This window comes from beta proteobacterium MWH-UniP1, from assembly GCA_036362785.1.
GTDB lineage: Bacteria > Pseudomonadota > Gammaproteobacteria > Burkholderiales > Burkholderiaceae_A > Lacustribacter.
The window spans coordinates 688494-746164 of the sequence record CP143625.1; the positions used below are offsets into that span (position 1 = coordinate 688494).

56 protein-coding genes and 1 pseudogene (2 of these 57 cut by a window edge) are annotated in these 57671 nt (G+C 55.6%); 25 read left to right on the forward strand and 32 right to left on the reverse strand.

Annotated elements, in window-relative coordinates:
• Together dnaK and dnaJ are read left to right on the forward strand one after the other, a co-directional pair.
• Nucleotides 1-771: the final stretch of a molecular chaperone DnaK gene (gene dnaK, locus AOB54_03340; protein WVN42425.1), read on the forward strand. The gene continues 1161 nt to the left of window position 1, outside the view; only the last 771 of its 1932 coding nucleotides appear in the window; the start codon falls outside the window, past its left edge; the stop codon is at nucleotides 769-771.
• Complete coding sequence (gene dnaJ / locus AOB54_03345; GenBank protein ID WVN42426.1) at nucleotides 771-1904, forward strand: molecular chaperone DnaJ; 1134 nt, start codon at nucleotides 771-773, stop codon at nucleotides 1902-1904. Before dnaK ends, dnaJ begins: the two co-directional genes overlap by 1 nt.
• 51 nt (nucleotides 1905-1955) lie before the next feature.
• Here the strand turns inward: dnaJ and mtnA are convergent, their stop codons facing one another.
• The 12 genes from mtnA to prpB form a co-directional block, all read right to left on the reverse strand.
• Nucleotides 1956-3053 carry an S-methyl-5-thioribose-1-phosphate isomerase gene (gene mtnA, locus AOB54_03350; protein ID WVN42427.1) on the reverse strand — a complete coding sequence of 366 codons (1098 nt, stop codon included), beginning with the start codon at nucleotides 3051-3053 and terminating at the stop codon, nucleotides 1956-1958.
• 3 nt (nucleotides 3054-3056) lie between these two features.
• Nucleotides 3057-3584: an adenine phosphoribosyltransferase gene (locus AOB54_03355; protein WVN42428.1), complete on the reverse strand. Its 528-nt coding sequence runs from the start codon at nucleotides 3582-3584 to the stop codon at nucleotides 3057-3059.
• An 87-nt stretch (nucleotides 3585-3671) separates the two neighbouring features.
• The gene (locus tag AOB54_03360; GenBank protein WVN42429.1) at nucleotides 3672-4322 is read right to left on the reverse strand and encodes a class II aldolase/adducin family protein; all 651 of its coding nucleotides are present in this window, start codon (nucleotides 4320-4322) and stop codon (nucleotides 3672-3674) included.
• A gap of 4 nt (nucleotides 4323-4326) precedes the next feature.
• Nucleotides 4327-5220, reverse strand: a complete 894-nt coding sequence (locus tag AOB54_03365) for an S-methyl-5'-thioadenosine phosphorylase (GenBank protein WVN42430.1) — start codon at nucleotides 5218-5220, stop codon at nucleotides 4327-4329.
• 47 nt (nucleotides 5221-5267) lie between these two features.
• Nucleotides 5268-6065, reverse strand: coding sequence for a sulfite exporter TauE/SafE family protein (locus tag AOB54_03370; GenBank protein WVN42431.1), 798 nt, complete (start codon nucleotides 6063-6065; stop codon nucleotides 5268-5270).
• Between the two features lie 15 nt (nucleotides 6066-6080).
• Nucleotides 6081-6398, reverse strand: a complete 318-nt coding sequence (locus AOB54_03375) for a cell division protein ZapA (protein WVN42432.1) — start codon at nucleotides 6396-6398, stop codon at nucleotides 6081-6083.
• Between the two features lie 79 nt (nucleotides 6399-6477).
• Nucleotides 6478-7344 carry an NAD(P)H-hydrate dehydratase gene (locus tag AOB54_03380; GenBank protein WVN42433.1) on the reverse strand — a complete coding sequence of 289 codons (867 nt, stop codon included), beginning with the start codon at nucleotides 7342-7344 and terminating at the stop codon, nucleotides 6478-6480.
• Nucleotides 7344-9245, reverse strand: a complete 1902-nt coding sequence (locus AOB54_03385; GenBank protein ID WVN42434.1) for a propionate--CoA ligase — start codon at nucleotides 9243-9245, stop codon at nucleotides 7344-7346. The genes AOB54_03380 and AOB54_03385 overlap by 1 nt, the downstream gene beginning before the upstream one ends.
• Nucleotides 9246-9277: 32 nt before the next feature.
• A complete protein-coding gene (gene prpF / locus AOB54_03390) occupies nucleotides 9278-10477 on the reverse strand; it encodes a 2-methylaconitate cis-trans isomerase PrpF (GenBank protein WVN42435.1) in 1200 nt (399 codons plus the stop codon).
• A gap of 115 nt (nucleotides 10478-10592) precedes the next feature.
• Complete coding sequence (gene acnD / locus AOB54_03395; protein ID WVN42436.1) at nucleotides 10593-13181, reverse strand: Fe/S-dependent 2-methylisocitrate dehydratase AcnD; 2589 nt, start codon at nucleotides 13179-13181, stop codon at nucleotides 10593-10595.
• Between the two features lie 57 nt (nucleotides 13182-13238).
• Nucleotides 13239-14393, reverse strand: coding sequence for a 2-methylcitrate synthase (prpC, locus tag AOB54_03400; protein ID WVN42437.1), 1155 nt, complete (start codon nucleotides 14391-14393; stop codon nucleotides 13239-13241).
• A 67-nt stretch (nucleotides 14394-14460) separates the two neighbouring features.
• Complete coding sequence (gene prpB, locus AOB54_03405; GenBank protein WVN42438.1) at nucleotides 14461-15348, reverse strand: methylisocitrate lyase; 888 nt, start codon at nucleotides 15346-15348, stop codon at nucleotides 14461-14463.
• Between the two features lie 151 nt (nucleotides 15349-15499).
• Here prpB and AOB54_03410 point away from each other — a divergent pair, with 151 nt between their 5' ends.
• Nucleotides 15500-15931, forward strand: coding sequence for a DUF1841 family protein (locus AOB54_03410; protein WVN42439.1), 432 nt, complete (start codon nucleotides 15500-15502; stop codon nucleotides 15929-15931).
• The gene (locus AOB54_03415) at nucleotides 15928-16860 is read left to right on the forward strand and encodes a LysR family transcriptional regulator (protein WVN42440.1); all 933 of its coding nucleotides are present in this window, start codon (nucleotides 15928-15930) and stop codon (nucleotides 16858-16860) included. The genes AOB54_03410 and AOB54_03415 overlap by 4 nt, the downstream gene beginning before the upstream one ends.
• Here the strand turns inward: AOB54_03415 and nth are convergent.
• From nth to fdxA, 5 genes are read right to left on the reverse strand one after another with little or no spacing between them, the layout of a single operon-like run.
• Nucleotides 16814-17455, reverse strand: a complete 642-nt coding sequence (gene nth / locus AOB54_03420) for an endonuclease III (protein WVN42441.1) — start codon at nucleotides 17453-17455, stop codon at nucleotides 16814-16816. The genes AOB54_03415 and nth overlap by 47 nt on opposite strands.
• Complete coding sequence (locus AOB54_03425) at nucleotides 17452-18066, reverse strand: RnfABCDGE type electron transport complex subunit B (GenBank protein ID WVN42442.1); 615 nt, start codon at nucleotides 18064-18066, stop codon at nucleotides 17452-17454. Before AOB54_03425 ends, nth begins: the two co-directional genes overlap by 4 nt.
• Complete coding sequence (phaZ, locus tag AOB54_03430; protein WVN42443.1) at nucleotides 18020-19249, reverse strand: polyhydroxyalkanoate depolymerase; 1230 nt, start codon at nucleotides 19247-19249, stop codon at nucleotides 18020-18022. Before phaZ ends, AOB54_03425 begins: the two co-directional genes overlap by 47 nt.
• Nucleotides 19250-19274: 25 nt before the next feature.
• Nucleotides 19275-20054 carry a ferredoxin--NADP reductase gene (locus AOB54_03435; GenBank protein WVN42444.1) on the reverse strand — a complete coding sequence of 260 codons (780 nt, stop codon included), beginning with the start codon at nucleotides 20052-20054 and terminating at the stop codon, nucleotides 19275-19277.
• Entirely contained in the window at nucleotides 20051-20374 is a 324-nt protein-coding gene (fdxA, locus tag AOB54_03440) for a ferredoxin FdxA (GenBank protein WVN42445.1), read from the reverse strand. Before fdxA ends, AOB54_03435 begins: the two co-directional genes overlap by 4 nt.
• Before the next feature lie 143 nt (nucleotides 20375-20517).
• Here fdxA and AOB54_03445 point away from each other — a divergent pair, with 143 nt between their 5' ends.
• From AOB54_03445 to AOB54_03470, 6 genes are all read left to right on the forward strand, one after another.
• A complete protein-coding gene (locus AOB54_03445; protein ID WVN42751.1) occupies nucleotides 20518-21192 on the forward strand; it encodes a lactate utilization protein C in 675 nt (224 codons plus the stop codon).
• 29 nt (nucleotides 21193-21221) lie between these two features.
• Nucleotides 21222-22178: a D-glycerate dehydrogenase gene (locus tag AOB54_03450; protein ID WVN42446.1), complete on the forward strand. Its 957-nt coding sequence runs from the start codon at nucleotides 21222-21224 to the stop codon at nucleotides 22176-22178.
• A complete protein-coding gene (locus AOB54_03455) occupies nucleotides 22141-24003 on the forward strand; it encodes a 7TM-DISM domain-containing protein (GenBank protein WVN42447.1) in 1863 nt (620 codons plus the stop codon). Before AOB54_03450 ends, AOB54_03455 begins: the two co-directional genes overlap by 38 nt.
• Nucleotides 23988-24674 carry a response regulator transcription factor gene (locus tag AOB54_03460; GenBank protein ID WVN42448.1) on the forward strand — a complete coding sequence of 229 codons (687 nt, stop codon included), beginning with the start codon at nucleotides 23988-23990 and terminating at the stop codon, nucleotides 24672-24674. The genes AOB54_03455 and AOB54_03460 overlap by 16 nt, the downstream gene beginning before the upstream one ends.
• Nucleotides 24675-24935: 261 nt before the next feature.
• Nucleotides 24936-32684: a YDG domain-containing protein gene (locus tag AOB54_03465; protein ID WVN42752.1), complete on the forward strand. Its 7749-nt coding sequence runs from the start codon at nucleotides 24936-24938 to the stop codon at nucleotides 32682-32684.
• Nucleotides 32684-34345, forward strand: a complete 1662-nt coding sequence (locus tag AOB54_03470; GenBank protein ID WVN42449.1) for a ShlB/FhaC/HecB family hemolysin secretion/activation protein — start codon at nucleotides 32684-32686, stop codon at nucleotides 34343-34345. Before AOB54_03465 ends, AOB54_03470 begins: the two co-directional genes overlap by 1 nt.
• A gap of 118 nt (nucleotides 34346-34463) precedes the next feature.
• Here AOB54_03470 and AOB54_03475 read toward each other — a convergent pair whose 3' ends face one another.
• Complete coding sequence (locus AOB54_03475; GenBank protein ID WVN42450.1) at nucleotides 34464-34709, reverse strand: type II toxin-antitoxin system CcdA family antitoxin; 246 nt, start codon at nucleotides 34707-34709, stop codon at nucleotides 34464-34466.
• A 220-nt stretch (nucleotides 34710-34929) separates the two neighbouring features.
• Here AOB54_03475 and rpsF point away from each other — a divergent pair, with 220 nt between their 5' ends.
• From rpsF to AOB54_03520, 9 genes are all read left to right on the forward strand, one after another.
• A complete protein-coding gene (gene rpsF, locus AOB54_03480) occupies nucleotides 34930-35298 on the forward strand; it encodes a 30S ribosomal protein S6 (GenBank protein WVN42451.1) in 369 nt (122 codons plus the stop codon).
• 32 nt (nucleotides 35299-35330) lie between these two features.
• Complete coding sequence (gene priB / locus AOB54_03485) at nucleotides 35331-35624, forward strand: primosomal replication protein N (protein WVN42452.1); 294 nt, start codon at nucleotides 35331-35333, stop codon at nucleotides 35622-35624.
• Nucleotides 35625-35629: 5 nt separating this feature from the next.
• Nucleotides 35630-35905 (forward strand): 30S ribosomal protein S18, encoded by a 276-nt coding sequence (gene rpsR, locus AOB54_03490; protein ID WVN42453.1) that lies wholly within the window; start codon nucleotides 35630-35632, stop codon nucleotides 35903-35905.
• A 32-nt stretch (nucleotides 35906-35937) separates the two neighbouring features.
• Nucleotides 35938-36390, forward strand: coding sequence for a 50S ribosomal protein L9 (gene rplI, locus AOB54_03495; GenBank protein WVN42454.1), 453 nt, complete (start codon nucleotides 35938-35940; stop codon nucleotides 36388-36390).
• A 6-nt stretch (nucleotides 36391-36396) separates the two neighbouring features.
• Nucleotides 36397-37776 (forward strand): replicative DNA helicase, encoded by a 1380-nt coding sequence (dnaB, locus tag AOB54_03500; protein WVN42455.1) that lies wholly within the window; start codon nucleotides 36397-36399, stop codon nucleotides 37774-37776.
• 2 nt (nucleotides 37777-37778) lie between these two features.
• Entirely contained in the window at nucleotides 37779-38471 is a 693-nt protein-coding gene (locus tag AOB54_03505) for a fumarylacetoacetate hydrolase family protein (GenBank protein ID WVN42456.1), read from the forward strand.
• A 97-nt stretch (nucleotides 38472-38568) separates the two neighbouring features.
• Entirely contained in the window at nucleotides 38569-39189 is a 621-nt protein-coding gene (gene maiA, locus AOB54_03510; protein ID WVN42457.1) for a maleylacetoacetate isomerase, read from the forward strand.
• 21 nt (nucleotides 39190-39210) lie between these two features.
• Nucleotides 39211-39882, forward strand: a complete 672-nt coding sequence (locus AOB54_03515; protein ID WVN42458.1) for a MotA/TolQ/ExbB proton channel family protein — start codon at nucleotides 39211-39213, stop codon at nucleotides 39880-39882.
• A gap of 18 nt (nucleotides 39883-39900) precedes the next feature.
• Entirely contained in the window at nucleotides 39901-40329 is a 429-nt protein-coding gene (locus AOB54_03520) for a biopolymer transporter ExbD (GenBank protein WVN42459.1), read from the forward strand.
• 9 nt (nucleotides 40330-40338) lie between these two features.
• Here AOB54_03520 and AOB54_03525 read toward each other — a convergent pair whose 3' ends face one another.
• The 6 genes from AOB54_03525 to AOB54_03550 all read right to left on the reverse strand — a co-directional run bounded on the left by AOB54_03525 (nucleotide 40339) and on the right by AOB54_03550 (nucleotide 45734).
• Nucleotides 40339-40830, reverse strand: a complete 492-nt coding sequence (locus AOB54_03525) for a copper chaperone PCu(A)C (GenBank protein WVN42460.1) — start codon at nucleotides 40828-40830, stop codon at nucleotides 40339-40341.
• Between the two features lie 76 nt (nucleotides 40831-40906).
• On the reverse strand, nucleotides 40907-42307 hold the full coding sequence (locus AOB54_03530; GenBank protein WVN42461.1) for a TRAP transporter large permease: 1401 nt from the start codon (nucleotides 42305-42307) through the stop codon (nucleotides 40907-40909).
• Nucleotides 42223-42675 carry a TRAP transporter small permease gene (locus tag AOB54_03535; GenBank protein WVN42462.1) on the reverse strand — a complete coding sequence of 151 codons (453 nt, stop codon included), beginning with the start codon at nucleotides 42673-42675 and terminating at the stop codon, nucleotides 42223-42225. Before AOB54_03535 ends, AOB54_03530 begins: the two co-directional genes overlap by 85 nt.
• 9 nt (nucleotides 42676-42684) lie before the next feature.
• Complete coding sequence (locus AOB54_03540; GenBank protein ID WVN42463.1) at nucleotides 42685-43743, reverse strand: TRAP transporter substrate-binding protein; 1059 nt, start codon at nucleotides 43741-43743, stop codon at nucleotides 42685-42687.
• A 49-nt stretch (nucleotides 43744-43792) separates the two neighbouring features.
• Nucleotides 43793-44644 (reverse strand): sulfurtransferase, encoded by an 852-nt coding sequence (locus tag AOB54_03545; protein WVN42753.1) that lies wholly within the window; start codon nucleotides 44642-44644, stop codon nucleotides 43793-43795.
• On the reverse strand, nucleotides 44640-45734 hold the full coding sequence (locus tag AOB54_03550) for an aromatic ring-hydroxylating dioxygenase subunit alpha (protein ID WVN42464.1): 1095 nt from the start codon (nucleotides 45732-45734) through the stop codon (nucleotides 44640-44642). The genes AOB54_03545 and AOB54_03550 overlap by 5 nt, the downstream gene beginning before the upstream one ends.
• A gap of 82 nt (nucleotides 45735-45816) precedes the next feature.
• Here AOB54_03550 and xseB point away from each other — a divergent pair, with 82 nt between their 5' ends.
• The 4 genes from xseB to folE2 are packed head-to-tail and all read left to right on the forward strand — an operon-like array spanning nucleotide 45817 to nucleotide 49768.
• Complete coding sequence (gene xseB / locus AOB54_03555) at nucleotides 45817-46116, forward strand: exodeoxyribonuclease VII small subunit (protein WVN42465.1); 300 nt, start codon at nucleotides 45817-45819, stop codon at nucleotides 46114-46116.
• A gap of 2 nt (nucleotides 46117-46118) precedes the next feature.
• Nucleotides 46119-47012, forward strand: a complete 894-nt coding sequence (locus AOB54_03560) for a farnesyl diphosphate synthase (GenBank protein WVN42466.1) — start codon at nucleotides 46119-46121, stop codon at nucleotides 47010-47012.
• A 15-nt stretch (nucleotides 47013-47027) separates the two neighbouring features.
• Nucleotides 47028-48950, forward strand: coding sequence for a 1-deoxy-D-xylulose-5-phosphate synthase (dxs, locus tag AOB54_03565; protein ID WVN42467.1), 1923 nt, complete (start codon nucleotides 47028-47030; stop codon nucleotides 48948-48950).
• An 11-nt stretch (nucleotides 48951-48961) separates the two neighbouring features.
• Entirely contained in the window at nucleotides 48962-49768 is an 807-nt protein-coding gene (gene folE2 / locus AOB54_03570) for a GTP cyclohydrolase FolE2 (protein WVN42754.1), read from the forward strand.
• Here folE2 and AOB54_03575 read toward each other — a convergent pair whose 3' ends face one another.
• The 4 genes from AOB54_03575 to AOB54_03590 all read right to left on the reverse strand — a co-directional run bounded on the left by AOB54_03575 (nucleotide 49769) and on the right by AOB54_03590 (nucleotide 53820).
• The gene (locus tag AOB54_03575) at nucleotides 49769-50254 is read right to left on the reverse strand and encodes a YajQ family cyclic di-GMP-binding protein (protein WVN42468.1); all 486 of its coding nucleotides are present in this window, start codon (nucleotides 50252-50254) and stop codon (nucleotides 49769-49771) included. It abuts the gene before it with no gap.
• 10 nt (nucleotides 50255-50264) lie between these two features.
• The gene (locus AOB54_03580; GenBank protein ID WVN42469.1) at nucleotides 50265-51560 is read right to left on the reverse strand and encodes an argininosuccinate synthase; all 1296 of its coding nucleotides are present in this window, start codon (nucleotides 51558-51560) and stop codon (nucleotides 50265-50267) included.
• Nucleotides 51561-51706: 146 nt separating this feature from the next.
• A complete protein-coding gene (argF, locus tag AOB54_03585) occupies nucleotides 51707-52630 on the reverse strand; it encodes an ornithine carbamoyltransferase (protein ID WVN42470.1) in 924 nt (307 codons plus the stop codon).
• Nucleotides 52627-53820, reverse strand: a complete 1194-nt coding sequence (locus AOB54_03590) for an aspartate aminotransferase family protein (protein WVN42471.1) — start codon at nucleotides 53818-53820, stop codon at nucleotides 52627-52629. The genes argF and AOB54_03590 overlap by 4 nt, the downstream gene beginning before the upstream one ends.
• A gap of 75 nt (nucleotides 53821-53895) precedes the next feature.
• Between AOB54_03590 and AOB54_03595 the strand changes: the two genes are divergently transcribed.
• Nucleotides 53896-54225, forward strand: a complete 330-nt coding sequence (locus AOB54_03595; protein ID WVN42472.1) for a DUF3579 domain-containing protein — start codon at nucleotides 53896-53898, stop codon at nucleotides 54223-54225.
• Here AOB54_03595 and adk read toward each other — a convergent pair.
• The 4 genes and pseudogenes from adk to lpxK form a co-directional block, all read right to left on the reverse strand.
• Nucleotides 54222-54875: an adenylate kinase gene (adk, locus tag AOB54_03600; GenBank protein WVN42473.1), complete on the reverse strand. Its 654-nt coding sequence runs from the start codon at nucleotides 54873-54875 to the stop codon at nucleotides 54222-54224. The genes AOB54_03595 and adk overlap by 4 nt on opposite strands.
• A gap of 28 nt (nucleotides 54876-54903) precedes the next feature.
• A complete protein-coding gene (kdsB, locus tag AOB54_03605) occupies nucleotides 54904-55674 on the reverse strand; it encodes a 3-deoxy-manno-octulosonate cytidylyltransferase (protein WVN42474.1) in 771 nt (256 codons plus the stop codon).
• A gap of 80 nt (nucleotides 55675-55754) precedes the next feature.
• A pseudogene (locus AOB54_03610) lies at nucleotides 55755-55904 on the reverse strand (Trm112 family protein).
• Nucleotides 55885-56991, reverse strand: coding sequence for a tetraacyldisaccharide 4'-kinase (gene lpxK, locus AOB54_03615; GenBank protein ID WVN42475.1), 1107 nt, complete (start codon nucleotides 56989-56991; stop codon nucleotides 55885-55887). Before lpxK ends, AOB54_03610 begins: the two are co-directional and overlap by 20 nt.
• A gap of 277 nt (nucleotides 56992-57268) precedes the next feature.
• On the opposite strand from lpxK, the gene xseA reads away from it, so the two are divergent.
• A protein-coding gene (xseA, locus tag AOB54_03620; protein WVN42476.1) for an exodeoxyribonuclease VII large subunit crosses the window boundary here: on the forward strand, nucleotides 57269-57671 show its start. Its footprint extends 797 nt past the window's final position; the window shows 403 of its 1200 coding nt (coding positions 1-403); it begins with the start codon at nucleotides 57269-57271; its stop codon lies off the right edge, out of view.

Below are 57671 nucleotides of genomic sequence, written 5' to 3' on the forward strand. Positions count from 1 at the left end.
AAAGACGTGTTGCTTTTGGATGTCACACCTTTGTCTCTTGGTATCGAGACCCTGGGCGGTGTGATGACCAAGATGATTCAGAAGAACACCACGATCCCGACCAAGTTTTCGCAGGTCTTCTCGACTGCGGATGACAATCAGCCGGCCGTGACGATCAAGGTCTTCCAGGGTGAGCGTGAATTGGCCAATGCCAACAAGCTGCTCGGTGAATTCAATCTGGAAGGCATTGCGCCTGCACCACGCGGTACGCCGCAGATCGAAGTGACCTTTGATATCGATGCCAACGGTATTTTGCATGTGTCCGCAAAAGACAAGGCCACTGGCAAAGAGAACAAGATCACCATCAAGGCAAACTCTGGCTTAACGGATGACGAGATCCAGAAGATGGTCAAAGACGCTGAAGCCAACGCTGAAGAGGATAAAAAGCGTGTGGCCATGGTCCAGGCCCGTAACGCTGGCGAAGCCATGGTGCATTCGGTGAAGAAATCATTGGAAGAGCACGGCGATAAGATCGACGCTGATGAAAAGGCCAAGATCGAAGAAGCGATTAAAGAAGCCGAGGCCGCCTTGAAGACGGAAGACCAGGCACAGATCGAAGCCAAGACTGAGAACCTGATGAAGGCTTCTCAGAAACTGGGCGAAAAGGTCTATGCCGATGCGCAGGCTGCTGGTGCTGCCGCTGCGTCTAGCGGTGCGCCAGGTGCGAACGCAGGTGGCGCAAAGGCCGACGACGTGGTCGATGCTGATTTCAAGGAAGTGAAGCGTGACTAATGTCCAAGCGCGACTACTATGAAGTGCTTGGCGTAGCGAAAAACGCATCCGACGACGAGCTTAAAAAAGCCTATCGTAAGTTAGCGATGAAATATCACCCGGACCGCAATCCGGGTGATAAGGCTGCCGAGGAGAAATTCAAAGAGGCCAAAGAGGCCTATGAGATGCTCACCGACGCTGAAAAGCGTGCGGCCTATGATCGCTTTGGTCATGCGGGCGTTGACCCCAATGCCGGTGGTTTTGGTGGCGGAGGTGGTTTTGCAGGCGGCGGTTTTGCGGACGCGTTTGGCGATATCTTTGGCGACATCTTTGGTGGTGCAGCCGGTGGCCGCGGTGGGCGCAGCAACGTCTATCGTGGTGCGGATCTGCGCTATTCCATGGAGATCTCGCTAGAAGAAGCGGCCAATGGCATGACCACCGAGATCAAGGTGCCCACTTGGGAAAAGTGCGGCACCTGTGATGGTTCGGGCGCCAAGCCGGGCACGAAACCCGAGATCTGTAAGACCTGTGACGGTCAAGGACAGGTCCGCATGCAGCAGGGCTTCTTCTCGATTCAGCAGACCTGCCCAAGCTGTCATGGCCGTGGCAAGACGATCAAAGAGCCCTGCCCAAGCTGTCGTGGTGAAGGCCGTATTCGCAAGCAGAAAACACTGGAAGTCAAAATCCCTGCTGGTATTGATGACGGCATGCGGATTCGCTCGGCTGGCAATGGCGAGCCCGGTGTGAATGGTGGACCCAGTGGTGATCTGTATGTTGAGATCAGCATCCGGCCCCATCGAGTCTTCTCGCGCGATGGTGATGATCTGCACTGTGAAGTGCCGATCAGTTTTGCGCGTGCTGCATTGGGTGGCTCAGTGGATGTACCCACGTTGGGTGGTAAGGCCAGCTTCGATGTGCCCGAGGGCACGCAGAGCGGCAAGACCTTCCGGCTACGTGGCAAGGGCATTAAAAACGTTCGCTCCAGCCTGCCCGGTGATCTCTACTGCCACGTGGTGATTGAGACACCAGTCAAACTCACCGATAAGCAGCGCAAGCTCTTACAAGAGTTTGAATCTTCTTTGGAGGAGGGTGGCGAGCGCCACAATCCCCAGAGCAAGAGCTGGATGGATAAGGTGAAGGACTTTTTTAACTAAAAGCGATCGGGTGTCAGGCATCGTGCCTGACACCGCTTTATCCTGCGCCTCCTAGAAAAGCGCACTCAATTTCTCTTTGTTCGGCGCAAGCACCACACCTTTTTCGGTGATCAATCCAGTCACCAGCTCTGCGGGTGTCACATCAAACGCGGGGTTACGAATCATGACCCCCGGTGGTGCCCAGCGGGATTCGCCGTAGCCTGTGACCTCATTGTGGTGGCGTTCTTCAATCGGAATATCGGCGCCACTCTCGATCGTCATATCAATGGTGGACAAAGGGCAGGCCACATAAAATGGAATGCCATGCCGGTGGGCAAGTACCGCCACCATATAGGTGCCGATCTTATTGGCCACATCGCCATTGGCCGCCACCCGATCGGTGCCAACCACCACGGCATCAATCTCACCTGCGGCCATCATGTGGCCGGCCATATTGTCAGTAATCAGTGTGACCGGAATGCCCGATTGCATCAGCTCCCATGCGGTCAGTCGCGCTCCTTGCAGTACAGGCCTGGTCTCATCGGCAATCACGGATATCTTTTTTCCCGCCTCGACCGCAGAGCGAAAGACACCAAGTGCTGTGCCGTGGCCTGCGGTGGCTAGCGCCCCTGCGTTGCAATGGGTCAGCACACGCGCACCGTCTTTTAACAGTGCCTGGCCGTGGGCACCCATGGCACGGTTAATCGCAATGTCTTCTGCGTAAATATTGTGGGCTTCTTGCAGCAAGGCCTGGGCGATTGTTGAGGTGTCCGATGGGGTGTCCGGTGGGGTGTCAGGCACGGTGTCAGACACCCTGCTGGAGGTGTCTGACACCGTGCCTGACACCGCTTCTAAAACGGAGCGCATACGGTCTAGCGCCCAAAAGAGATTTACGGCGGTGGGGCGGCTCTTGGCCAGAACATCAAACCCGGCTTCTAGCTCCGATATAAAGCGTTCAAGCGATTGGCCCTGAAGTCGCTGGGCTTCGACTGCCACCCCATAGGCCGCAGCCACACCGATGGCTGGCGCGCCCCGCACCACCAAATCACGAATGCCCTGGGCTACCTCTGCAGCACTTTGATAAGCAATGTAATTGCATTGCAGGGGCAGGGCCCGTTGATCGAGCAGCTCAAGCTGCTGGTGATGCCAGCGCAGGGTTTCATATTTCAAGGATCAATGCCCCTCAAACGCGGTGAGCGCAAACACATCCACGCCAAGTGCGGTCAGCCGCTGGGTGCCGCCGATATCGGGCAGATCAATGGCAAAGGCACACTCCACCACTTCGCCACCAAGCTTGCGAATCAGGGTGACGGCGGCCTCGGCGGTGCCGCCGGTGGCGATTAAGTCGTCAACTAACAAGATCCGCTCACCGGGGTTGATCGCATCGGCGTGGATTTCAATCCGGTCAACGCCGTATTCCAGTTCGTAGTCTTGGCCAACCGTCTCGGCAGGGAGCTTTCCTTTTTTCCGAATGGGGACAAAACCAATACCCATGGCATAGGCCAGTGGCGCGCCCAAAATAAAGCCCCGGGACTCAATGCCAGCGACTTTATCGATAGCGGCATTGCCATAACGCGCGACCAACTCATCAATCATGATGCGAAAGCCCACCGGGTCTTTCAGCAGGGTGGTGATGTCGCGAAAGAGAATGCCCTCTTTGGGGTAGTGGGGGATGGTGCGGATATAAGACTTTATGGACATGGTCTTCCTTCGCCCTGCCTGCAGGGCAACCTGGTGTTGCTCGATTGGTTCAATAATCAAGCGGCCGATGAATGTCAAAACAACGGGTTATTGTCCCGCTGCATTTGGCCCGTAGGTTTTAAATTTATCAAGCACAGCCGACATTTCTGCGTCACTTAATAAAACTGGATCGCCAAGCTGCAGGGCCCGCCAGTATTGCTCGCACAAGCCTTCCACTTCGGCGGCCACCCGCATGGCATCGCTTAGGTTTTTTCCAATGGCGATCATGCCGTGATTGGCGAGCAAACAAGCCTTGCGATCTTGTAGTGCCTGCACCGCATGGTTTGAGAGTTCTTGGCTACCGAAGATGGCATAGGGGGCGCAGCGAATGGTGGTGCCACCGGCCACCGCAATCATGTAATGAAAGGGCGGAAGGTCTTTGTGCAGGCAGGCAAGTGTTGTGGCAAAGGGCGCATGGGTGTGGACCACCGCATGAATTTCAGGCCGTGCCGCGTAGATATCGTGGTGAAAGCGCCATTCGCTGGATGGGGCAAGCGCGCCGTGCGGCACACCCTTGGCGTCGACTTCCACCATCATGTGAAGGGCAAGCTGGTCGGTTGGCACACCCGATGGCGTGACCAAAAAAGAGGAGGGTGACATGCGCACCGACACGTTGCCGGAACTGCCACGATTTAACCCCATCGATTCCAACTTTTGCATGGCCTGCAAAATGGCGAGTCGATGCGAAGCGGTGTTCATGGTGTCAACTGGCTTTGTTCAAAACCCGGCCGGCTACCGCATCTAATTTTTGAAGCATGGCGGGGTCGCGGGCTGCGGGCGGAGTGATGATGGCGAACTCCAATGCGCTCTGGCAGGCACAGCTGAGGCGGCCTGGGTTCTTGGCCAGTCTGGGAATCGCCGACTGCACCAATTGTTTTGCTTTGTCGGCATTGGCCGTGAGTACTTGAATGATTTGATCAACGGTCACGCTGTCATGGTCGGGGTGCCAGCAGTCATAGTCGGTCACCATAGCGACCGACGCATAGCAGATCTCGGCTTCACGGGCCAGCTTGGCTTCCGGCATATTCGTCATGCCGATCACATCACAGCCCCAGGATCGATAGAGTTCGGACTCTGCCAGACTGGAAAACTGTGGCCCTTCCATCACCAGGTACGTACCCCCGCGAACAGCAGAAATGCCTGCCTCTTTGGCGGCCTGCTCAATTTGGTCGCCAAGCCGATTGCAGACCGGGTGGGCCATGGACACATGGGCGACACAACCGGTTGTGAAAAAAGACTTCTGCCGGGCAAAGGTGCGATCAATGAATTGATCCACGATCACAAAGGTGCCGGGCGTTAAGTGCTCTTGCAGCGAGCCCACCGCACTGACGGAAATAATTTCGGTGACACCCGCACGCTTTAGGGCGTCGATATTGGCCCGGTAGTTGATCTCGCTTGGCGGTATTTTGTGGCCGCGGCCATGCCGGGGTAAAAACACAAGTTGTTGGCCATTTAGCTCGCCAAAGAGCAACTCATCCGATGGGGCGCCAAAGGGCGATTCAACTTTTTGCCAACGGGTGTTGGTCAAACCATCAATGTTGTACACGCCACTGCCACCAATAATGCCAATGACAGCCTGTGTGTTGGTACTTGTCATACGTTTTGATTAGAAAGAATCGTTAAAAAATCTGGTTGATATTCGCTTTAAAAAGCACGCGTGGCCATGTAAAGGGCCAGCAACAAAAGCATATAGGCAAAGACCCGTTTAAGGGACGTCACCTGCATGCGATGGGCAGTTCTGGCGCCAATCGGTGCTGTCAAAAGCGATGATGCTGATACCGCAACCAGTGCTGGTAAATAGATGTAGCCCAGAGAGCCAGCGGGTAGATTGGCTTCGGTGGTGCCGGCCACCACATAGCCCACTAAGCCGCCAGCAGCAATTGGAAACCCAAGGGCGGCAGAAGTGCCCACGGCCTGGTGCATGACCACGTTGCACCAGGTTAAAAAAGGTGTCGTGATGAAACCACCGCCCGCACCGACCAGGCTGGAGATAAAGCCGATCAAGGAGCCCATCAAGCCAAGGCCCGTGGAGCCGGGAACATCACGCGATGGCTTTGGTTTCTTACTGCGAAGCATCTGCAAGGCAGAAAAGCCAACAAACACCGCGAAGAACAGGGCCAACCACGAACTCTTTAGCGCACCGGCAAAGTTGGCGCCGATAAACGTGCCAACGAAGGCACCAATGCCCATGGGTTTGGCGATATCCCAACGCACCGCCCCCTTTTTGTGGTGGGCGCGGACACTGGAGAGCGATGTAAACAAAATCGTGGCCAACGATGTGGCAATCGCTACCTTCACGATCAGTTCACTGGGAAAGCCATTGAGCGTGAACAGAAAAGTCATAAAGGGCACCAACAGCATGCCGCCGCCAATACCCAGGAGTCCTGCCATGAATCCGGTCATTGCACCGAGCACAATCAGTGCAATCAGCATGAGTGTCATGGGCGACTCGTTGGTTTAGAAAAGACGCTCTTGGGGTGTTAAGGCTAGATCTAGCTTGGCGGTGATTTCTGCAATTTTCTTCTCGATCACCGCCTGATCGGCTTGGGAAGAGGAACTGTTGTTGGTTAAGCAATCGCGGGCCAGTGTCAGTGCTGCCATCACGGCGATTCGATCGGCGGCCTGAAGCTTGCTCTGGGTCTTCACTTGGCGCATGCGGGTATCGACCAGCGAGACACATTCCATGAGCAGGGCTTTTTCTTCGGGCTGGCAAGACAGCTGATAGGTTCGATCCAGAATCTGGACATCGAAACGTTCGGCTTTGGATGTGCTCATGGTGTGGTGGGCTTAGCGATAGATGGGCTATTTTAGCCCAGCACCCCCGCCCAACCGCACGGTTTCGGCTTACAAAGCCTTATTGATTGAGCTGCCGGCGAATTTCTGGGATGAGTTCACCGGCGGTGCAGCCAATCACGCCCCCAAGCCGCTGGCTCAGGCTGTCTGCTGCCTGACCGTGGATCCGAACTGCGGTAATCGCTGCGGTATACGCCAAGGTATCCGCCAAGTTATCCGCCGCGGTGTCAGACACCTTGTCGGAGGTGTCTGACACCGTGTTCTCCATGCCCTGGGCAATCAAGGCACCCAGAAGGCCAGTCAGCACATCGCCAGTTCCCGCAGTGGCCAAGGCCGGGTTGCCGGTGGTGTTGGTCACCGGGGGCTGACCGGGGGCCTGAATCACCGTGCCCATGCCCTTGAGCACCACAATCGACTGAAGTTGCTCGTAAAGCTGTGCCGCGGCCTTGTGTCGGTCCGACTGTATCTCGGCCACTGATTGACCAAGCAGTCGCGCGGCCTCGCCGGGGTGGGGCGTGATCACGGTGGGACTGCTTCGCCTTGCGCATTGGCGCATCAGTGCTGGGTCTTCGGCCATCAGATTCAAGCCATCCGCATCAATCACCACCGGGGCCTGTTTGGCGAGCACTTCTTTCAAGATCTGATGGGCTGCGTCGGACTCGCCCAGGCCAGGACCAATACACCAGGTGGTGATCGGTTTGGATTTGGACTGCGCAAAATCAATCACCATAAGTTCGGGGTGCACGACATCCATGACCAGTCCGTCGTGCAGATTGGGCCGCACGATATACACGCGGCCCGCCCCTGAAAACAACGCAGCTCGGCCGCTTAAAAATGCAGCGCCAACGGTGCCCGCAGCGCCCCCAACAATGCCAACCGCGCCATGGCTGGCCTTGTTCGAATCGGGGGCACGTTGAAAAATTGGCATTAGCTTGGTTTAAGGGCGTTTTTAATTTGTTCCAGCGCGTTGGGATCTTCTAGTGTAGTCAGATCGCCAGAATCCCGGCCCTCGGCCAGTGCCTGCATGGAGCGGCGCAGGAGTTTGCCAGAGCGGGTCTTGGGCAGAATAGTGACAAAGTGCACACGCGATGGCCGTGCAATGGCACCTAACTCATGATCGACGGTGGCCATAATGGCTTTTTCTTCCGCGGTCCGGCCTTCGGGGCTACGAATCCCGTCATTGTTTTTCAGCACACAAAAGGCCAGGGGCACTTGGCCCTTGAGCGCATCGGCCACACCCACCACCGCCACTTCGGCCACATTGGGGTGGGCCTGAATGGCCTCTTCGATTTCACGGGTGCCAAGGCGGTGGCCAGCCACGTTAATCACGTCATCGGTGCGGCCCAGGATGAAGTAGTAACCATCTTTGTCACGAATCGCATAGTCAAAGGTGGAGTAGTACTGCTTGCCGGGCACTGCCGTGAAATAGGTTTTTAAGAAGCGCTCATCATCACCCCAGACGGTTTGTAGACAGCCGGGCGGCAGTGGGGGTACAGCGCAGAGCATGCCTTTTTCATCGGCACCCACTTCTTTGTAATTAGATTCATGAATGAGCCGCAGATCGTAGCCATAGACTGCAAAGCTTGGGCTACCGAATTTCGTGGGTGTGTCTTCAACGCCAGGCTGGGCGGACATGATCGGCCAGCCCGATTCGGTCTGCCAGTAGTTATCAATAATCTTTGCGCCACCCAGGGCGCTGGATATCCACTTGGCGGTGGGCTCATCGAGCGGTTCACCGGCCAAGAACAGGCGACGCAGGCACTTGGTGTTGTGCTTGGTCATGTAGCTCTGGTCTTGTTTTTTCAAGACACGTGCTGCGGTGGGTGACGAGAACATGGTGGTCGCCTGGAAGCGCTCCACAATGCTCCACCAGATACCTGGGTCAGGATTGGTGGGCATGCCTTCGTACACGATGGTGGTGGAACCATTAATCAGCGGCGCATAGACGATATACGAGTGGCCCACCACCCAGCCAATGTCGGACGTGCAGAAAAACACTTCGCCAGGCTTGCAGTCAAAGATGTGTTTCATCGATGCGGCAAGCGCCACACAGTAGCCGCCCGTGTCACGCTGCACGCCCTTGGGCTTACCCGTGGTGCCCGATGTGTACAGGATGTATGACGGGTCGGTGGCAAGCATCTCTTCACAGGCAACGGGCCTACCCATGTGTTGCTCGCGAAGGGATTTGTAATCGACATCACGGCCATCTACCTGGGTCATCTGGGCCAGGCCACGGTTGACCATCAATACTTTTTTCGGTGGCGTGTGGGCCAGGCTGCAGGCTTCATCCACCAAGTGCTTATAGGGCACTTCCTTGCCATTACGCATGCCGGCATCGGCGGAGATCATGACGGTGGGCTGGGCATCGTCAATGCGGGCGGCCAGCGAAGGTGCAGCAAAGCCACCGAAGACCACCGAGTGAATGGCACCAATTCGCGCGCAGGCCAGCATGGCAAAGATGGCTTCCGCGATCATGGGCATGTAGATCAGCACACGGTCGCCGCGCTTCACCCCGAGTGATTGCAGGATAGACGCCATGCACTGGACTTCTTGGTACAGGTCTTTATAAGTGTAGATTTTTTCTTCTTTGACCTCGGTGGAGATATAAACCAGGGCTTTTTGATCACCGCGGGTGGCCAGGTGGCGGTCCACGGCGTTATGGCAGAGATTGATTTTTCCACCGACATACCACTTGGCAAAGGGTGGGTTGGAGAAGTCTAGAATTTTTTCTGGCGGCGTAAACCAATCAACAAACTTGGCCTGTTCCCCCCAGAAGCCTTCTTTGTCTTTGATCGAGCGCTCGTGAAATGCAGCGGTAATGGTGGCCATGCTTGTCTCCTTGAGCTTTGTTTTTGTAAAGCTTATGTCACATGCAGTACATCGCCGGGAACCCGGACCCATCCTTCCATCAGAATTCTTGCGCTACGGCTCATGATCACTTTGGTCACAGTCCACTCACCATTGGTGTGTTGGGCCTGCGCCCCCACCCGCAATGTTCCGGATGGATGCCCAAAGCGTACTGCCTGCCGTTCCACACCGCCAGCGGCAATGTTGACTAGCGTACCGGGGATTGCCGCGGCCGTGCCGATCGCCACCGAAGCCGTGCCCATCATGGCGTGATGAAGCTTGCCCATCGACAGTGCGCGGACCAATAGATCAATGTCTTGTGCCTTGACGGTTTTTCCGCTGGAAGCCACGTAGTCGCGCGGCTTGGCAACAAAGGCCACCTTGGGCGTGTGCTGGCGTGTGGCGGCTTCGGACACATCTTTGATCAGACCCATCTTCACCGAACCATGGGCGCGAATCGTTTCGAACATGGCCAGCGCCTTGGGATCGTTGTTGATCTGGTCTTGTAATTCGCAGCCGGTGTAGCCAATCGCTTCGGCATTTACAAAGATGGTGGGAATGCCAGCGTTAATCATGGTGGCCTGCAATTGGCCAACGCCGGGTACATTCAGCGTATCGATCAGATTACCCGTGGGAAACATGGCCCCACCCACACCATCTTCTTCGGCAGCCGGATCAATAAATTCGATCTGCACTTCAGCGGCAGGGAAGGTCACGCCGTCTAACTCAAAGTCACCGGTCTCTTGGACTTCGCCATTGGTGATTGGCACATGGCCGATGATGGTCTTGCCAATATTGGCCTGCCAGATGCGAACGACTGCAATGCCGTTTTGCGGCACACGGGCGGGGTCGACTAAGCCGTTGCGAACGGCAAAGGGACCCACCGCTGCAGATAGATTGCCGCAGTTGCCGCTCCAGTCGACAAAGGCCTTGTCAATCGAGACCTGGCCAAACAGATAGTCCACATCATGATCGGGCCTGGTGCTCTTAGAGAGAATCACCGCCTTGCTGGTGCTGGAGCTGCCATTGCCCATGCCGTCGATCTGTTTGCTATAGGGGTCTGGGCTGCCAATCACACGCAACAGAATTGCATCGCGCACAGCACCGGGCTGTTGGGCTGCTGCGGGCAGGTCTTCCAAACGAAAGAAGACGCCTTTGCTTGTGCCGCCACGCATATAAGTGGCCGGAATTTTAATTTGCGGGGAATGGGTCATGAGTGTTGGGCTTATCGGCTTGGTGTCAGACACCGGTTTTCAACGGCGAGGTGTCAATCCAAGGTGTCAGACACCCAAAAGCGGTGTCTGACACCTTGCAGTTGATTTCGTGCATTTAAGCGGCCGCCTCCAGAAAATCTTGGGCGAATCGCTGTAACACACCGCCGGCCTCGTAGATGGATACTTCTTCGGCAGTATCAAGGCGACATAGCACCGGAACCTCTTCGGTCTTTCCATTCTTGCGATGGATGACCAACGTCAGCGTGGCGCGTGGTTCGCGTTTGCCAATCACGTCATACGTTTCGGTGCCATCTAAACCCAGTGTCTTACGGGTGGTGCCAGTCTGGAATTCCAGTGGCAACACACCCATGCCCACCAAGTTGGTGCGGTGAATCCGCTCAAAGCCCTCGGCCGCAATCGCTTCCACACCAGCAAGCCGCACACCCTTGGCGGCCCAGTCGCGAGATGAACCCTGGCCGTAATCGGCACCCGCAATGATGATGAGCGGCTGCTTGCGGTTCATATAGGTCTCAATGGCTTCCCACATGCGCATGACTTTGCCTTCTGGCTCAACACGGGCGAGCGACCCCTGCTTGACCTTGCCGTTTTCCACCACCATTTCATTCATGAGTTTGGGATTGGCAAAGGTCGCCCGCTGGGCCGTCAGGTGATCGCCACGGTGGGTGGCGTAAGAGTTGAAGTCTTCTTCCGGCAGGCCCATCTTGGCAAGATATTCGCCTGCGGCGCTATCTGACATGATGGCGTTCGATGGCGAGAGGTGATCGGTGGTGATGTTGTCCGGCAGAATCGCCAAAGGCCGCATGCCCTTTAATGTCCGCTCTCCCGCCAATGCACCTTCCCAATAAGGCGGCCGGCGGATATAGGTGCTCATGGGCCGCCAGTTGTAAAGCGGGCTGACTGCCTCTGAAGATTCCACGCGAACCTGGAACATGGGGTCATAGACCTTGCGGAATTGCTCGGGCTTCACGCTCTTGGCCACCACCGCATCAATCTCTTCGTCGCTTGGCCACAGATCAGCTAAGCGAATGGGTTTGCCAGAACTATCTGTGCCCAGCACATCTTTTTCAATATCAAAGCGAATCGTGCCGGCAATCGCATAGGCCACGACCAGCGGTGGCGATGCTAAAAACGCCTGCTTGGCATAGGGGTGAATACGGCCATCGAAGTTTCGGTTGCCAGATAACACGGCTGTTGCATAGAGATCACGATCAATAATCTCTTTTTGAATCTTGGAGTCGAGTGCACCACTCATGCCGTTACAGGTGGTGCACGCAAAGGCCACCACACCAAAGCCGAGTTTCTCAAGCTCGGGCATTAAGCCGGCCTCTTCTAAGTAAAGCGCCACCGCTTTGGAACCCGGCGCCAAAGAACTCTTCACCCAGGGCTTGCGCAGCAGACCCGCACGATTGGCATTTCGTGCAAGTAACCCTGCAGCAATCATGTTGCGGGGGTTGTTGGTATTGGTGCAGCTGGTAATTGCCGCAATGATCACGGCACCATCAGGCATCTGGCCGGGAACATTTTCCACCACACCAGAGATTCCCTGTGCCGCAAGGTCCGTGGTGGCCACGCGCTTATGGGGGTTGGAAGGCCCCGCGATATTGCGAACCACTGTTGAAAGATCAAACGACAAGACACGCTCGTACTGCGCGTTCTTTAATGCATCTGCCCACAGGCCTGTTTGCTTGGCATAGGTCTCAACGAGTTTGATGAGCGATTCGTCACGGCCTGTGAGCCGCAGATACTTAATCGTCTGCTCATCGATATAAAACATAGCGGCCGTTGCACCGAACTCAGGCGCCATGTTGGAAATGGTGGCCCGATCGCCAAGGGTTAAGTTGCTTGCGCCCTCGCCAAAGAATTCTAAATAGGCAGATACCACACGCTCTTTGCGCAAGAACTCGGTAAGTGCCAAGACAATATCGGTAGCAGTAATGCCAGCACGGGGTTTACCGGTGAGGTGTACACCAACAATATCCGGCAGCCGCATGTAGGAGGCACGGCCCAGCATCACGCTCTCAGCTTCTAAGCCCCCCACACCAATCGCAATCACGCCGAGTGCATCGACCATGGGGGTATGGCTATCGGTACCCACCAGGGTGTCGGGATAGGCCACACCATTGCTCACCTGAATCACGGGCGACATGCGCTCTAAATTAATCTGATGCAGGATGCCGTTGCCAGGTGGAATCACATCGACATTTCGAAAGGCTTTTTTGGTCCAGTCAATAAAGTGAAACCGGTCTTCGTTACGGCGATCTTCAATGGCCCGGTTTTTGGCAAAAGCATCGGGGTCAAAGCCGCCGCACTCCACGGCCAGAGAGTGATCCACGACAAGCTGCGTGGGCACCACGGGATTCACCTGGGCAGGGTCACCGCCTTTTTCAGCAATGGCATCACGCAAGCCAGCAAGATCAACGAGAGCGGTCTGGCCCAGAATGTCGTGGCAGACCACACGGGCCGGGAACCAGGGGAAGTCCAGATCCCGTTTGCGCTCAATGAGCTGCTTGAGTGAGTCGGTGAGCATCTCGGGCGCGCAGCGGCGCACCAGATTTTCTGCCAGCACCTTGGATGTGTACGGAAGCCCGTCGTATGCGCCTGGCGCGATGGCATCGACCGCTGCCTTGGCGTCAAAGTAATCAAGCGAGGTGCCGGGAAGTGATTTGCGGAAGGCGGTGTTCATGTCGCGTGCATCTCCTGCCGACACCTGCCCAAGAGAACAGGCGTCGTATTCGGGTGGTTATGGTCGTTTGTCGATTGGAACGAATTTCTGGTCTTCGGGGCCGGTGTAGTTGGCACTGGGCCGAATAATTTTTCCATCAGCCCGCTGCTCAATGATGTGGGCGCTCCAGCCCGATGTGCGCGAGATGACAAAGAGCGGGGTGAACATGGCCGTGGGCACACCCATCATGTGATAGCTCACTGCGCTGAACCAGTCCAGGTTGGGAAACATTTTTTTCGCATCGGCCATCACGGCCTCAAGGCGCTCGGCAATGTTGAACATCTTCATGTCTTTGGCCATGTGCGACAAATTGCGGGCCACTTCTTTGATCACTTTGTTGCGCGGGTCGGCAATCGTGTAGACCGGGTGGCCAAAGCCAATCACCACTTCTTTGTTTTCCACACGGCGGCGGATATCGGCCTCGGCCTGATCGGGGTTGTCATAGCGCTTCTGGATTTCAAACGCGACTTCATTAGCTCCACCGTGTTTCGGGCCACGCAAGGCGCCGATGGCACCGGCAATGCAGGAATAAAAATCAGAGCCCGTGCCGGCGATCACGCGGGCGGCAAAGGTCGATGCGTTGAATTCGTGTTCGGCATAAAGAATCAACGAGGTATGCATGGCCTGCACCCACTCTTTGGGCGGCGTTCTGCCATGGAGCAGGTGTAAGAAGTGGCCACCGATGGAATCATCGTCGGTTTCCACGTCAATCATCTTGCCGTTGTGGCTGTAGTGATACCAGTACAGCAGCATCGAGCCCAGGGAAGCCATGAGCCGATCGGCAATGTCTTTGGCGCCAGGCGCGCCGTGATCATCTTTTTCAGGCAGGTTGCAGCCCAGTGCGGATACGCCGGTGCGCATCACATCCATGGGGTGGGCCGATGCGGGCAGGGACTCTAATGCCTGCATGACACTGGCGGGCAGGCCACGCAGGGCCTGCAGTTTTGTTTTGTAACCGTTGAGTTCGGCACGATTGGGCAGCTTGCCGTGCACGAGCAGGTAGGCGATTTCTTCGAATTCGCAGACATCGGCCAGATCCAAGATGTCATAGCCACGATAGGCCAGGTCGTTACCCGTGCGGCCAACGGTACATAGCGCGGTGTTGCCTGCGGCAACGCCAGAAAGAGCAACTGATTTTTTGGCTTTGGGGGCGTTCGGGGTTTCAAGCGTCATGATGTTTTAAAAAGGGAGTGGGGTTGCTTGGAAAAAACTGCGGCACATGATGCGCCGCAGTTGATGCTTATTTCTTTTGGAACAGGGCGTCGAGTTTGTTTTCGAAATCCCAGTAGCCAATTGAATCGTATAACTCTTGACGCGTCTGCATCAGGTTTACGACATTTTTCTGTGTGCCGTCTCGCCGGACAGCCTCATAGACGGTCTGCGCCGCCTTGTTCATGGCACGAAACGCCGACAATGGGTACAACACCATTGCGACATCAGCGCCCCTTAGCTCCTCCACGGTATAAAGCGGTGTTGCACCAAATTCTGTAATGTTGGCCAGCACGGGCACCTTCACAGCTTTGGCAAATTCTTTGTACATCGAGAGCTCGGTCATCGCCTCGGGGAAGATGGCATCGGCACCGGCTTCCACGCAGGCGCAGGCCCGATCAATGGCGGACTGCAGGCCCTCGACTTGTAGTGCATCGGTGCGGGCCATGATCACAAAGTCGCTGTCGGTCTTGGCATCTGCGGCGGCTTTTACACGGTCCGCCATTTCTTCCTGGCTGACAATGGCCTTGCCAGGGCGGTGGCCGCAGCGTTTGGCCCCCACCTGGTCTTCAATGTGCATAGCGGCTGCGCCAAACTTAATTAGCGATTTGGTGGTGCGGGCAATATTGAAGGCTGATGCGCCAAAGCCGGTGTCGACATCGACCAGAAGCGGCGTGTCGCAGACATCGGTGATGCGGCGAACGTCGGTTAAGACATCGTCAAGACCGGAGATGCCCAAGTCTGGAAGGCCAAGTGACCCGGCGGCAACGCCGCCACCAGACAGGTATATGGCCCGAAACCCCGCGCGCTTGGCTAATAACGCATGGTTTGCATTGATCGCGCCGATAATTTGAAGTGGTTTTTCTTCTGCAAGCGCCTGTCTAAAGCGACGTCCTGCAGATTGGCTCGGCTGCGACATACCTGTTTCCCCCTGATGTTTTGCCACTTGTTGGGTTGAAAGATACGCCCCTTGGCCTAGGATGAGAATCCGTCATTTTTGGCTGAGCCTTCGTGATTTGCGAAGGCTTGGAAGTTTGGCTAGAGTCTTCCCATGATCTGGAAACCTAGCCATGTTTAACCCCAGCAAAGACGACGTCCGCCGCTTTTTCTGCGACGCCTGGGCCAAGTCCCGGCATCAGTTGCCCTTGACGCCGCTTGAGACCATTGCGGTCGATTGGATTGGGGAGCACCCCGAATACCACGACGACCTGGCCGATGTGTACGCAGCCCTGACCCGGGAATATCCAGTAGACGGGGGCCGCACCAATCCTTTTTTGCATTTGTCCATGCACTTATCGATTGAAGAGCAGGTGTCGATCGATCAGCCTCCTGGTATTCGCGCGGCTTTTTCAAAGTTATCCCAACGGCTCGATAGCCGGCACGAGGCCATGCATCAGGTGATGGAGTGTCTGGGCGAAGTCTTGTGGCGATCGCAGCGGGACAATGCCCCGATCGATGCCAATGCCTATATCGAATCAATTCTGAAGCGGGCATCGTCATGATCAATCCCCAGCGGGTGGATTTCATGACCTTGAAGCTCTTGCTGGCGATTGCCCAGACGGGCTCGATCACCAAGGCCGCAGAGAGTCTTCACTTGGCCCTGGGTGCGGCGAGCACCCGCATTCGTGATTTAGAAGAACGAATGGGGGTGTCGCTGTTATCCCGCCATGCCCGTGGGGTGCGGTTTACTGAAGCGGGCAATGCTGTTTTACACCACGCCCGCTCCATTGAGCGTGAACTGGCCCAGATGGAATTTGAAGTGGGCGACTTGGCCGCGGGCATTCGTGGCCATGTGCGGATCGTGGCCAATGCCAGCTCAATTGCGACAGTTCTGCCCGCAGATTTGGCCGAGTTTTTAAAGGTCCACCCACGGGTGCGGATTGATTTGGCTGAACGCACCAGCCGTGAGATTCAACAGTTGGTGGGCGACGGCGATGCCGAGATTGGCGTATTTGCTGGCGAAATACTGCGCCAAGATCTTCAGGTGTTGCCTTACCACCAAGACACACTGGTGGTGATGGTGCCCAATCATGCCGACTGGCAGGGCCAGCGCACCATCACCATAGAAGCCCTGCTGTCAGAAGACCTGATTCTTTTGCAAGAGGGCGGCTCGATTCAGGAGTGGCTGGCCGATGCGGCAAGAAGTCATGGTGTCCACCCCAAAATTCGGGTGCAGGTGAAGGGCTTTGATGCCATTTCACAGCTGGTGGCCGCAGGCCTTGGCATTACTGTTTTGCCAGAAATCGTGGCCAAGCGTTTTAGTCGCTTGTTGGGATTTAAAACCCTGACCATTCATGGGGCACAGACGGAGCGGGCTTTGTCGATCTGCCATGGCGATATGAAACAGTTATCACCTGCAGCAACCGATTTGTTGGGGTTTTTTGCTAATCGGGCGGAAACGTTTTTGTCCGGAACTCGCAAAGATCATTGATGGAACAGCGCCAGCACTCTGGCCTTCTGGCTTTGCAGATGTAGCGGCCATGCAGAATCAGCCAGTGATGGGCATTGCGTTTGAATTGCGCGGGTACCAGCCGCTCTAATCGCTTTTCCACTTCCAGCACAGTTTTGCCTGGTGCGATCTTGGTTCGGTTGGACACCCGAAAAATATGGGTGTCAACGGCAATCGTCTCCCAGCCAAAGGCGGTGTTTAGCACCACATTCGCAGTCTTTCGGCCAACGCCGGGCAGGGCTTCTAAAGCCTCGCGGCTCTCAGGCACTTCGCCGCCATGATCACGAATCAAAATCTCGCAGGTCTGCAGCAGATGCTTGGCCTTGGTCTTATAAAGCCCAATGGTTTTGATAAAGGATTCAAGCTTTGCTTCGCCAAGATTCAGAATCGCCTGCGGCGTGTTGGCCACGGGAAATAATTTTCTTGTAGCAGCGTTGACCGACACATCAGTAGCCTGGGCCGATAGCAAGACGGCAGCCAGTAATTCAAACGGTGTGGTGTATTCGAGCTCTGTTGTGGGGTTTGGGTTGGCCTTTTGCAGGCGGCCAAAGATTGCCTGGCGTTTTTCCAGGTTCATTTGGCATCACCACTTGCGACTCTTTGTGATGCCCGAGCCCGCGCACGCTCTAAGACGCTATTGAGCCGGTCGGCACTTGGCGCGGGTGTTGCCTTGTGTGCGGCGAGTCGATCAAGTCGTTGTTGTCGATTTAAAAATAGCGCACGCGATCGTTGCGCATCTTCTGTGCGCCAGGCCGAGGCCTGCTTTGGCATCTGCATGGAGATGCAATCCACAGGGCAGGGGGCCACACAGAGTTCACACCCGGTGCAGTCATCCACCAAGACCGTGTGCATATGCTTAAAGCCCCCCAAGATGGCATCAACGGGGCAGGCCCGAATGCAGACTGTGCAGCCAATGCATCGGGTCTCATCAATCACCGCGATTTGTCGTGGGCTCTCAACGCCATTGGCGGGGTTCAGGGGCTGATAGGCCTGGCCGGTGAGTTCTGCTAGGCGCCGAATACCTGCATCACCACCGGGGGGGCACTGGTTAATGGCGGCTTCGCCCTGCGCGATGGCTTGCGCATAGGGCCGGCAGGCCGGGTAGCCGCAACGCGTACATTGCGTCTGCGGCAACACCGCATCAATGGCGTCGGATAAATTCGCTAATTTTGGGGGCAACTTGCTCACGCCAGCGTCGTCCACTAAAGATGCCGTAGTGGCCTGCCTTGGGCACCACCAGATCTTGCTGGCGATGGCTGGGAATACCAGTGCACAAGTCGTGGGCCGCCTGTGTTTGGCCTGGGCCAGAGATGTCGTCTAACTCCCCCTCGACCGTGAGTAGCGCAGTCTTGGTGATGTCTTGGGGCCGAACGGGTTTTCCGCGGACGGTCCAGGTGCCCTTTGGCAGGGCATGCTCTTGGAAGACCACGCGAATGGTGTCCAGATAAAACTCAGCGGCAAGATCTAAGACCGCGTTGTATTCGTCATAAAAAGCACGGTGGCTTTCGGCGCTGTCACCATCCCCTTTGATGAGCTGCAGATAGTAGTCGTAGTGGGATGTCAGGTGCCGGTCTGGGTTCATGGCCACAAAGCCTGCATGCTGCAAAAAGCCCGGGTAGACCTTGCGCAGATAGCCGGGGTATTTGTGGGGCACGGTGTAGATCACATGATTTTCAAACCACGAATAGGGCTTTTGAATTGCCAGATCGTTGACCGATGTGGGGCTTTTGCGTGTGTCAATGGGCCCGCCCATCATGATGATGGAGCGTGGCACCGCTGGGTCGTTGTCGCTTGCCATCAGCGATACCGCAGCCAAGACGGGCACCGTGGGCTGGCAGACCGACATGACATGTAGATCAGGGGCGAGCAGGGTAATGAATTCCCGCACGTAGTCCACGTAATCATCAAGATGAAATGGCCCAAGGTTGAGCGGAACCAGCCGTGCATCGACCCAGTCGGTAATAAACACTTCGTGGTTGGGCAGAAGTGTCCGAACGGTGTCGCGCAGCAGCGTGGCGTGATGGCCCGAGAGTGGCGCCACCAGCAGCAACTTTGGGTCGTTGGGCCGCGGCAAGTCTTGCGGAAACTGCCGCTCGAAATGCAGCAGCTTGCAAAATGGTTTTTCACACACTACCCGCTCAACCACTGGCACATCCACACCATCAATGGATGTGGTCTTCAGACCAAAGGCGGGCTTTTCGTATTCTTTGCCAAGCCGATGCACCAAGTCAAAGGCGGCAGACATGCGCTTTGAAAACGGCAAATAAGACAGTGGGCTGTACGGGTTGGTGTAGAGCGAAGCGCTTGCACCGGCAACCTTACTCATGGGCTGCCAGATGGAACGCTGGAATTCGTGGAGTTGATAGAGCAAGTGGTATTACCCCCTGCGGCGCATCTTACCAGTAGTTTTCCACTGCGATTTGGCCTGGACTCGATTGCCGGCTGGTCTGGAAACCCTTTGCTTTCAATGCCTTGCGCGTGTCATTCACCATCTCGGGGTTGCCGCAGAGCATGATGCGCGATTTGTCTAAGTCAAGCGCAAGCCCCGCCTGCTGCTCTAGTTCTCCGGACGGGATCAGGTCGGTGAGTCGTTTGGATAACAGTCCGGGGATGGTCTCTCGGGTGACTACGGGCACATAGATCAGCTTGTGGGCGTACTCGGCAAAGAGCTCGTGTTCTGGAAAGTGTTGGATCGTTTGTTGGTAGGCCAGTTCATTGGCATGACGCACGCTGTGCACCAAGACAATGTGTTCAAACGATTCCCATACTGTTGGGTCTGCAAGTATTGATAAAAACGGCGCAATGCCTGTGCCGGTGGAGAGTAGCCACAGGTCTTGCCCGCCGGTGAAACGGCTCAGCGTTAAAAAACCGTGGTTTTGTTTGTCGATCAGCAGCGTGTCACCCACACGCAGCCGAGATAGTTCGCTTGTGAATTCCCCGTTCGGAACAACGATGGAATAAAACTCCAGGAATTCGTCATACGGACCCGAGACCATGGAGTAAGCACGCCAGGCCACCGACCCGTCTGGTTTTTCAACACCAAGACGGGCGAATTGGCCGGCAGTAAATCGAAATGCTTTGGGGCGGGTGGTACGAAAAGAAAAGAGGTGGGGCGCCCAGGGGTGAATCCAGGTGATGGTCTCGCGCGAGAACTTGTCCTGGGGATCGTTGCTCACTTCTCCAGCAGTCCGCGTTTGTCTTTGACTTCTGCCCACTTGTCAGCGTCTTCAAAGTGGGGCTCCATGCGGGTGATGGTGGGCCAGTTTTGGGCGAGTTCTGCATTGATGGCAATGAAGTCTCTTTGATCGTTTGGCACGTCTTCTTCCGCAAAGATGGCGCTGACTGGGCACTCGGGGATGCAGACGGCGCAGTCAATGCATTCATCGGGGTCGATCACCAGAAAATTGGGGCCCTTGCGGAAGCAGTCCACGGGACAGACGTCCACACAGTCGGTGTAGCGGCATTTGATGCAGGATTCAGTCACAACGTGGGTCATAGTGGTTCTTTCGGGTTTATGCTGTTTGTTCGTGCGCTGGTCGGCGCTAAACTTGGCATTTTAGCGAACTTCGCTAGGGGTTTGCCCTTGCTTTTTGTCAAAAGGACTGTAATCCCATGTCAAACAATTCGCCTTTAGACGGCCTGGATACATCGGCTTCCCGCAAGCGCATTCTGTCCAGAATCCGCCAGGCCCAGGGCCGATCCAGCCAGGCCAAGGAGCGAGAAGAAGAGCTTAACTATAACTACGTGGCCCAAAAACCCAGTGGCCCGCAGCCCGATATTGGTCCCGATCTGGTGGAGCGGTTTATTGCACAGTCCAATCGCCTGCAGACCACGCTAAGCCGGGTGGCAGAGATGTCGGCTGTCCCGGCAGCAGTTGCGGATTACTTGCGCAGCCTAGATCTTGGCAATCGCGCCATCATTTGGCCGGGTCTGGATCAATTGGACTGGGCGGCTGCCGGCTTGGAAGTTGAGGCCAGGGCGCCGGTGCGTGATGAGCCCAGGCCCGACATGGTGGGCATTACAGGCTGCTTTGCAGCAATTGCAGAGACCGGAACACTTGCCTTGCTGTCCGGCCCAGAGACCCCGGCGTCGATGGCGCTGTTGCCAGAAACCCATATTGCGGTTGTGGCGAAGTCTCGAATCGTGGCTTATATGGAAGATGTGTTTGCCCTGCTGCGGCATGAGCGTGGTCTGCCCCCGCGGGCTCTGAACTTTATTTCTGGCCCGTCCCGCACCGGGGATATCGAGCAGACCATTGTGCTGGGGGCCCACGGACCCTACCGCGTTCACCTGGTGATTGTTGACGCGATCTGAATTTTTGTTGTTAATCCAAAGGAATTGTTATGTCTAAGCCGAAGCTTGCGATTTCGCGTCGCATCTATGACACGAGCTATGCCCAGCTTGCCGAAGTGTTTGAGATCGTGGCCAACAACCAGGCCAGTGATGCGCCCTGGTCACTTGCCCAGATGCAGGCCAATGTGGCGAGTGTTGATTATTTGTTTTGCACAGTAGCCGACAAGGTCGATGCCAGCGTGATTGCCGCTGCCCCCAATTTAAAGATGATTGCCACTGGTGCGGTTGGTTTTAACAATATTGATATCGCTGCCTGTAAGGCGCGCGGCATTCGGGTTTCGAACACCCCCGATGTGTTGACTGAAACCACCGCAGACTTTGCCTTTGCCTTGATGATGGCCACGGCCCGGCGCATTTCAGAATCCGAGCGCTATGCCCGTGCGGGACAGTGGACCGGCTGGGCCTTTGATCAGTTTAGTGGCCGGGATTTGCATCACGCCACACTCGGCATTATCGGCATGGGCCGCATTGGCGGGGCAATTGCCAAGCGTGCAGGTGGGTTCGATATGCGGGTGATTTATCACAACCGAAATCGCAGCCAAGAGGAATACGGTGCGACTTGGGTGGAGCGTGACACCCTGCTTAAAGAATCTGACTTTGTCATGTTGGTGGTGCCCTATAGCCCGGCCACCCACCATTTGATTGGTGCGGCAGAGTTGGCGCTAATGAAACCCACGGCAACGCTCATTAACATTGCCCGCGGTGGTGTGGTCGATGATCAGGCGCTGATTGCCGCATTGAAAGACAAAAAGATTGCGGCAGCTGGTCTAGATGTCTTTGAAAACGAACCCAAGTTTGACCCGGCATTTCTGCAGTTTGAAAACGTGGTGATCACACCGCATATTGCAAGTTCATCCAAGGCCACCCGCGCTGCGATGGTGCAATTGGCAACGGACAATCTTTTGGCCCATGCAAAGGGCTTGCCGCTTAAAACGCCGGTGGCTTGATTCGCTGCTTGGCCTAGCGCTGTGGCTCTTGGCCGCAGCCGGGGCCAGCGCGGATTACGTTGCCTCGCGGGAGTTTTTTAGCGACCCTACCGGCAAACTTTCCATTGCGCAGGTGCAGTCGCAGGCCTTTGTGCCCGCACCTGAAATTCTTGCCAGGGGCTACACATCCGCTGCAACGTGGGTGCGTTTAAACATCACACCACGACAAGGGGACGATGGCAGGTTGATCTTTCGGATTCGACCCACGTATCTTGATGACGTGCGGCTGTATGTGCCAGATTCACGTGTGCCGGGTGGCTGGCGAGAGTCGGCGACTGGGGATCGTTACCCTTTTGCTGAGCGAGAAGTCGCCGGGCTAGCGCTTCGTTTCGAAGAGGCATTCAAAACGACAACCCAGGTGTATTTGCGCTTGCAGACCACCAGCAATTCATTGCTGAAGGTAGAGGTGATCTCCCCCAAGGAAGCCTATCAGCGTGATGCAGCGCTTAATTTTGTCTACTGGATCTATTTCTCAGCCATGGCACTGGTCTTGGTGCTATTGCTGTATCTGGGCCGATACCTGGGTGATGCGGCAGTGGGTTGGTTCGCCCTGTCGCACTTGGCATTCATGATTTACAGTGTGTCAATGATGGGGTTTTTGCCACCCTTGTTCCCTGTTGCTGCCTGGCTTGGTGACTTCACCAGCATATGCGTTTTTTCTGTGTTTCTTGGGCCAGCGATTTATCACCGACAGTTTTTTCGTGCCCAGGGTGTGCGCAGGCGTTGGTTGATCTTTCTGGATGGTCTGTTGGTGGCTTCGGTTGTTGCGATTTTGCTTTGGGTTCTTGGGCATGAGCGGGCTGGCCTTGCGCTGAATGCAAAACTTGCCTTGCTTTTTGGTCCGGTGGTCACGGTGCTGGCCTTTTTGGTGGATAAAAACACCCACGACCCACAAGAAGTCACAGCGACCCGCGTGATCTATTGCCTGCTCACGCTGTCATTGTTGGTCGCCATTTCTCCGCACTTGGGGCTCATACCTGCTTCAGAGTGGAGTCTGCACGGCACGCTTGCCCATGGGTTGATTAGCGCGTCTCTAATTTCTTACTTGGTCCACCGCCGCTTTGAGCGTGAGCGGCGACAGGGCCTTCAAGACCGAGAGCAATTAATTGCGTCACGGCAAGAGGCCATGCTGCGTGAGCAGCAGTTAAAAGAGCGGGCCGATTTAATGGCCATGCTCACCCACGAGCTTAAAACGCCGCTTTCTCTGGTGAAGCTAACGGTCGACACGGTGGACATGGAAGCCGCTCGCAAAGAGCGTATTGATCGGGCAGTAACCGACATGAGTCGATTGATTGATCGGTGCCGTGATGCTGGTGAGTTTGAAAAAGGTAGCCTGATTCCCAAGCCGTTGCGGGTTCGTTTGTTAGACGAGCTGCAACGAGCTATTGAGGTGGCTCGTTACCCAGAGCGAATAAAACTCTTGGGTGGTGATGTCCTGGGGGAGTTATTGGTCGACCCGCAGTTGTTTCAGTTGATCTTGGTCAACCTTTTTGAAAACGCCCTGCGTTATTCACCAGCTGGCAGTGTAGTGACCTGTGCGGTGACGGCCGAAAAGCGACGTGGCACTCCTGGTGTGTTGATTTGTATTGTGAATACCGTGCAGGGTGCGGCGCCGATGGCCGATAGAGTCTTCGATAAGTACTACCGCGGTGATGCCGCACGCGGGGTGAGTGGTTCGGGTCTTGGCTTATACATCGCCAAGAGCGTGGTGGAATTGCTGGGTGGCCAGATTGGGTGTGAGATTGCCGATTCAACGATAGAGTTTTGTCTATGGCTGCCCCAATAAATATTCTGGTTGTCGAAGATAACGCTGATCTTGCCGAAGCGATGGTGGATGCCCTGGGTAGCCGGGGCCACTTTGTGCAAGCCATTGAGTCGGCAGAGGCACTCGCCGAATTAACTACACTTGCTTCGATCGATATTGCGGTGTTGGATTTGAACCTGCCGGGGGAAGATGGCCTGTCGTTGGCCCGGCGGCTACGCGCCATGCAGCCTGGCATTGGCATCATCATGTTCACGGCCCGCAACCTTGAGGATGATCGGGTGGTTGGCTTTGAAAGTGGCGCCGATATTTATCTGGCCAAGCCGGCATCGCTGCGCGAATTACTCGCAGCCATTGATGCGCTGTCTCGCCGGCTGAAACCTGCCGACATGGCGGTTGCGATTCAGCTAAATGTTCAGGCCCGTGAATTAAAAAGCGCAGATGGGCAATCCATCAAACTGTCATGGACAGAGCTTACGATTCTGATGGGGTTTATCAGGGCTTCCGGCCAGAAGTTAGAGCATTGGCAGATTGTGGAATTGCTGGGTAAAGACGTGGCCACCTATGACCTGGGCGCCATGCAGCTGCATATTCTGCGGCTTCGGCGCAAATGCCAGGCCCTGGGCTGCGGGGACATCTTGTTGCCCATTCGCAATTGGGGCTATCAGCTTGGTCAGCCGATTCAACTTGCCTAGCCTTGTTCCAAATAACTTTACTGCCAGTGGGGTTTCTGAAGTTTTCTGAAGTTTTCAAATTAGTACGTTTTCTACCCTTCGCGCATCTGAATGCGCTGCGCAAGGGATTTGTCTATGAATTCGTGCCTGAATCGAACCTATCGGTTGGTTTGGAGTGAAGTACACAACGCCTGGGTGGCGGTGGCCGAAACGGTTCGCAGCCGCACCAAATCGAGCGGCCGATCCGCACGTATCAAATTAGCAGCGCTTGTGTCGGGGCTCATGGGGTCAAGCGTTGCTTTAGCGCAGCTACCAACGGGTGGCCAGATTGTGGGCGGGGCGGGCACGATTTCCAGCAGTGGCACCACCATGACGGTGACTCAAACGACCGACCGAATGGCCGCCAACTGGCAGAGCTTCAATATCGGCAAGGGTAACACGGTTAACTTTGTTCAGCCCAACAGTAATTCGGTGGCACTGAACCGTGTGCTGGGTTCAGATGTGTCCGTCATTCAGGGCGCGTTAAACGCCAACGGCAAACTGTTTCTAATTAACCCCAACGGGGTGCTGTTCACAAAAGATTCCCATGTGAATGTGGGTAGTTTGGTGGCGAGCACGCTCAACATCACTACAGAAAACTTCATGGCGGGCAACTATCGCTTTGAGGGTGCAAGTAGTAACGCCATTATTAATCAGGGCAACATCACGGCCAATGGTGATGGTGCCGGTGGTGGCACGGTTGCGTTGATTACGGCAAAGATTGTGAACCAGGGTGCCATCACTGCCCACAAAGGCAATGTGCTGATGGGCGCAGGAAGCAGAGTCACGCTCAACCTGGGTGGGCCGGTCAGTATTGAAGTGGAGCAGGGCGCGCTGGACGCGCTCATCGAGCAGGGCGGTGCGATCAAGGCCGATGGTGGCCTGGTGTATCTGACGGCGAAGGCGGCTAACGACATTGTCACCACCGTGATTAACCATACCGGTGTCACCGAAGCCCAAACGCTTGCTACTGGTCAAAGCGGCAAGATTTATCTCATGGGCGACATGGCTAAGGGCCGTGTCGAAGTGGCGGGCACGTTAGATGCGAGCGCCCCGAATGGGGGTGATGGAGGGTTTGTGGAGACCTCTGCCGCGACTCTGAAAGTGCATGACGGCGCAGCAGTTCGGGCCGGCCATTGGCTCATTGACCCGACCAACATTACGGTCGACGCCGGCATGGCGACCACGCTTCAGGGGCAGTTATCCACCGGTAACGCCACGGTAACAACCGCCCGGGGCGGTGTCGATGCCGGCGATATTTTCTTAAATGCTGGTATTACCTGGTCGAGCGGCAAAACATTGACACTGCGTGCAGACAGAAACATCGAAATCAACGCAACTCTGGATGCAAGTGGCGGAAGTGGCGGCCGCCTATCCCTGGAATATGGACAGGGTGCAAAGAATGGGGTGCTTGATGGTCTTGCAGCCACTTACACGATCAACGCTCCGGTCAAACTGCGGGATAGCGGAGCTGCAAACGGCAGCAACCTGAACGCCACCAATTTTGCAACGAAATTTGGAAGTACAGGCGCGATCACGCATTTCACGACATTAAGCAGTCTGAGCGCGCTAGATGCCATCGATGTGAATTCCACATCGCTTCGGGGGAGTTATGCACTTGGGGCAGATTTATCGCTTGCGAGTATGACTGCGCCAATTGGAAACTCGGCGAGATCGTTCACCGGACGATTCGACGGGTTGGGAAACACACTTTCCGGTTTGACGCTTACTGGAGCTAGTTATCTTGGGCTGTTTGGAACCACCGGCCTTAATTCATTTATCAGTAACTTAAAGCTGAACAACTTCAATTTAACTGCAACAGGGGCGTTCAACAGCTCTGCGTATATGGGCGCTTTAGTGGGACGGGCGAGTGGGGGTAGTTATTACAATCTGAGTTACTCGAACATGACGTTTTCTGGGGGTACCTCTGCCTCAACCGACGCAGCACGCCAGGTGGGTGTGGGAATGACAGGAATCGGCGGGCTGATTGGCATAGTTGGTACATCGGGTGTGGTCATTGAAAAAGTGCGTGGCAGTGGAGTGACGATTGAGGGTGAGAGAAATCTGGGCGGCCTTGTTGGCTCAATCTCGCTGTCATCGACTACAGCAGCAAAAATTAGTGATGTTCAACTCGACAATGTCAGCCTAACCATTACTGGTGCCTTTGGTGGTCAGAGTAGCGAAGTTGGCGGTCTTGCAGGCGCACTTTCTTACACAACAGTTCAAAAAACTGCTGTGTCTAACCTAACCGTAAGAACCAAAAATAACCAAAATTTATCCAACGGCTTTGTGGGTGGTCTTGTTGGCTCCGCTTATTTCTCTGATATCGATAAAAGCTTTGCCCACGGTAGCATTGATATCAACAACTACACGACGATCGTCAGCCATCCGGGTGCAACTGGATCGGTTGGGGGATTGGTTGGTTTTGTCTTTGGAGGGAGCGTTTCAAATAGCTATGCGCTGACCGATGTAACGGTAAATAACTCACAAAGCTTCAGGGGGGGTATTGGCGGCCTTGTTGGCCGCGCAGAGCACACTAGCTCGACGTCCGCCTCGATCAACAACAGCTACTCCGCGGGTAAGGTCAGCGCTGGCAATCTGTCGGGCACGAATCTCAATTACATAGGCGGCTCTATCGGCACGATTCAGACCAGCACGACCAATGCATCAAGCGGGATAAGCGCTCTTACGATCACCAATGTTTTCTGGGACAGAGATGCCTCAACCCGCTCGAACGCAATCGGAACAACATCGATGGCGGCTAAGACCGGCTCCACGGCAATTGGCGCTTTGTTAAGCAGCACGGGTAGTACAGCATTTGATCAGGCGGGCTACACAGGTTTTGATTTCACTAATGTTTGGGCAAGCTATACAGGCATCCGACCGATCCTGCGCGCTTTGCAATCAACCGTGCAGGTCAAGGTAGATAGTGTGGCCAAAACCTACGATAAGGTTGCGTGGAACAGCCCAACTTACACCGCGACGTCTGGGGCCCCAGTGACCGGCACGATCAGTCTTGCGGGCACTGCCGTGAATGCCGTGAACGCCGGAACCTACTCGATTCAGGCAAGTGGGTTGACACTTAATCAATCAACTCACCTGGATTACCAGAAATGGAGTGACCTGAGCTATATCGATGGCACACTGAAGATCAACCCCAAAACCTTAACGCTTAGTGGTTTGACCGCGGCCAACAAGGTGTACGACGCAGGTGTTACTGCCACCCTGACTGGCACAGCGTCGATAAGTGCCGGTGTTATTTCTGGCGATACCGTGAGCTTGACGGGTACGGCTGCCGGCACCTTTGCCGACAAAAATGTGGGCACTAGCAAAACCGTCACGGTGAGTGGTCTGAGTCTCGCTAACAATACGGACGGTAACTACACACTAAGCGTCCCCACACTAAGTGCGAATATTTCCAAGGCCCCATTGAGTTTGAGCGGTCTTACGGCAAGTGGTAAGACATACGACGGCAAGACTACAGCTACCCTTACAGGGAGCACCAGCATCAAGCCGTTGGGTAGCGATGATGTGGCGTTAAGCGGGGTTGTCACGGGAACGTTTGCTGACGCAAATGCGGGGGTCAACAAACCTGTAACCGTGAGTAGCGTCATGTTGGTGGGTAAAGATGCTGGTAACTATGAGTTCACGTCGCCGACTGGACTCACCGCCACGATCTCAAAGGCAGCACTGCGTGTCAATGCCAATGAATTTGTCTCGTCTGCGGGCACAACCCCAACAAAGATTTCTGAAAGCGGCTGTGTGGATCTGGCTGCTTGCGTGAGTGGAATTACATTGACGGGCTCAAATCTTGGGCTGACTTTTGCCTCCGGAGCGCTTGCTAGCAATTACAACACAACCCTGTGGGTGAGTAATTCAGGCGGCAGATTGAATGTGGCCCGGCCCCTGAGCTGGAGTGGATTTAATTTAGCACTGTCTGCGGTTACGGATATTCACATCACCAGCACCCTCACCGCCAGCGGCGCGACCGATAAGGTCAGTCTTCTATATGGGCAGGGCGCTGTTGCTTCGGGTAACACCGCCGCTTATCGATTTGGTCTGACCGATACGGGATTTGCGGGGAAGCTGAATCTGCAGGCGGGTCAGAACCTGATTACGAAGCTGGGTAGTAACGGGGACGAATATACTTGGACGGTCGTAAGTAATCGGTCAGAACTTCAAAACATAAGTCTGTCTGGTCGATCGGCTCTGGGTGCTGACGTCGATGCCAGCGGTTCAGCCTGGACGGCGCTGGGAAATGCCACAACAAAATTCACTGGGCAGTTCGATGGTCTAGGGCACACGGTTAGTGGGTTAAAAATCGACAAAAGCTCGGATACCGCGAACAATTACCAAGGTTTGTTCGGTTGGGCTATTGGTGCAAGCTTTGCAAATATTGGTATTGAAAGTCCGACCATTGAAGCGGCTCGCTACATCGGGGGTTTAGTCGGCGAGGGTTATGCGACTAGCATTACTCAGAGCTATGTAAAGAATGCGGCGCTTACCGGTGAGCGTGGGGTGGGTGGTCTCGCTGGATTTCTGAGATATGGATCGAATGTTACTGACAGTTTTGCGACTGGCAAGACTCAAGGCAACATTGTCGCGAATATTGCCTATCATGGTGGTTTGATTGGGATTGTTGAAACATTTGATGCAGGCTCGAAAAATGTTGCAGCTAATATCCGCAGAAGTTTCGCAAATGTAAGCATTACTCCTACGGGCACCGAAGCTTCAGTCGCCGGCGGCCTCGTTGGGCTCTTCCGGGGCGCGGGGGTGATTGAAGACAGTTTCGCGCTCGGCGATGTACGCGGTAGAAATGATGGTTCAGGCGGATTGGTGGGACGGCTGGGTGATAGCAGCGATACCGCTAAATCGACGGTAACCCGCAGCTATGCCAGTGGTGCCGTCTCAACTAATGGCGGAACGGCCGGTGGTCTGATTGGGCTTGATGTAGGCTCTAATGGGGCCACCAGCACCGTTACCAACTCCGTCTGGAATACGATCACCAGCGGCCAGCCCACCAGTGCCGGCGGTGCCAGAGCGGTAGGCAAAACCAACGAGCAGATGCAGACGCTGAACACCTTCGCTAACTGGAACGCAGCATTTACCGACGCGACCAGCTACGCCGGCATCAGCGACTTCCGCCAGCCTAGCATTGCGTTCGATGGCGTGAGCGTATGGAAAATGAACCCTAAGTACATCCCCTACACCCTGAGTGAGATCGGTACGGATAAGTACACCTACAACGCGCAGGCGCAAACCCCCGCAGAGTGGGATAGCAAGACTGTGCTGGGATCGGTCTTTGCGGGTTGGGTTCTGGGTACCGATTACATCTTCACGCACAGCAGTAGCAACAGCACAGGTTTTACCAATGCCGGCGTGTATAACCCGGTCAGCGTGACGATTTTGCGGAGCGGTTATAACAATGCGTCGACAGGCAACACAACGGGTAGTCTCACGATTGACAAGGCCGCGCTGACGGTAAGGGCCAATGACGATGCGCGCTTTGTCACGCAATCAGAAAACACCAGCTACTCCGGTGTGAGCTACAGCGGCTTCAAAGGTGGCGACACGGTCTCGGTCTTGACCGGTACACCAACGATTGCGCGAAGCGATAGTACCAACAACAATACGGGCAGCTACACCCTGACGCCCAGCGGCTTGAGTTCAGATAAGTACTCCTTCAATTACGAGAACGGCACCTACCAGATCGTCGGTGCCGACAAGATGCTGGTGAAGGCAGGGACGATCAACTCCATTTACGGCCAGACGGTGGACTGGGCCACGCCGATAGTGCAGTACGTGGCGGGTGGTAATGTGTTGACCCTGGAAAAGCAATCTCAGACGGGCGCGGCTTTTGTCTTCCAAGAGGGTTCGCCCAACACAGCTAACACGGTCTCGTTCACTTTGGCGCCGACCGGTACCACGTTGAGTACCAGCAACAACGTGAAAGCGGGCACTTATGCGCTGACGGGCACAGGTTTCGTCGCCAATACGCCGAATTACACCGGCGGCGAAGCCAAGGTTGTTTATTCTGGTCAGTTAGTGGTAGCGCCCAAAGCGATTACCGTGAGTTACAGCGCCAGTAAGACTTATGACGCATTAACTAGCTTCGCACCAAGTGTGACGTACAGCGGGGTTATCACCAACGATGTGGTGAGTTTTACGCGCAGCGGTACCTACAACAGCAAGAATGTTGGTACCAATCTAGGCTATAGCCTGACCCTCACCGCATCCGGAACGGACGCGGCCAACTACGTCATCACGAATGCAAAGCAGTCCGGGAGCGATTTTGCACTCAGCGGTACCAATGGTGAGATCACAAAGGCCGACTTAACTGTAAGTGGGCTTACGGCGAGTAACAAGATCTACGACGGCACGGTGAATGCTACGCTCGGTGGCACGGCAAGCGTGACTGCATTGGATAGTGACACGGTGAGCGTGTCCGGATCAGCGGTGGGCGTGTTCGCTGATAAGAATGTCGGTACGAACAAAGCCATTACCGTTAGCGGTGTGTCTCTGACCGGAGCCGACGCAGGTAACTACAACTTAGTCCAGCAAACAGGATTAAAAGCCGATATCACTGCAAAAAATATTACCGAAATCACCAAAATCGCTGCCGCAGACAAGACATATGACGGAACAAACACTGCAGCATTGAATACAGATGCGGCTGGCTTTACCGGCATCGTGGCGGGTGACGAGCTAACGGTGAGCGGTGGATCGGGTACTTTTGCAGATAAAGATGCCGGAACAGGCAAAACGGTCAGCATCACTGGCCTTGCCCTGGGTGGTGCCGATGCAGGCAATTACAACCTAACGACGACCACCGCGAGCGCCACCGCAACTATTGCTAGGGCTAGTATCAGTGCAGTCACGGGCATTTCTGCTGCCAATAAAGTTTATGACGGCACCACAGACGCCACCATTGATTTGTCGGGCGTCGTTCTCTCCGGAAAGTTGAATGGGGATAGTTTGACCATTACAGCTGGACCGGGCGCGTTTTCGAATAAGGACGCGGGTGACAGCAAGACAGTCAACATTAGCGGCATTACCCTGGATGGTGCCGATAAGAACAACTACGTCTTGGCTAGCGGCACAGCTACAACAACCGCTAATATCACTCGAGTTCCACTTACCATTACTGCCAACGGGGATAGCAAAACCTATGACGGGGTCGCTTATTCCGACGGTAATGGCTTAAGTTTTAATGGGTTTATTACGGGTGAGAACAGCGACGTGCTAAGCGGCTCACTGAGTTACGGCGGGAACAGTCAGGGGGCAGTCAATGTTGGAAATTACGTCATCACGCCCGGTGGGTTGACCAGCAGTAATTACGACATAAGCTTTGTGAATGGCCAGCTCAAGATTGATCCGCGCCCGATTAAAGTGGTAGCAAATGATCTCAGCAAGACGCGTGGCGCTTCTGACCCTGTCTTCACCTGGCGTGTGTTGGACGATGGTCTTGTTGCCGGCGACACCTTTGCGGGCGCGATCAGTCGCGCTGCTGGAGAGGCAGAGGGAACATATGCAATCAACGGCAATTCCTTGGTCAATAGCAATTATGTAATTACTTTTGAAGATGGGATTTTTACGATCAATCCACGTTCGACTGGAAGCGATCGCTCCACACAGAGCGCAGCAGCGTATGTTCAAAGAACAATTGCAAAAGAGTCTACACAGTTAAATTCAAGATCAATCGTGCGATCTGATTCCTCTATTGCAGAATCCAATCCGGCGTTTCTTGTCACGTCACAACAGCCCAGCGTTTCACTGAGTGGTGGTTTAGCGTTTGTTCGGGTGGATCAGCCAAACGCTAATGCGGATAACTCGACAGGGGCCGATGCCTCTTCTTCTGGGCCCACGGCTATTTCTAATGTCGCAGCTGGCCGTGACCCGGCTGGCTTCATGCGTGTGTTCGTGGTCCGTGGCGGCGTTAGCCTGCCTCAAGCGGCGGCAACACAGTTGTGCGCTGCAGGCGGGGATTGCTAATGCGCTACAAACAGACCCCTAAACTCAAAGCTCGATCCTTGGCCACGGTTTTGGGCGCTATTGCCTCGTTTGGGTGCTATGCACAAGCCCAAGCACAAACCGCGCCCGACGCTGGTCAGACACTGCGCGAGTTGCAGAAGCCTGATGCATTGCCGCTTCCCAAAGACAGTGCACCGCTAATCATTCAACCACCACCAGCCGCAATCACGCCGCCGGGTGGGCCGCAAGTGATGGTGAAAGAAGTCACTTTTGTGGGTAACACCGTGCTGAGCTCGGAAGCTCTGATGCAGGCGCTTGGTCCCCTCTTGGGTAAAAGTTTTGATCTGGCTGGCCTGCGCGACATTGCTAATCAAGTAACAGAGATTTATCGAGCTAACGGCTACCCATTTGCCCGCGCATTTTTGCCGCCCCAGCCACTTGATGACGGCACGCTTCGCATTGAAATCGTGGAAGGGCGCTATGGCAAGGTATCCGCCACAAGTGAAGATGTGTCCGTTGCACAGCAGGCGCAGGCCTGGCTTGGCGGATTAAAACCGGGCGCAGTGATTGAAAGCGAAGGTCTTGAGCGGGCGACTTTGCTGTTAGACGATCTACCTGGTGTTCGCACAGCACCTGTGATTCGCCCGGGGGCCGAAGTGGGCACCGGTGATTTAGCGGTGGGGGTGAGTAAAGAGCAGCCCTATGACATTAGCGTGGGCATTGAAAACCACGGCAACCGCTACACGGGCTATAACCGCGCCCGGGTATCCGCCAACTTTAATAGCCCATTTATGTTGGGCGATCAGGTGAGTCTTACGGCCCTGGGCAGTGACAAAGACTTATGGTTGGGTTCGGCAAACTACAGCCTGCCACTGGGCAATACCGGGTTGCGTGGCAGTTTGGGCGTAGCCCACACCACTTATGAGCTTGCAAGAGAATTCGCAAACTCGGGGGAGGGCACGGCTGATGTGGGCACGCTTGGCCTGAGTTACCCGTTGATTCGCAGCCAGAAAACCAACATCACGTTAGCTGGTACTTGGCAATACAAGCGGTTGAAAGACGATAAATCGAATCCTGCGGACAACGAAAAAAAGCACAGCAACACACTTCCACTGAGCGTGCAGTTTGATCACCGCGATGCGCTCGGTGGTGGCGGTGTCACGTATGGCTCGGTGACCTGGACTCTGGGAGAGGTCAACGTGACGGGTGGTGAGACAGCGTCTGATCCGCAGGGCAAATTTAATAAACTGAATCTCGATATCGCCCGCATGCAGGCCCTGCCAGAAAATTTCATGTTGTATGGCCGTGTGAGTGCCCAAGCCGCAAACAAGAATCTGGACAGTTCAGAAGACATGAGCTTGGCGGGCCCCGGTGGTGTTCGGGCCTATCCGGTGGGTGAGTTAAGCGGCGACGAGGGCTGGCTTGGTCAGATCGAGCTTCGCTACGTGTTCGGAGCTTATGCGCCCTATGTCTTTTACGACCATGGCCGCATTCGGAGCAATCAAGACGGGTCGGGGACGAGCCGTACTCTGGCCGGTGGCGGTGTGGGCCTGCGGTATCAGCGTGGCGGCTGGAGTGCAGATCTAGCGTTGGCCTGGCGAAGCGAGGGTGGCCGGCCAGCAGATGCTAAAGAGTCCGACGGCGAACCCAGGGCTTGGGTTTCGGTGGGTTACCGGTTCTAAACGACAAGGTGTCAGACACCTGGCAGGGTGTCCGACACCGGTGCATGACACCTGAGTGGGGCAGGTTTAACTAACCCCACGAGCGGGTCGGCACTTCATCGATTGCGTCAATGTGCCATTACAGTGTGCTGTGTTCGTCTGCCAAGGAAGGGTGTGATGCATTGAACTTGTTCCAGGCGGCGAGACCCCCTTCAAGCTGCTTTATGCGGGCGTCTTTTGCGGCTTCACGGCTCGCTAAATGCTCGGGCAGCAGCAGACCTACCGTTGCCGAGAAATTTGGGATGCAGGCCTTGGCAGAAACTACCAAGTCTTCCCGAAGTGTCAGGGTAACGGCTTTCTTCCGAGTCCCGGTTTGGGTTTTCATTGATTTGCCTTTTACGATCATCAAGGCACATCTTATGCCCACCTAATGGCGCCAAGTCAGGCACGGTGTCTGACACCGTGGCTTAGGTGTCTGACACCTTGCCGGAAAACTATTGGAATAGCCCTTCTGGGCTATAATCTGCGGTCCCTTGCCACACCACTATGTTAGCGGGTGCTAACAATTTAATGTTGGGTGGCGTTATCCAAAAGGAAAACACATCGTGCGTCATTACGAGATCGTTTTTATTGTGCATCCTGATCAGAGCGAGCAGGTGCCCGCCATGATCGAGCGCTACAGCGCCATCGTCACCTCCAAGGGTGGCAAGGTCCATCGGACCGAAGACTGGGGCCGTCGCCAACTGGCTTACCCCATCGAAAAAGTTGCCAAAGCCCACTACGTGCTCATGAACATTGAGTGCGGCCAGCCTGAAATGGACGAACTGGACCATGCCTTCCGCTTTAACGATGCGGTTCTGCGTCACCTGGTGGTTGCCATGAAGAAAGCTGAAACAGGCCCATCGCCGATGATCAAAGTCATCCAGCGCGAAGAAGCCCGCAAGGCTGTTGCAGAGGCGCCCGTAGCTGCCTAATCGGTAGCTAGTTCGCTGCAGTGGTGCGGTGAGTGACAAATCGGGTCTTGCTGTCGGGAAGTCTGGTCGAAAAAAAGGCCAAGCGTTACACCCCAGCAGGTCTTCCGGTTGTGGAACTTACCCTGGCCCATGATTCACAAGTTGAAGAGGCCGCATCACAGCGCGTTGTGCAGTTTGAAGTCCGCGTCAAAGCGGTTGGCCAAGTGGCCGAACGAATTGAAGCAGTTCAGATTGGCAGCAATGTGCAGGCAAGCGGATTTCTAGCCCCGGCGCGACAGCACAGCAAGCAACTCATATTTCACCTTACCGAATTTGAATTGGAGTAAAGAACATGGCTTTCAACAAAAAATTTGACAAAAACAAGCGTCCCCGTCGTCCCGCACAGTCGGCACTCTTTAAGCGCAAGCGCGTCTGCCGCTTCACCGCCGAAGGCGTGGAGCAGATCGATTACAAAGACATCGACACGCTCAAAGACTTCGTGACCGAGACCGGCAAGATTATTCCTGCGCGTATTACTGGTACCAACGCCCGTTACCAGCGCCAACTGACGACCGCGATCAAGCGCGCTCGTTTTCTGGCCCTGATCGCGTTTACCGACAACCATTAATCGCCCCGACAAACCCTATTTAAGGATTGAACATGCAAGTCATTCTTCTTGAAAAAGTCGTCAACCTGGGTCAGCTTGGCGATGTGGTCCGCGTGAAAGACGGTTTTGCACGCAACTTTTTGATTCCCAATGGCATGGCACGCCGTGCCACTGAGCAGGCCAAGGCTGAATTCGAAGCCCGCCGTGCTGAGTTGGAAAAAGCACAGGCTGAAAAGCTGGCTGCTGCCCAGGCGCTCGGCGCCAAAATGTCGGGCCTGGTCTTGGAAGTGTCGCAAAAGGCCGGTGTGGACGGTCGCCTGTTTGGCTCTGTGACCAACTTCGACATTGCTGAAGCGCTCAAGGGCAAAGGCATCGACGTGGCGAAAGCCTGTGTGCGTATGCCCAACGGTCCGCTGAAAATGGTGGGTGATCATGCCATTCAAGTGGCGCCCCACACCGATGTGGTGGCCGACATTACGGTCCGCGTGATCGGCGAGACCGCCTAATACGGCATGGATACCCAGGCGCTTGCGCTGCGGGTTCCCCCGCATTCCATTGAAGCAGAGGCCTCCGTTTTAGGGGGCCTTTTGCTTGATAACGGCGCATGGGATCGCATTGGCGATCTGGTTCGGCCCGATGATTTTTACCGGGCCGATCACCGCCTGATTTTTGACTGCATTGCCAAACTGATTGACGCTGCTAAACCGGCAGACGTGGTCACGGTATTCGAAGCACTGCAGAGTCTGGGCCGCGCCGATGAAGTGGGCGGCCTGGCTTACTTAAACACACTGGCCCATGAGACACCGTCTGCGGCCAATATCCGTCGCTATGCCGAGATCGTTCGTGATCGCGCTATCTTGCGCAATCTGGTGTCGGTTAGTGATCAGATTGCCACGCAGGCCTTAAACCCTGCGGGTAAAGAAACCCGCCAGATTTTGGACGAGGCCGAGAGCCATATTTTTCAAATCGGTGAGCAGGGTTCGCGCACATCGGGTGGCTTTCAAGACTTTCACACGGTCTTGGCCCGCGTGGTGGAAAAGGTCGACGATCTTTATCAAACTCCCAATGCATCGGATGTCACCGGTGTGCCATCGGGCTTTACCGATCTGGATCAAAAAACCGCGGGCATGCACCCAGGGGACTTGATCATTGTGGCGGGCCGTCCCAGTATGGGTAAGACCTCGCTCGCGTTGAATATTGCCGAGCATGTGGCCATTTCCGAAAGCCTGCCGGTGGCCGTCTTCAGTATGGAGATGGGCGCAGAGCAACTGGCTATGCGGGTCTTGTGTTCGGTGGGCCGATTGGATGCGCAGCGCGTGCGCACGGGCCGACTAACGGAAGACGATTGGAATCGGCTAACGCAGGCCATGGGCCGTATGAAAGAAGCCCGCATTCATATCGATGAAACCCCGGGCTTAAATCCATTAGAACTTCGGTCGCGTGCACGCCGGCTCTCGCGCCAATACGGCACACTCGGGCTGATTGTGGTGGACTACCTGCAGTTGATGAGCGCATCAAGCATGGGTGAAAACCGCACCACTGAAATTTCTGAGATCACACGATCACTCAAAGGTCTTGCCAAAGAGTTGGGCTGCCCGGTGTTGGCACTTTCACAGCTGAACCGAACGGTTGAGCAGCGCACCGACAAACGGCCCGTGATGAGCGACCTGCGCGAATCCGGCGCCATCGAACAAGATGCCGACGTGATTTTGTTCATCTATCGCGACGAAGTCTATCGGCCCGACACACCTGATAAAGGCGTGGCCGAGATCATCATTGCAAAACAGCGTAACGGCCCCATTGGCACAGTTCGGCTGACCTTTTTGGGCCAATACACCAAGTTTGAAAACCACGCACCGCCACCGCCGGCGGGCTACTCATCGGAGTATTAACCATGCAGGCTTTGCCAAAAGTAGAAGTGTCCACAGTTGCAATCGCTGGTTCATCTGAGCGGTTTCCTGTGCGTCGTGTGTATTGCGTTGGCCGCAACTATGCCGACCACGCCAAAGAGATGGGCGCTTCTGGCCGTGAGCCACCGTTTTTCTTTCTAAAGCCCGCTGATGCGCTTTTTAATGTGGCCGACGGCCAGACACGCGATTGGCCTTATCCCAGCCTGACCAAAGATTTACACCATGAGGTGGAATTGGTGGTGGCCATTGGCAAGGGCGGCAAGAACATCGCCGTTGAAAACGCTTCTAAACACATTTGGGGTTACGCCATTGGCTTAGATATGACCCGTCGTGATTTACAGGCAGCGATGAAAAAAGAAGCCAAGCCCTGGTGTATTGGCAAAGGTTTTGATCATGGCGCACCGATCGGCCCGCTCCACCCAATTGAAAAGACCGGTGAAATCACTTCCGGCCCGATTACTTTGAAAGTGAATGGGGAAGTCCGCCAGACCGGTGATATGTCGGATCTGATTTGGAATATCAATGAAGTGATTGCCCATATCTCCGCCGCCTGGGAACTTCAGGCCGGCGATCTGATTTATACCGGCACACCTGCAGGTGTTGCCGCGGTAAACCCCGGTGATGTGTTGACCGCACAGGCCGACCGGGTTGGCGCGTTTTCGATCAAGGTGGTCTAACCCGGAATCGAACAAGATGCCCAAGCCAGGTGTTAGACACGACAGACCCGGTGTCAGACACCGGGTCTGACACCTGGTCTGACACCAACACGCGACTATGATTCGCCTGCATCACTTCCCGAAATCGTCGGCCTCTTACCGGGTGCGCATTGCGCTAGCGCTCAAAGGGCTGGACTACGAGTCGATTCCAGTCGATTTGCGGGCCGCAGAGCACGCCACTGATGCATACCGTTTGCTGAACCCAGATGGCCTGGTGCCGCTTCTGGAAGACGGTGATGTGCGTGTTTCGCAATCGATGGCCATGATTGAGTATTTAGAAGAGTGCTATCCGCAGCCAGCCCTGCTGCCATCGACCGCGCCCGAGCGTGCACGAGTACGTGGCTTGGCCCAGCTGGTGGCCTGCGATATTCATCCGCTAAACAATTTGCGTGTGCTGCAATATCTCATCGGCTCCATGGGTGTGAGCCGGCCTGATAAGGACCGCTGGTATGCCCATTGGATTTCCGAGGGCATGGCAGCACTCGAGCGCCGCCTGGCAGAGCCCGCCACGGGTGATTTTTGTCACGGCAATACGCCGGGCCTTGCCGATTGTTTCTTAGTGCCCCAGGTGATCAATGCCAATCGCATGGCGGTGGATTTGTCGGCATTCCCGCGTGTTCGTGCGATTGCCGATCGCTGCCTGAACTTGCCTGCATTTCAGGCATCCAAATTAGACTAACGCGCAAGAGGAAGCCTCTTCATGTCGAATTCTTCTCAGGGCCTGGCCCACATGCTGTCCAATGCCGATGCAGTGATCTGGCTCACAGCCATTGTTTTGCTGGTGATGTCGGTGATCTCGTGGACGCTCATCATTTCAAAGGGGCGACTTAGCCAGCGGCTGCGGAAGTCGGCAGCAACGATCGCGGCAAGCTTTTGGCAATCCAAAAGCATGGACGATGGCCTGGCCGCGATTCGCAGCGCCGAGCCTGCGCCTTTGTTTTCAGATCTGGCGCAAACGGCGATTGATCTGCAAAAGGCCTCGGCAAGTGGAACGCTCGATGGCCAATCCACTCTTGAAGACCGCATTACGCGGGCCTTGCGCCGCAGCCTTCATGCTTCAACCACGGTACTCGAGTCTGGCCTGGTGGTGCTGGCATCGATTGGTGCCACTGCGCCCTTTGTCGGGTTATTTGGCACGGTATGGAGTATTTATCACGCACTCATTAATATCTCGGGCAGTGGCCAGATCATGATTGAGCAGGTGGCTGGTCCCGTGGGCGAGGCCTTGATCATGACGGCCTTTGGTCTGTTTGTGGCCATTCCTGCTGTGCTGGCCTATAACGCGCTCACACGCGGCAACCGGGTGGTGATTGCAGAATTAGATGCCTTTGCCAATGATCTGCGGGCCTATCTTTTAAAGAAAACCGCGTAACTCCGGAGTCCATTCATCATGGCCATGGGAAAGTTTGAATCGTCGGGAAGCGGTCAGCCGCTCTCAGAAATCAACACCACACCACTTGTCGATGTGATGTTGGTGCTCTTGGTGATCTTCATCATCACGGCACCCTTGATGACACGGGCCATTTCACTGGATCTGCCCAAATCCGACACGCCAACAGTCAGCACACCAGAAAACACACTCAACGTCAGCATCAATGCCAAGGGTGAGCTTTTCTTAGATAAAAAACCTGTCAGTAAAGAGGAACTGCGGTCTGCGCTAGAGGCAGCCGCTACCAAATCCAAGCAGACGCCCATTCACCTGCGTGCCGAGCGTGATACGCGTTATGAAGCGGTGGTGGAAGTGATGGCCCTGGCCAACCGCCTGGGCTTGAGTCAGTTGGCCTTTGTCACGGACTTGGCCCAATCGGCCAAGCCCTAACGCGTTGATTTAGTGTTTCATTGGGCCTGAGTGGCCCATGCCCTGCTGAAGCTTTTTCACTTCAACGGTCACTTCCTGTTCGCCCGCATTTTTGAAAATCAGGGTAACGGGGAACTTCTCGCCTTCTTTGAGCGGCTTATTCAGATTCATGAGCATGAGGTGATAGCCATCGGGGCTGCCGCGCTTCATGGTGACTTTTCCGTTAGCGGGAACGGGAATGCCAGGAATTTCACGCATCTTCATGACGTTGTTGTCCATCACCATGCGGTGGACTTCCATGGTTTTGGATACCGCAGAGCGGGCACCAACGAGTTCATCGGCGGTTTTACCGCTATTGCGAATCTCTTCAATGAAGATAGCGCCATGGGGCTGGCCGGGGGCACTTGGCATGGCCACGGGGTCTTCAATCACCAGCGGGCCTTTGGTGAACTTGGCAGCATGGGCTGCAGGCAGCAGGCTGAGCATGGCGGTGGCAGCGAGGGTGGTAAGTAGTTTTTTCATGATGGAGAAATGGAGGGGGTTTGGGGTTGGGAAAGCAAATTAAATCAATACAAAAAGCAGAACTAATTTTTTAATTTTAGTGCAGTAAGTGAACCAACCAAAGCGATAGCGATGGAAACAGCAACAACAGCACAATGCGCAACGCATCGGTGACAAGAAAGGGCAGCACCCCCCGATAGGTCTGGGTGATGGGCACTTCCCGGGCCAGGCTGTTCACAATAATCACATTCAATCCAATGGGTGGCGCAATGAGCCCAAACTGCACAATCATCAGCACCAAAATGCCAAACCAGATCGCCTTGTCTTGCGCTTCTAACCCCCACAAATCCAGGCCCATAAGCGCGGGAAATAGCACTGGAATCGTGAGCATGATCATGGAGAGCTCATCCATCACGGAGCTAAGCACCAGGTAGAGCAGCAGCACGGCCACCAAAATCCAGAGTGGATCTGCCGTGATGGTGGTGACCCAGCTGGCCAGCTCAGTAGGCAGTTGCGTTAACGCAAGACCCGAATTCATTAAGTCGGCGCCAAGAAAAATGAAAAAGATCATGGCGGTTGTTTCTGCTGTTACAAGCACGGAAGCGCCCAGTGCTGACCAGTCCAGCGTTTTTCGAATCAGCCCCGAGATCAGCACTCCAGCGGTGCCAATGGCAGCGCCCTCGGTGGGTGTGAAAATGCCGGAGTAAATTCCGCCAAAGACCAAGAGAAAAATAATCAGGATTGGCGATACACCAAGCAAGGCCTGGCGGCGGGCGGCGGAACTAGCGCGTGGCAGTGGGGTGGTCTGGCCGTCATGCCGATGCATCAACCGTAGCACGACCAAGTATCCGGCAATGGCAACGAGTGCCGGCACGATACTGGCCGCAAAGAGTTTGGCAATGTTTTGTTCGGCCAAGATGGCATAAATCACAAGCGGCACCGATGGCGGAATTAAAATGCCCAGCGTGCCACCGGTGGCCAGTGTTGCGGTGGACAGCCTGCCGCTATAGCCGTGTGATTTCATCTCGGGATAGGCCACCTGCGTGATGGTGGCGGCTGTGGCCACCGAAGAGCCGCAGATAGAACCAAACACGGCACAGGCAAAAATGGCAGCGAACCCCAGTCCACCTTTGAGGTGGCCCACCAGTGCGGCAGCAGCTTCAAAGAGCGATTTGGATAGGCCGGCTTTGACAGCAAGCTGCCCCATTAAGAGAAACAAAGGAATGACGGACAGCTCGTAGACCGAGAGCCGTGCCATGGTGGTGCCCTTGAGTGCGCCAAGTAATGTGTCGGTGCCGGCAATCCAGGCAAAGCCAAGGGCCCCAGGAATAAACATGGCTGCAGCCACGGGCATGCGCAGCAGCATGAGCACGACCATGAGACCAAACATGCTGATGGCAATCATGCTTGGGCTCACGATGGCCGCCTGGCGCTGATCGAAAGACCAATCATGGCCATAAGCGCAAAGCCTGGCACCAAGATGGCGTAATGAATCCACGTTGGAATGCCAAGAATCATGCTGCTCTCGTTGGTGGGTAGGGCGCTCACGGCAGCACTCAGAGTGCGCCAGGCCAACACCGCTGCAATCAGACCCATTAAGCCATCGCCCACGCGTTGCAGCTGTCTTTGGTGCCGCTGGGTCAGCCCCTTGGTAAAAAACTCAATCACCACATGGGAGTGGTGCCACTGGCACCAGGGCAGAAAGCAGCTAATGGCAAAGGCCATGAGCAGTTGCGCAATTTCAATATCACCGGGAATCGGTGCCTGAAACAGGCTTCTGCCAATCACACTGACCACGGTCGTGAGCACCAGCAGCCCCAGTGCAATTCCACCAAGCATGGCAAAGCCCCGAGCCAGTCTTTGCATAACAGGCGCTTACTTGCTGTGTTTACGAATCAGCTGCTTGGCATCAATCAACATTTGCTTGCCGTTGCCGCCAGCCTTGTTCATCTGGGCGACCCACTCATCGGCAAGCGGTGCGGAAAGCCGCATCATGCGATCAGTCTCGGCTGCCGAGAGTTGGATCAGGGTATTGCCGCGTTTCACAGCAGGGTCGCGGCCAAAGGCCTGGCTCTGGTCCCAGGTGCGGCCCATCTGGCCTGAGAGTTCCAGGCCAGTGGTTCGATCAATCACGGCCCGCAGATCGGCGGGCAGAGATGCATAACGCGCTGGGTTCATGGCCAAGACAAACACGGCGGTATAAAGCGCGGGCATGTCTTTGGGCGTCTCGGTATGAAACTTCACCATCTCATGGAGTTTTAGCCCCGGCATGACTTCCCAGGGCAATAAAAATCCATCGATCACGCCCTTGTTGACGGCATCACCTACTGAGTTCACAGGCATACCAACAGCAGAGGCCCCCAGACTGGTCAAGAGTTTGTTGGTAAACCGTGTGGGCGCACGCATCTTCATGCCCTTGAAGTCATCCACACTGCGAATGGGTTTGCTGCGGGTGTGAATAAAGCCATTGTCGTGGGTCGCAAAGGCCAGTGGCTTTAAGCCCGTAAATTCTTTTTGGCCGTGCTGAAGATAGAACTCCCAGGCGGCTTTCGATGCGGCTTCAGCGCTGTGGTTCATAAATGGAAGTTCAAAGACTTCCATGGCTGGGAAGCGGCCGGCGGTGTAGCCAGGTAAGACCAAGACAATGTCCACTACACCATCACGGGCCTGATCGATTAATTGTGCCGGTGTGCCCCCAAGCTGCATCAGCGGAAAAATCTGGCACTTCAGGCGCTGATTCGATTCTTTGCCAATCCGATCACACCAGGGCTGAATCATCTTGGTCTGCTGGATACCACTGGCAGGTAAAAAGTGGTGAATCTTTAGCGTGATGTCTTTGGCCACCGCTGTTGATGCGGTGCTAAAGAGCAGGCCTGCCGCAAGGGCGGCGCTGGCGATGAGGTTGCGTGTGGATTGGAACAAGAGTGGCACCATGTCGAGAAAAATTTAACAAACGAGCAAAACGTGGGGCCAGCGAGAAGACTTAGTCACCCTTGGCCATGGGCCTGCTGGGGTCACTACACCACTCACTCCAAGAGCCGGCGTAGAGCGCACTGCCAGCGAGCCCTGCGATCTCCATGGCCAACAGGTTATGGCAGGCCGTGACACCAGAGCCACAGGTGTGCACCACCGCCATGGGGTCTTGCTCGCCAATGATGGCTTCAAATTCTTCGCGTAGCTTTGATGCCGGCTTAAAGCAGCCCTTGCTGTCTAAGTTGTTCACAAATACACGGTTGATGGTGCCCGGAATATGTCCGCCAACTGGGTCGAGTGGTTCCACATCGCCCCGATAACGCTCAGGAGCGCGGGCATCAATCAAATAAGCAATGTCGCGATCAGAACCAGCATTAACCCAGGCCTGCACGTGATCGACCGTCCAAAGCGGCGCAAGTGAGGGCCGCACCGTAATTTTCCCTGGTGCTTTGGGCGTAAACGGCTCCACCGACAGTGGGCCATCGGCTGCCAACCATTGCTGAAAACCACCATCGAGTACGCCGCATTTCAAGTGGCCAATCCATCGGCACATCCACCACAAGCGAGATGCATACACACCCGCCGATGCATCGTAGCCAATGATCAGTGTTTTTTCGTTGGCGCCAAGCGAGGCGAGAAGCGCTGCAAAGGCCTGTGGGTCGGGCAGCGGGTGACGGCCATTGCGGCCGTTTGCTGGACTAGAGAGATCGCGGTCCAGATGTAAAAACGCCGCCCCAGGAAGATGGCCTTCGGCATAGGCCTTGGCACCAGCATCGGGGTTCATCAGGTCATGACGACAATCCACAATCAGAATGTTGTCTTGAAGCCCGACCAGTTCATTAACAGAGATGATCGGATTAATAAGTCACCTGTTGCCGTAAATATTCATGGAAGTGCAGCATGCCGTCTTCCATGGGGGACTGATAGGGGCCCGTCTCGTTTTCACCGCGAGCCATAAGTGCCTGGCGGCCACGGTCCATACGTTCGGCGATCTCGTCATCTTCGACCACTGTTTCGTTATAGGCGGCCTGGTGGGCCTCCATAAACTCTGGTTCAAAGAGTGCAATTTCTTCTGGGTAATAAAACTCGACCACATTAATGGTCTTTTGTGGGCCCTTGGGGTGCAGGGTGCTCACCACCAAGACCTTGGGGTACCACTCCACCATGATGTTGGGGAAGATGGTCATCCAGACCGCGCCATACTTGGGCAGGCCCTCGGGGTGCATGCGTAAGACCTGTTCATGCCAGCGCTGGTACACCGGTGTGCTTGGGTGTTGAAGATCGGTAATGCCAACGGACTGCACTGAGTAATGTTTGCCATAGTGCCACTGCAGGTTACTGCAATCGACAAAGTGGCCCAGGCCCGGGTGGAAGGGCACGACGTGATAGTCGTCCATGTAGACCTCGATAAAGGTCTTCCAGTTGTAGTTGCACTCATGGGACTGCACACGGCCCAACATGTAGCCTGAAAAATCGAGCTGCTCCATAAAGGGTGTGCTCGACAACTCGTCAATGATGGTCTTATCGCCCTCGAAAAGCAGGCCATTCCAATTTGAGAGTGGGTAGTTCTTTAAGTGACGGCAGGGATCTTTGGCGAAATGCGGCGCCCCGATCAGGTCACCTTTTAAGTCATAGGTCCAGCGGTGAAGTGGGCAAACAATGGCGTCGGTCTGGCCTTGGCCTTCCAGCATGACGGCCTGACGGTGGCGGCAGATGTTGGAGAGCAGCTGAATGCCTTCCGGGTTGTGGACGAGCACGCGACCGTGGTCCTCGTGGGCCAGGGACGAAAACGCACCCAGCTCGGGCACCATGGCGCTGTGGCCGACATAACCGGGCCCATATTTGAAGCAGGAAACGAGCTCCTGGCGCAAAATGGACTCGTCAAAATAGGCATGAACTGGAAGTTGTGCTGCGCTTGGCGCCAGCCGAGAAAAGCTTCCGACATCCGACATCGAAGAACCTCCCGAAAAACGTAAGGGGGGGAGTATACCCCGGGGGTCTAAGGTCTTGATTCATTTCAATTAAAATTCGTCAATGACGGAAAAAAATAGTTCCAAGCGCACCAACAAGGCGGGTGTGAATGTGCCCGAAACGGCTGATTTAGAGGGCCTGAGTTTTGAGCAGGCCATGGCCCAGATCGAGCAGGTCGTGGCCCAGCTTGAGCAGCCCGATGTGCCACTGGCCGAGTCCCTGGCGGCCTATCAGCGGGGCGCCGCCCTGATGCGGCATGCCCAGGCTATTCTGAACCAGGTCCAGACTGACATCGACATCATTGAGTCCGGCAAAACCTCACGGGTGGGCCGCTCCGACATGATTTCCCAGATCAAGGAATAAGTTTGAATTTCAATCAGTGGGCCTCGGAATCCCGTAGCCGTATCGAATCTCTTTTGGCCGCAGAGCTGGCCAAGCGTAAGCCCCTGGCCGATGGCCGTGGCGATCATCGGCTTTTTGATGCCATGGCCTATGGCGTGTTGGGCGGTGGTAAACGCATTCGGGCCTTACTTGCGATTGCGGCCGGCGAAGCCGTGGGCGCCCCCACGGCCTGGTGCGACACGGTTGGGGCTGCAATAGAGTGTGTCCATGCCTTTTCATTGGTCCATGACGACATGCCCTGCATGGACGACGACGCCCTGCGGCGCGGCCAGCCCACCGTTCATGTGAAGTACGGCCAGGCTCAGGCCCTGCTGGTGGGCGATGCCCTGCAGACCCTGGGCTTTGAGCTTCTGGCAGAAATTCCTGCCCCGGCAAGTACCGTGGTCGGGCTGGTGGCCGGGCTGGCCAAAGCCACGGGCCTGCAAGGCATGGCTGGCGGCCAGGCAGTCGACATCGAGGCTGTGGGCCTGCCCATGAATCAGCAGCAGTTAGAGGCCATGCATGCACTTAAAACCGGTGCCCTGATCTCGGCAGCCGTCGAGATGGGCGCCGCCTGTGGCAGCCCGACGCCCGCCCAGGCCCAGGCATTGAAGCGCTATGCGGCCCTGGTGGGCCTGGCCTTTCAGGTGGCTGACGATGTGCTGGATGTTTCGGCCGATGCCCAGACCCTGGGCAAGACGCCAGGCAAAGATGCTGCGGCCAATAAGCCCACTTTTGTCGCTTTACTTGGCTTAACCGGCGCACAGGATTACGCTAGGGCTTTGCATGACCAAGCCATTGCCGCCCTTGGCCCCTTAGGGGCTCAGGCCAAGAGACTCGAAGATCTTGCCAATGCATTGGTCGAACGCACACATTAGAAAGAGCATCAGGGAATGGATTCACAACAGTCACTTTTAAATTCGGTCAATTCACCCGCTGATGTCCGGGCGTTGGACCGCCGGCAGTTGAATCAGCTTTCGCAAGAGCTACGCGAGTTTTTGCTGAACTCTGTCTCGGCCACCGGTGGCCACCTGTCTTCTAACCTGGGCACGGTGGAACTCACAGTCGCCCTGCACCATGTGTTTAAGTTTCCTTATGACCGATTGGTCTGGGACGTGGGCCATCAGAGTTACCCCCACAAAATTCTGACGGGCCGTCGTGATCAGATGCCCACGCTGCGTCAGTTAAATGGCATTTCTGGTTTTCCAAAGCGTAGTGAGAGTGAGTACGATCACTTTGGCACGGCTCATTCATCCACATCGATTTCGGCAGTGTTGGGCATGGCGGTGGCTTCCAAAATCAAAGGCGAACACCTTGGCCCCGAGCGCCGCCGCCATATTGCCGTGATTGGTGATGGCGCCATGAGTGGTGGCATGGCCTTTGAAGCGCTGAACAATGGTGGCCTAGATACCGAACTCGATTTGTTGGTGATTCTGAACGACAACGATATGTCGATCTCGCGGCCTGTGGGCGCGCTGAGCAACTACCTGACACGGCTGTTGTCGGGCCGCTTTTATCGTTCCGCCCGTGAACTGGGCAAGCAGGTCCTGGGCGCGATTCCGCCTGTGTTGGAATTTGCCAAGCGGTTTGAGGGCCATGCGAAAGGCATGCTGATGCCCAGCACGCTGTTTGAAGAGCTCGGCTTTAATTATGTAGGCCCCATTGATGGCCATGATTTAGACGCATTAATTCCCACGCTTCAGAATCTGCGCGGCCTAAAAGGCGCCCATTTTCTGCATGTGATTACCCGCAAAGGCCAGGGCTATCGCCAGGCCGAAGCCGATCCGATTCTGTACCACGGGCCCGGTAAATTCGACCCAGAAGTCGGCATCACACCAAAGGGCGGCGCCAAACCAACGTACTCCCAGATTTTTGGTAAGTGGCTCTGCGATGTGGCGCAAAAAGACCCACGTGTGGTGGCGATTACGCCTGCCATGTGTGAAGGCTCGGGCATGCAAGACTTTGCAGCACGTTTTCCTGCACGCTACTTTGATGTGGGGATTGCTGAGCAGCACTCGGTGACGTTTGCAGCGGGTATTGCCTGCGAGGGTCAACGGCCTGTGCTTGCGATCTACTCAACCTTCTTGCAGCGTGGCTATGACCAGCTGATTCACGATGTGGCCCTGCAGAATCTGCCGGTCTTATTTGCGATTGATCGTGCTGGTCTGGTGGGTGCCGATGGCGCCACCCATGCCGGTGTGTTTGATGTGGCCTTTATGCGTTGCGTGCCCAATATGGTGATCATGGCGCCCAAAGATGAGCTGGAGTGCCGCAAGATGCTCAACACCGGCCTGACGATCGATGGCCCAAGTGCCGTGCGTTACCCCCGTGGTTCTGGCACGGGTGTCGATGCCACCGACACGTTTGAAACCCTGCCCATTGGCCAGGCAGAGGTGTTGCGTGAAATTCAAAAACCAATTCCGAAGCAGCGCATTGCCATCTTGGCCTTTGGCTCCATGGTGGCCCCTGCGTTGGTGGCCGGTGATGCCTTGGACGCCACGGTGGTGAATATGCGCTTTATCAAGCCGCTCGATATGGCCATGGTGGAAAAAATCGCCAAGACCCATGACCTGATTGTGACGGTGGAAGAACACGTGATTGCGGGTGGTGCAGGTTCGGCCTGTGCCGAGGCCCTGGTGGCGCTGGGCGATGCCATTCCCATGGTGCCAATCTTCCATCTGGGCCTGCCGGACCGGTTCATTGACCACGGCGATCACCAGAAGTTGCTATCAATTGAGGGGCTAGACGCTAAGGGTATTGAGGCCTCGATTCGTAGCAAAATGGTGGCCCCTGTTGCCTTGAAAGCTGTTTCATGAATTCTCCTGGTATGCCGCCACTTGCTCCGTCCACCCCAATGCCCGATGTGCAGGGCTCGATTGATCACCGAAACCTGGCGATTGAGCAGGTGGGCGTGCGCGGTGTGCGCTACCCCGTGTTGATTTCCTGTGCCGACGGTTCTACCGAAGCATCCGTGGGGGAATTTAGCTTAAGTGTTGGCCTGCCTGCTGATCAAAAGGGCACCCATATGTCCCGTTTTGTCGAGCTCTTGGAGTCGATGAATCGCCAGGGCATGGCACTGTCCGCCCAGGCCATGCGTGCCTTGTTGCAAGACATGCTCACGCGCTTAAATGCAGCCACGGGAAAAATTGATGTTGCCTTGCCATTTTTCATGATGAAGACAGCGCCTGTGAGCGGTGTGCAAAGCATGATGGACTATCGCTGCCGTTGGGTGGCTGAGCAGCACGCGGCAGGCACGCAGATCTCTTGCGAAGTGAAGGTACCGGTAAAAAGCCTGTGCCCGTGTTCGAAAGAGATCTCGGAATATGGCGCCCACAACCAGCGCTCCGAGGTCACGGTGATGGTTCGGCTTGAAGGGTCAACTGATCTGGCCGTAGAGTCTTTGGTGCGGACCATCGAGGCCCAAGCCTCTTGCGAGCTTTGGGGGTTGTTGAAGCGGCCCGATGAAAAGTACGTCACTGAACGGGCCTATGACAACCCAAAGTTTGTGGAAGACTTGGTCCGTGATGTGGCCACGGCCGTAAAAGCGATTCCGGGTGTGATTGGCTTTGAAGTGGAGGCCGAGAACTTCGAATCGATCCACAACCACTCGGCCTGGGCGCGGATCGTTTCCTGATCAGTCGCGAAAGTTTCCGAAATTTAACGGCAGATCAGAAACTTCCTTTTTTAGTAGTGCAATGGCGGCCTGCAGGTCGTCCCGCTTATTGCCGGTAACCCGCACCGCATCCCCCTGAATCGAGGCCTGGACTTTCATCTTGCTGTCTTTGATGATGCGCACGATTTTCTTGGCGTCATCGCCCGCAATGCCGTGGCGCACCTTGATCACCTGCTTGACCTTGTCGCCACCGATCTTTTCAATCGTGCCGATATCCAGAAAGCGCACGTCCACACCGCGTTTGGCGCACTTGGCCACCAGCACGTCGCGAACTTGGCCGACCTGAAAATCGCTGTCGGCATAGACCGTTAATTCACGATCTTTTTGTTCGACCTTGGCACTCGAGCCCTTGAAGTCAAAACGGGTGCTGACTTCTTTGCTGGTCTGGTCCACCGCATTGCGAAGTTCAGCCATATCGGCTTCTAAGGTTGCGTCAAAGGATGGCATCTGGCGCTCCTTATTTGGTTTTTTTGCGGGTGGCGGCCTTGTCTGCCGCAATCCGCATACGCAGGGCGTTCAGCTTGATAAAGCCGCCGGCATCGGCCTGGTTATAGGCGCCGCCGTCGTCATCAAAGGTCGAGATCTTGGCATCAAAGAGTGAGTTCTTAGAACTGCGGCCCACCACCGTGACGGTGCCTTTGTAGAGTTTTAGGCGGACCGTGCCGTTGACATTGGTCTGGGTGTGGTCGATTAAGGTCTGCAGTGCAATCCGCTCGGGCGACCACCAATAGCCGTTATAGACCAGGCTGGCATAGCGTGGCATGAGATCGTCTTTTAAGTGGGCCACTTCACGGTCAAGCGTTAAAGACTCAATGGCGCGGTGGGCGCGCAGCAAGATGGTGCCGCCCGGAGTTTCATAGCAGCCACGGGACTTCATGCCCACGTAACGGTTTTCCACCAAGTCGAGCCGACCGATGCCGTGTTTGCCACCCAATTCATTGAGCTTAATTAAGAGCTCGTGGGCCTTCATTTTTTTGCCGTTAATGGCGACCAAGTCACCCTTGGCAAATTCCAGCTCGATCACCTCTGGCTTGTTCGGTGCCTTTTCAACGGGCACGGTTAAGCGCCACATGCCTTGTGCGGGCGGCTCACGATTCGGGTCTTCCAGCACGCCGCCCTCGTAAGAAATGTGCAGCAGGTTGGCGTCCATCGAGAAGGGGGCCTCGCCCTTGCGTTTTTTGTAGTCGACCGGAATGCCGTGTTGATCGGCATAAGCCAGCAGCTTGTCACGTGAGAGCAGATCCCACTCGCGCCACGGAGCGATGACCTTGATGCCGGGCATGAGTGCATAAGCGCCCAATTCAAAACGGACCTGGTCGTTGCCCTTGCCGGTGGCACCGTGCGAAATCGCATCGGCACCTTCTTTTTTCGCAATGTCGATGAGCCGCTTGGCGATCAAGGGCCGGGCAATCGATGTGCCCAACAGGTATTCACCCTCATAAACCGTGTTGGCGCGGAACATGGGGAAGACAAAGTCGCGAACGAACTCTTCGCGCAAGTCTTCGATATAGATTTTTTTGATGCCGAATTGCTTTGCTTTTTTGCGCGCAGGCTCAAGCTCTTCACCCTGACCAATGTCGGCAGTAAAGGTGATGACTTCGCAGTCGTACTCGTCTTGCAGCCACTTCAAAATGACCGATGTGTCCAGGCCACCGGAATAGGCCAAGACAACTTTTTTAACTGTTTTTTTCTTGGTGGTAGCAGCAGGGGATTGTGCTTTAGGGGCCTTGGTGGCGCGGGTTTTAGTGTTCATGCGAGTCACGATCTCAGTGAAATGGCGTTAGACAAAAGACAGCTTGTAATTATCGCGCTTTCTAGGACGCAAATCTTGGTGCCTGACGAGTGCGTTGCCCGCCCAGGCTGCAAAGCGCAGGCCCGGGGCAGCCGGCGCTTTGTGGCTTAGTCGCGAAGACGGCCAAGCAGCAGAAATTCCATCAGGGCTTTTTGGGCATGCAGCCGGTTTTCGGCCTCGTCCCAGACCACGGATTGCGGGCCATCGATCACGCCGGCCGAGACTTCTTCGCCACGGTGGGCGGGCAGGCAGTGCATAAAAACCGCCTGTGGGTCAGCAATGCGCATCATGTCTTCATCGACCATCCAGTCGGCAAAGTCTTTCAGCCGTGCCTCGTTTTCGGCCTCAAATCCCATGGATGTCCAGACATCGGTCGTGACCAAATGGGCGCCTTTGGCGGCTTCCATGGGGTCGGCAAATTGCTCGAAGTGGCCGTTAGAAAAAAGCCCGGCACGTTCGGGTTCGACTTCATAGCCCGGCGGTGTAGAGACCCGGACCTGAAAATCTAGCACTTCAGCAGCCTGCAACCAGGTGTTGCAAACGTTATTTGAGTCTCCAATCCAGGCGACTGTTTTTCCCTGAATCGAGCCACGGTGTTCGATATAGGTAAAGATGTCGGCCAGAATCTGGCAGGGGTGGTATTCGTTGGTCAGGCCATTGATCACGGGCACCCGAGATTTGGCGGCAAACTTTTCCACCATGGTCTGCTCAAAGGTGCGAATCATGACCAGGTCGCACATGCGTGAAATCACCTGGGCAGAGTCTTCGACCGGTTCGCCACGACCCAGCTGTGTGTCGCGGGTGTTCAGATAAATGGCCGCACCGCCCAATTGATGCATGCCCGCCTCAAACGAGAGCCGCGTGCGGGTCGATGCTTTTTCAAACACCATGACCAGGGTCCGGTCTTGGAGTGGCATATGCCGCACATAGCGCTTAAAGCGGTCTTTGATGATCTTGGCACGCGAAAACAGATACTCGATGTCATCTTTCGAGAAATCTTTAAATTGCAGGAAGTGGCGCAATTCGGTCATTGGCTGCCCCCTGTTAAAAATTGCCGCACGATGGGCGCAAGCCGGTTCACGATTTCTTCGGCCTCTTGGGCATTGATGGTGAGCGCGGGCAGCAGGCGAATCACGCTATCGGCCGTGACATTGAGCAGCAGCCCCGCATTACGCGCTAAGCCAACAATCTCACCGCAGGGGCGATCCAACTCAATGCCCATCATCAGGCCATGGCCACGAATTTCTTTCACACCGGCTACGCCCGCAAAGGCTGCGTTAAAACCGTCAAGCATTTGTTTGCCACGGGCGCTGGCATTGTTGAGCAACTGCTCAGACTCAATGGCGCGAATTGTTTCAAGCCCTGCCCGCATGGCCAGGGGATTGCCGCCAAAGGTGGTGCCATGGTTGCCCGGCTGAAACACGCTTGCTGCAGCACCGTGGGCCACGACCGCGCCAATCGGCACACCAGAACCCAGCCCCTTGGCCAGGGGCATGACGTCTGGCGTGATGCCGGCCCACTGGTGGGCAAACCACTTTCCGGTTCGGCCGATACCGCACTGGACTTCGTCCAACATCAACAGCCAATTTTTTTGAGTACAAAAATCGCGCAGCGCTTTTAAAAACGCAATCGTCGATGGGCGAATACCGCCTTCGCCTTGAATGGTCTCTAAAAAGACGGCACTAATGTCGGGGTGCCGTTCGGCCATGCGACGAATGGATTCCATGTCATTCATGGGCACACGGACAAAGCCCTCGACCAGGGGCTCAAATCCTTTTTGAACTTTTTCGTTGCCGGTGGCCGACAGGGTGGCCAGTGACCGGCCATGAAAGGCCTTTTCAAACACAATCACTTTGGGCTGGGGAAAGCCGCGTTCGTGGCCATATTTACGGGCGATTTTGATGGCCGCCTCGTTGGCCTCAAGCCCAGAGTTACAGAAAAAGACATTGGTCATGCCCGATAGGCGCACGAGTTCTTGGGCGAGTTGGGCCTGCAGCGATACCTCGTAGAGGTTGGACGTGTGAATGAGCTTGCCAACCTGTTCTTGCAGCCCGCGGACCAACCCTGGGTGGGCATGGCCAAGGGTGTTGACCGCAATGCCCGACAGGGCATCAAGATATTTGCGGCCTTCCGTGTCCCAGAGCCAGACACCTTCCCCGTGGGTAAACGCCACCGGCTGGCGGGAATAGGTATTCATCAGGGCATGGGGTAAAGATGTCATGTCCGTACTCTTGAATTCTGATTGGGTGAGTCCGATAGAATACCTGTTTCGCTAGGGTTTGCCCTTGGAAGCAGCGTGTCAAACCGTCCACCACCCCCTAAACAGTATTTGATCGAAGGCCGAACCCATGCGGGAAAGCCTTTTCGGCCCAGTGATTGGGCCGAACGCCTTTGCGGGGTCATGTCGTCGTTTCGGCCCGCTGGCCAACGCCAGATCACCGGCGCCGCGCTTCAGTACTCGCCATATGTCCACCCGGTATTGGTGGGTGGCCTGAAATGTGTGGCCGTTGATGCCCGCCTTGACGACATCGAGCCCATGGCCATGGAGTTTGTTCGAAACTTTGCCCGCGACAACGACCTGCCTTTTGTCGAGGCTTGTGTCTTGCCGGATGAGCCCAGCGCTTAACCGAGCGCGTTGATCACCCGCTGTGTGATGGCATCCACAGCACCAACACCCGATACGGTGACAAGTTTTGGTGCGGCGGCATCACCGCTTGCCGACCAGTTTTTGTAGAAATCAACAAGTGGTTTGGTCTGGCTGTGATAGACCTCGAGACGCTTGCGCACAGTGGCTTCCAAATCATCGTCACGCTGAATGAGTGGTTCGCCTGTGACATCGTCTTTGCCCGCAACCTTGGGCGGATTGAATTTCACGTGATAGGTGCGGCCACTGGCCACGTGGACACGCCGGCCGCTCATGCGCTCGATAATGTCTTCATCGGGGACAGTGATTTCCACCACAGCATCTAAACGCACGCCAGCATCTTTCATGGCCTGCGCCTGGGGAATGGTTCTTGGAAAACCGTCAAACAGATAGCCCGAAGCGCAGTCAGGCTGGGTCAAACGCTCTTTCACCAGATTGATGATGATGTCGTCGCTGACCAAGCCGCCTGCATCCATGACTTTTTTTGCGGCCACGCCCAGAGGTGTGCCCGCCTTGACGGCGGCACGCAACATATCACCGGTGGAAATCTGCGGAATGCCATACCGCTTGGTGATGAACGCTGCCTGAGTGCCTTTACCGGCGCCTGGGGGGCCGAGCAGAATGGTCCGCATAGAAGTCTCCGTGATTGGTTTGACTTGATTATAGAGATCCTGGCCAGAGTTGCCGTACACGTTCCAGATCTTCTGGGGTGTCAACGCCAGCATGGGGAGCATTGGCCGCAATGGCGACTGCGATCTGGTGGCCATTCCAGAGCCAACGCAGTTGCTCGAGTTGTTCTGCTTTTTCGGGTGGGCAGACTGGCCAGCCAGGAAAAAGCCGAAGGGCGCGCACGCGAAACCCATAAATTCCGATGTGCCGCAGCGCAGCCGGTGTTGCACCGGATCGAACGTCTTGCAGGCTTGGCCACTGATCCCGTTGGTAGGGAATTGGCGCTCTGGAAAAATACATAGCGATTGATTCGGCGTTGCAGACCACTTTTACTGCATGTGGGCTAATTAGGCTGGCATCGTCGTGAATCGGCGTTGCCGCAGTGGAGACCGATGCCTGTGGTCGATCGTAGAGCACGTTGGCCACTGCATTGATGAGTGCTGGCTCAATTAGCGGCTCATCACCTTGTACATTGATGATGACCTGATCGGGGTTGCAGTCTAAAAGCGTGGCAACTTCGGCGATGCGGTCGGTGCCGCTTGGATGATCGGCCCGTGTGAGGACGCATTCAACACCGTGATCGGCCACGATTTGCGCAATGTCGCGACAGTCAGTGGCCACGATGACACGATCGGCCTGGCTCTGTTGGGCACGCTCTGCAACGCGCACCACCATGGGTTTTCCGGCGATATCGGCCAGTGGTTTGTCTGGCAGCCGCGACGAGGCACGTCTTGCCGGAATAACGGCCCAGAACTTGCTCAAGCCTTGTCTTTCGCCTGCTTGGTGGTCGTGGCGTTGCCGCTGTCTGCCATTGGTGCTGTTTCGATTTTTTGCAACGTGATGGCACTGCTTTCTAAAAGATAGGGAATGCCATCGACAATTGGATAGGCGAGGCCGGCAGATTCACAGATCAAATAATTTCCACCTTTGCCCAGGGTGAGCGGTTCTTTGGTCTTGGGGCAGGCAAGAATTTCAAGCAGTTTGGAGTCCATGGACAAACCTTGTTAAAAAATCATGATCAAGCTGCGCTTCCCGGCGCAGCGCCCAAATTGGAATGGCGCAGGATTGGGCCTGATTGAAAAACTTTACCGCATCTTTTTCAGTCATGAGCACCAGATCGTAATTCTGTGTTTCCCATTTTGCCTGCACGTGCTCGATGGTTCTGGGGTCGTGATCTTCGAGCGCCAGGGTGTCGCATGACAGGCCAAGGTCGGACAGTGTTTTAAAAAACCGTGCAGGCACTGCGATTCCGGCGGTGGCCAGAACGCGCCGATTGCGGAATTTTTCAATACCGGCTGCGAGTCCCAACCACTGGCCCGGCGTTGACCATGCCTGTAGCGGTACCCAGGCCGCATTGCGCTGAGACAGATGCCCGCAGTGTTGGGGAAGGGCATGCAAGAACGTATGCGCATCAGGACGTATGCCAAAGCCGTTATCGATCCAGGCACTGAATCGGTTCAGGTCCCCAATGGGTTCACGCAGTGGGCCCAGGGGCAGGCAGTGGCCGTTGCCAAAGCCGCGATCATCTAAGACCAAGACACTGACATCGACGGCAAGCGTGGACTGCTGCAGGCCGTCATCAAGCAGCACGACCTGCAGGTCGGGATGACGGGCTTTTAATGCCTGCGCCCCCTGTAATCGGTTTTTGCCAACGGCAATCGGCAGTTGGGTGCGCCAGGCCAATAGCCAGGCCTCGTCGCCAATCAGGCTGGCTGGGGTCTGGCCAAGTTCGCTGGGATCGATTACACGGCTGGGCTGGTGTTCGGCGGCCGAGCGATACCCCCGGGTGACAATGCCACAGCGCAGCCCAGATTCTTTTAGCCCCTGGGCAAGCCCAATGACACAGGGGGTTTTTCCGGCACCGCCCACGATCAGGTTGCCGACGGCAACCACCCGAAGCCCCGGTACCGATTGGGGCGGCGCCAAAAGCTTTAGATAGGCCCGGCGCAGTGCCAAGATTCCGCGGTAAAGCAGGCTTGCCATCCAGAGCAGCGCCCGCTGCGGCCAGGCCAGCACGGGCTGATCGCTAAACCATTGCTGAAACAGGCGGCCGTTGCGATTATTGGTGACAGGGGGCATGGGCTTGTGGATAAGGCTGTGGAAACTTCGGAAGTTGAGAGAATAAGCGCATCTAATTGATCTGGTCGAATTTTGAATTTGTCTAGGCCAGACCTTTCGGTTTTTAAAAAAGTATTTACAAATCAATAAGTTATGCGAAAAACATTGGGCCTTCAGGATCTGATCGTGGTTTTGTCATCAAACTGCCCGCAAAGCCTTGCGTTGTGGACATCTTTTTCATGAGAGCCTTATTTTTTCGTAGTTTCACGGCTGTTTCACGGTGAAAGGCAGGTAGAAATTGTCGGTCCTGACGGTAGCAGAGCTGAATCGGGCGGTGGCGGCGAATCTAGAGCGCAGCTTTCCGCTGATGCGGGTGCGGGGCGAAATCGCCCAGCTGACTCGGGCGGCCAGTGGCCATTGGTATTTCTCGCTTCGAGATGCCGCAGCCAGCGTGCGGGCCGTGATGTTCAAAGGCAAAAGCGCTGTGCTGGACTGGCAGCCCAAAGAAGGGGACCAGGTGGAGGTCGCGGCGGTCGTGACCTTGTACGAGCCCAGGGGGGATTTCCAGCTCCGTGTGGAGTCCATGGTGCGAAGCGGGCAGGGGGCGCTTTTCGAGGCCTTTCTGGCAAGAAAAGAAAAACTGGCCAAGGCTGGGCTTTTGGATGACGCCAGAAAAAGGCCCCTGCCAGAGTCAATGGCCT

Bases quoted from the DNA above. Each gene is read 5' to 3' on its own strand.
- AOB54_03385 (WVN42434.1), bottom strand. From the start codon at position 9,245: ATGGCCACCATTACCGCTGCATTTCACGAGCGCTCGATCAAAGACAAA.
- nth (WVN42441.1), bottom strand. From the start codon at position 17,455: ATGAACCTGGAAAAACGCCAGGCAATCTTTGGCCGCCTGCAAAAGGCC.
- lpxK (WVN42475.1), bottom strand. From the start codon at position 56,991: ATGCCCCCTGTCACCAATAATCGCAACGGCCGCCTGTTTCAGCAATGG.
- dxs (WVN42467.1), top strand. From the start codon at position 47,028: ATGGATTCACAACAGTCACTTTTAAATTCGGTCAATTCACCCGCTGAT.
- AOB54_03575 (WVN42468.1), bottom strand. From the start codon at position 50,254: ATGCCATCCTTTGACGCAACCTTAGAAGCCGATATGGCTGAACTTCGC.
- AOB54_03590 (WVN42471.1), bottom strand. From the start codon at position 53,820: ATGACATCTTTACCCCATGCCCTGATGAATACCTATTCCCGCCAGCCG.
- AOB54_03355 (WVN42428.1), bottom strand. From the start codon at position 3,584: ATGTCCATAAAGTCTTATATCCGCACCATCCCCCACTACCCCAAAGAG.
- AOB54_03475 (WVN42450.1), bottom strand. From the start codon at position 34,709: ATGAAAACCCAAACCGGGACTCGGAAGAAAGCCGTTACCCTGACACTT.
- AOB54_03580 (WVN42469.1), bottom strand. From the start codon at position 51,560: ATGAACACTAAAACCCGCGCCACCAAGGCCCCTAAAGCACAATCCCCT.
- dnaB (WVN42455.1), top strand. From the start codon at position 36,397: ATGGATACCCAGGCGCTTGCGCTGCGGGTTCCCCCGCATTCCATTGAA.
- rpsR (WVN42453.1), top strand. From the start codon at position 35,630: ATGGCTTTCAACAAAAAATTTGACAAAAACAAGCGTCCCCGTCGTCCC.
- AOB54_03520 (WVN42459.1), top strand. From the start codon at position 39,901: ATGGCCATGGGAAAGTTTGAATCGTCGGGAAGCGGTCAGCCGCTCTCA.
- AOB54_03380 (WVN42433.1), bottom strand. From the start codon at position 7,344: ATGCCAATTTTTCAACGTGCCCCCGATTCGAACAAGGCCAGCCATGGC.
- AOB54_03360 (WVN42429.1), bottom strand. From the start codon at position 4,322: ATGAACACCGCTTCGCATCGACTCGCCATTTTGCAGGCCATGCAAAAG.
- AOB54_03540 (WVN42463.1), bottom strand. From the start codon at position 43,743: ATGGTGCCACTCTTGTTCCAATCCACACGCAACCTCATCGCCAGCGCC.
- prpC (WVN42437.1), bottom strand. From the start codon at position 14,393: ATGACGCTTGAAACCCCGAACGCCCCCAAAGCCAAAAAATCAGTTGCT.
- AOB54_03370 (WVN42431.1), bottom strand. From the start codon at position 6,065: ATGACACTCATGCTGATTGCACTGATTGTGCTCGGTGCAATGACCGGA.
- AOB54_03410 (WVN42439.1), top strand. From the start codon at position 15,500: ATGTTTAACCCCAGCAAAGACGACGTCCGCCGCTTTTTCTGCGACGCC.
- AOB54_03375 (WVN42432.1), bottom strand. From the start codon at position 6,398: ATGAGCACATCCAAAGCCGAACGTTTCGATGTCCAGATTCTGGATCGA.
- AOB54_03550 (WVN42464.1), bottom strand. From the start codon at position 45,734: ATGTCGGATGTCGGAAGCTTTTCTCGGCTGGCGCCAAGCGCAGCACAA.
- prpB (WVN42438.1), bottom strand. From the start codon at position 15,348: ATGTCGCAGCCGAGCCAATCTGCAGGACGTCGCTTTAGACAGGCGCTT.
- AOB54_03450 (WVN42446.1), top strand. From the start codon at position 21,222: ATGTCTAAGCCGAAGCTTGCGATTTCGCGTCGCATCTATGACACGAGC.
- AOB54_03525 (WVN42460.1), bottom strand. From the start codon at position 40,830: ATGAAAAAACTACTTACCACCCTCGCTGCCACCGCCATGCTCAGCCTG.
- argF (WVN42470.1), bottom strand. From the start codon at position 52,630: ATGACCGAATTGCGCCACTTCCTGCAATTTAAAGATTTCTCGAAAGAT.
- acnD (WVN42436.1), bottom strand. From the start codon at position 13,181: ATGAACACCGCCTTCCGCAAATCACTTCCCGGCACCTCGCTTGATTAC.
- AOB54_03365 (WVN42430.1), bottom strand. From the start codon at position 5,220: ATGACAAGTACCAACACACAGGCTGTCATTGGCATTATTGGTGGCAGT.
- fdxA (WVN42445.1), bottom strand. From the start codon at position 20,374: ATGACCCACGTTGTGACTGAATCCTGCATCAAATGCCGCTACACCGAC.
- AOB54_03470 (WVN42449.1), top strand. From the start codon at position 32,684: ATGCGCTACAAACAGACCCCTAAACTCAAAGCTCGATCCTTGGCCACG.
- xseB (WVN42465.1), top strand. From the start codon at position 45,817: ATGACGGAAAAAAATAGTTCCAAGCGCACCAACAAGGCGGGTGTGAAT.
- dnaJ (WVN42426.1), top strand. From the start codon at position 771: ATGTCCAAGCGCGACTACTATGAAGTGCTTGGCGTAGCGAAAAACGCA.
- AOB54_03515 (WVN42458.1), top strand. From the start codon at position 39,211: ATGTCGAATTCTTCTCAGGGCCTGGCCCACATGCTGTCCAATGCCGAT.
- AOB54_03460 (WVN42448.1), top strand. From the start codon at position 23,988: ATGGCTGCCCCAATAAATATTCTGGTTGTCGAAGATAACGCTGATCTT.
- AOB54_03535 (WVN42462.1), bottom strand. From the start codon at position 42,675: ATGCAAAGACTGGCTCGGGGCTTTGCCATGCTTGGTGGAATTGCACTG.
- maiA (WVN42457.1), top strand. From the start codon at position 38,569: ATGATTCGCCTGCATCACTTCCCGAAATCGTCGGCCTCTTACCGGGTG.
- adk (WVN42473.1), bottom strand. From the start codon at position 54,875: ATGCGGACCATTCTGCTCGGCCCCCCAGGCGCCGGTAAAGGCACTCAG.
- AOB54_03505 (WVN42456.1), top strand. From the start codon at position 37,779: ATGCAGGCTTTGCCAAAAGTAGAAGTGTCCACAGTTGCAATCGCTGGT.
- folE2 (WVN42754.1), top strand. From the start codon at position 48,962: ATGCCGCCACTTGCTCCGTCCACCCCAATGCCCGATGTGCAGGGCTCG.
- AOB54_03455 (WVN42447.1), top strand. From the start codon at position 22,141: ATGCAAAGGGCTTGCCGCTTAAAACGCCGGTGGCTTGATTCGCTGCTT.
- prpF (WVN42435.1), bottom strand. From the start codon at position 10,477: ATGACCCATTCCCCGCAAATTAAAATTCCGGCCACTTATATGCGTGGC.
- AOB54_03465 (WVN42752.1), top strand. From the start codon at position 24,936: ATGGGGTCAAGCGTTGCTTTAGCGCAGCTACCAACGGGTGGCCAGATT.
- rplI (WVN42454.1), top strand. From the start codon at position 35,938: ATGCAAGTCATTCTTCTTGAAAAAGTCGTCAACCTGGGTCAGCTTGGC.
- AOB54_03415 (WVN42440.1), top strand. From the start codon at position 15,928: ATGATCAATCCCCAGCGGGTGGATTTCATGACCTTGAAGCTCTTGCTG.